The following is a 49,089-nucleotide window of genomic DNA, read 5'->3' as shown; positions in this document are numbered from 1 at the left end:
CGCGACCAGTTCCCCGCCGCCCGGCTTGGGGGCCGTACGGGGGGCCGCCTTCTCGGCGGGGGCGCTCCCCTCGCCCTGGGCGGCGGGGAACTGGTCGCGCAGGCGGCGCGCGACGGGGGCCTCGATGGTCGAGGATGCGGAACGGACGAATTCGCCCATGTCCTGCAGCTTCTGCAGGACGACCTTGCTCGGCTGTCCGAGCTCCTTGGCGAGCTCGTGTACGCGGACCTTAGCCACATTTCTCCTGTCTCGGTCCGGCCGATGACAGGGCGCGGACCATCAGATCTGGTGGGTGCTCATGTGCGAGTACTCATCGGATGTCCATTGGTTCTTCTACCCGCTTCTGTGTGGTCGATTCGGATGCCTCGAGGCGCCGGCGGAGCTCGTCGAGCCCGCCCGCGTCGACCGGCCCGCGAAAGGACCGGGCCAGTCCGCCCCGCGTGACCGCGAGGTCGAGGCAGCGTGCGTCGGGGTGGACCCAGGCGCCGCGTCCCGGGGCGGTCGATCGCTCGTCGACCCGGATGCGCGGCACGCCGTCCTCCGGGGATCCCACCCGGACCAGGCGCACGAGCTGATCGCGCGCGGCCTTCTCACGGCAGCCGACGCACGTCCGCTCGGGACGGAGGGTCTCGGTGCGCGGATCCACACCGTCACCTCCTTCGCGAGCGCTCCATGCCTCGTCCGGGCCTCGACACCGGCACCCGTGCTGACCGCAGAGCCGTCGCACGAGGCGTCGGAGGGGCGGTCTCCAGGGCGCGGATCAGGGCGCCGCACGGCGCATGAACAGCCTCTTCAGTGTAGCGGACCCCGATCGCCGGCGACGCGGCGAGGGGTCGCGGGACCCGGTGGGATCCGTCACGACGACGCGGCCCTGCGGCGGACGGGGCACCAGCTCGGGGCATCCGATCGCCCGCGTCCGATCGCCCGCGTCCGATCGCCGGGGTCCGGTCGTCGGCCTCGCGCGCCGTCGGCGTCACTGCTGCGCGGCGCCCTCGGGACGGATGTCGATCTTCCAGCCGGTCAGCTTCGCGGCCAGGCGGGCGTTCTGCCCCTCCTTGCCGATCGCGAGGGAGAACTGTCCCTCGGGCACGACGGCGCGGGCCGCGCGGGCGACCTCGTCGAGCACGACCACGCTCGTCACGCGCGATGGCGACAGGGCGCTCGCGATGAAGCGCGCCGGGTCCTCGTCGAAGTCGACGATGTCGATCTTCTCCCCGCCCAGCTCGCTCATGACCGCGCGCACGCGCGCGCCCATCGGGCCGATGCACGCGCCCTTGGCGTTGACGCCGGGGACGGTCGAGCGGACGGCGACCTTGGTGCGGTGGCCGGCCTCGCGGGCGATCGCGGCGATCTCGACGGTGCCGTCGGCGACCTCCGGGACCTCGAGCGCGAACAGGCGGCGCACGAGGTTCGGGTGAGAGCGCGACAGCGTGATCTGCGGCCCCTTGGGGCCGCGGCGCGTCTCGACGACGTAGGCGCGGATGCGGCGGCCGTGCGAGTAGTCCTCGCCGGGGACGCGCTCATGGGGCGGCAGCACGCCCTCGACGCTGCCGAGATCCACCTGGACCATGCGCGGGTCGCGGCCCTGCTGGATGATGCCCGAGACGATGTCGTCGCTGCGCGCGGCGAACTCGCCCATCACGGCCTCGTCCTCGAGCTCGCGCAGGCGCTGGAAGATCACCTGGCGGGCCGTCGAGGCGGCGACGCGGCCGAAGCCGGCCGGGGTGTCGTCCCATTCGCGGATGACCGCACCGGTCTCGTCGGTCTCCTGGGCGTAGACGGCCACGCGGCCGCTGCGCTCGTCGATGTCGACGCGCGCGGAGCGGGCGTGGTCCTCCGTGTGCTGGTAGGCCATGAGGAGGGCCTGGCGGATGGCGTCCAGGAGGACGGGCAGCGAGATGTCCCGCTCCCGCTCGAGCGCGCGCAGCGCTCCCATATCGATGTCCATGATCAGCCTTCCTCGGTGGGGTCGTCGTGGGTGGCGTCGCCGTCGACGTCCGGAAGCTCGGCAGGGGCGGTGAACTCGATGAGGACCTTCGCGGAGGCGACCTCGGCGGTCGGCAGCTCCCGCGGCGCGGCCGGGCCGCCGCGGCGGGCGCGGGGCTTCGAGCCCGGGGCGTCCTCGGGGCGCAGCGTCAGCACGTCGTCGTCGGAGACCGCGAGCACGCGCGCCACGAGGTCCTCGCCCGCAGCGGTGCGGATCCGCGCGAGGCGTCCGCGGGCGCGTCGGAAGTGGCGGGGCTCGGTGAGCGTGCGCTCGGCGCCGGGCGTGGTCACCTCGAGCTCGTAGGCGGCGCCGTCGAGGAAGGACTCATCGGCGTCGAGGCGATCGGAGATCAGGCGGGAGGCCTCGGCGACGGTGTCCAGGTCCGCGCTGCCGGTGCGGTCCTCCGGGAGGTCGACGACGACGGTCACGACGGTGCGGCCGCCCGCGGAGCGGACGGTCACGTCCTCGCACATCAGGTCGACGCTCGCGACGAGCGGGGCGAGCGCGGAGCGGAGGTTCTCGACGGTCTCGGGGGCGACGGTCACGCACGCACCTCTCCATGATCGGCGGCCGCAGGGGCCGGCCTCGGTTGTCAGCGGGCGCGCGGGCAGCGCGCCGGGGTCGGATCGCTCCGACGGTGCGCCTATTCTACGGCTCCTCCCCCGCCCGCCGCCGGGCCCGCCCGGGCCGGATGCGAGAATCGGCACGTGCCCGATCCCGCCGCCTCCATCGCCCCCTCCCGCCGCACCGCCGCCCCCACGCGCCGCACCGTGCTCCTGCTCGGGGCGAGCGCGGCCGTCGGCGGGGTCCTGAGCGGCTGCGGTCCGGTCCGCCTCGGCCAGCCGGCCCCCTACACCCCGCCCCCGGAGGGCATCGACGACCTGTACCGGGCCGACCTGCTGGCGGCCCTGGCGGACATCGAGACGGCCACGGGCACGATCCGGGCGCCGCACCCCGAGGCCGCCATGCTGCTCGGCGAGCTGGCGATCGCCGTGGTCGAGCAGCGCGCTGCCCTGCTGACCGGAGCCGAGACCGAGGCGTCGGAGTCGGCGAGCGACGGCGGCGGCGCGACCGCCTCGTCGGGCACTGCGACCTCGAGCGGCGCCGCGAGTCCGACGGGCGACGCGGGCGCGACGGGCGCAGCCAGCGACGGCGGCGGCTCCCCGGCTGCGGCCCCGAGCGACGCTCCCGGTCTCCTGCAGGCCCTCGGCGACCTCGTCATCCTGTGCGCCGAGGCCTGCGTGCAGTGCTCGGGATCGTTCGCCCGCGTGGTCGCCGCGATCGGGGCGCACCTGACGTGGAGCGCCGCCCGGCTGGCACCGGTCCTCGCCGATCCCGCCGCGACGGCTCCGGCCCCGCCGGCCGAGGACGCCATCGCCCCCACTCGGAGGATCCCCGCCTCCGACCCGCCGTCGGTCGCCGCGAAGACCGACTACGAGGCGATGCTCCAGCAGGCCCAGGGCGATGAGTGGTACGCCGGGTACGTGCAGGAGGTGCGGGCGGCGCGCACCGTCGACGAGACGGCGCGCGCCGCGGCGCTGGACGCGGTGGCGACGCATCGCGACCGCGCCGAGCGCCTGAGGGACATCGCCGAGGCCGACGGCATCGCCCCCGTCGCCGAGGAGCCGGTGTACGCCCTGCCGGGCGGCGGCCTCGATCAGGCGGCGCTCGACGCGGAGCCGCTCGCGATCGCCCAGGGGCTCGCCGTCGACTGGGTCGCTCTGACGGGCGCCGTGCCCTTCGAGCGACGGGCGTTCGCCGTCGCGACCGCGCTGGCCGAGGCCCACGGCCTGGCGGTCCTCGGCGGCGTGCTGCCGGCGCTGCCCTCGCTCGACCCGCAGAGCGACTGAGCCCCGGGCCCGGGGCGCGGACCCGGGCGCGAGGCCGGGCCACGCCGGCAGGACACCGTCAGCCGGCGCGCACCTCGGCGAGCACGCGCTCCACGACGTCGGCGGGCGAGACCTCGGTGACCTCGCCGCTCGCGCGGTCGCGGATCTCGAGCACGCCCTCGGCCAGGCCGCGGCCGATCACCACGGTGGTCGGGATGCCCAGCAGCTCGGAGTCCTTGAACTTCACGCCCGGGGACACCTTGGGGCGGTCGTCGTAGAGCACGGTGAGACCCTGGGCCTCGAGCTCGCCGGCGATCCGCTCGGCCTCCTCGAAGACGGCCGCGTCCTTACCGGTGGCGAGCACGTGGATATCGGCGGGAGCCACCGAACGGGGCCACGCGAGCCCCTTATCGTCGCAGGTCAGCTCCGCGATCGCCGCGACCGCGCGGGTCACGCCGATGCCGTAGGAGCCCATCGTCACGACAGCCTGCTTGCCGTTCTCGTCGAGGACCTTGAGGTCGAGGGCCTCGGCGTACTTGCGGCCCAGCTGGAAGATGTGGCCCATCTCCATGCCACGGGTCAGGCGCAGCGGGCCCGAGCCGTCGGGGGCCGGGTCGCCGTCGCGCACCTCGGCCGCCTCGATGTAGCCGTCGGGGGTGAAGTCGCGGCCGGGGACCACGTCGATCGAGTGCGTGTCGACCTTGCGGGAGCCGACCACCCAGCGGGTGCCGTCGGCGGCGCGCGGGTCGATCAGCACCTTCACGCCCGAGTCCGTGTCCTCGCCCAGGCCCACGGGGCCGGTGAAGCCCTTGACCAGGGCGGGGTGCTTCTCGAAGTCCTCCTCGGCGAAGGGCACGGCGATCGAGGGGGCGAGCGCGACCTCGAGGCGCTTCTCGTCGGCCTGGCGGTCGCCCGGGATCATCACCAGCAGCGGCTGGGTGGAGCCGTCGGGGTGATGGAGCATGTAGATGAGGGCCTTGAGGGTGTCGGCCGCGGTCCACTCCCGGCCGTCCTCGCGCACCTCGTGCGCGTTGAGGTGGTCGACGAGCTGGGCGATCGTGCCGGTCCCGGGGGTCGTGACCTCGCGCGCAGGTGGCAGTGCGGCCATCGCGTCGGCATCCAGCGGCTCGGGGGCCACGGTGGTGACGGCCTCGACGTTGGCGGCGTAGCCGCCGTCGGAGACCACGAAGGTGTCCTCGCCGATCGGCGTGGGGTGCAGGAACTCCTCGGAGCGGGAGCCGCCCATCGCACCCGCGTCGGCCTTGCAGATGACCGTGGGCAGGCCCAGGCGTTCGAAGGTGCGCTGGTAGGCGGCGCGCTGCAGCTCGTAGGAGCGGTCGAGGCCCTCGTCGCTCACGTCGAAGGAGTAGGCGTCCTTCATGACGAACTCGCGCACGCGCAGCAGGCCGCCGCGGGGACGGGCCTCGTCGCGATACTTGGTCTGGATCTGGTAGAGCATCGCCGGGAGGTCCTTGTACGAGGAGTACAGGTCCTTGACCGCGAGGGTGAACATCTCCTCGTGGGTGGGCGCGAGGAGGTAGTCGTCGTGACGGCGGTCCTGCAGGCGGAACAGGTTGGCGCCGTACTCCTCCCAGCGGCCGGTGGCCTCGTAGGGGGCGCGCGGCTGCAGCGCCGAGAACAGCACCTCCTGCCCGCCGATCCGATCCTGCTCCTCGCGGACGATCTGCTCGACCTTCCGCAGCACCTTCAGGCCCAGCGGCAGCCACGTGTAGACGCCCGCGGCGCTGCGCCGGATGTAGCCGGCGCGCACGAGGAGCTTGTGGCTGGCGACCTCGGCATCCGCGGGGTCGTCGCGCAGGGTGCGGATGAACGACGAGGACATGCGGATCATGGGAGGCCTTTCGGTGGGGCGGGCGGGGGCCGCGACAGGCGCTCGCACGCGGCGCGGCCGGGTCCATCGTAGTGCGCGCGACGTCAGCCCCCGGCGCACGCAGGAGGTCAGCTCTCCCGGTAGGCGTGGCCGAAGATCCGGGGCAGACGATCCCGCAGGACCTCCATCTCCTGCTCCCCCTCGTGCAGCCTGACGACCAGCTCCCTCAGCCCGGACGCGGCGATGCTCTGCTCGGCCGGGGTGGCGGCCCCGGCCGACAGCCTCTCCTGGTACTCCTCGAAGCGGTCGCGCATACGCACAGGCTGCGGGCGCATCGCTCGGGGCCGGTCCCCTGACTCCGTACCGCCCGAGACCCTGCAGACGGTGCTCCCGACTCTCCTCGGCGAGATCTTGGCGGGCACCGAGAGCTGATCCCGACCCTCCGCAGCGGAGAGCGGCACCGTCCGCAACCGATTGACTTTCGATAGATTTCCATCGACCATCGATGCATGACTCGATTCGTCACGCCGCTGCTGCGCGGCATCATCGTCATCCTCGGCCTCGCGGCCCTCGCGCTCGGCGCCGGGCTCCCCCTGGTCGCCCGAGACATCGCGGAGGCAGCTCCCGAGTTCGAGACCATCCGCCTGCCCTACGTGGCGGCGGCCGAGGCAGCGCTCGCCTGCGTATTGATCGCCCTGCTCGCGCTATGGATCCTGCTGGGGCGGGTCCGCCGTGACCGCATTTTCTCCCCCGCTTCCCTGCGCTGGGTCGACGCGATCATCTCCGCGGCCACCGCGGCCACCGCCATGACCGGCCTCGTCTTCGCCCATCAGATGCTCGCCCCGGTCCCCGGCATCGGCCCGGCCGCCTGGCCGCTCCTCCTCCTCGTGCTCGCAGGCATCGGCTTCGTGCTCACAATGCTCGTCATGCGCCGTCTGCTGGTGACGGCCGTGGGCCTGCGCACCGACCTCGACGGGGTGATCTGATGGCCATCGTCGTGGACATCGACGTGATGCTGGCCCGGCGCGGCATGAGCGTCGGCGAGTTCGCCGCGGCCGTCGGCATCACGCCCGCGAACGTGGCCGTGCTGAAGAACGGGCGCGCGAAGGCGGTGCGCTTCACCACCCTCGACGCGATCTGCCGCGTCCTCGGGTGCGAGGTCGGGGACGTGCTGCGGCACGTCCCCGACGACACCGCCGCGAGCTGACGGCGATCGGGCTCAGGCGTGCGCGAGCTCGAGCCGCCTGGCGCCGGATGCGTCGCCCTCGCGTCCGACGATCCGGCCGTCCACGAGCGTGACGAGCGCGTCGAGGGCCTCGCGATGCACCAGGTCGTGCGTCACGAGCAGCGTCGACGTGCCGCGCTCATGGGTCAGGCGGGCGATGAGATCCATGATCTCCCCGCCGCGCTCCTGGTCCAGCGCGCTCGTGGGCTCATCGACCAGCAGCGCCTCGGGCTCATGGACGAGGGCGCGCGCGATCGCGACCCGCTGGCGCTGCCCGCCGGACAGCTGCGCGGGCCGCTTGCCCGCGTGCTCGGCGAGCCCGACGGCCTCGAGCAGCTCGTCGACGCGCCCACGGATCTCCCGGCGCCGGGCGCGGGATCCGCCGAGCTCGCCCATCGCCTGCAGCTGCTCGCGGGCGGTGAGGGAGGCCAGGAGGTTGGACTGCTGGAAGACGATGCCGATGCGCTCGCGGCGCAGCGCCGTGGCCTCGGCACGGGACAGGCGCGTCGTCTCGACGTCACCGATGCGGATCATGCCGGAGTCGGGATGGGTGAGCGTGGCCGCGAGCGCCAACAGGCTCGACTTTCCCGAGCCCGAGGGGCCGGTCAGGCCGGTGACGACGCCGGGGCGGGCGACGAGGTCGACGTGGTCGACGGCGGTCATGCGGCGCTCGCCGTCCGGGTAGGTGAGGGTGACGTTCTCCAGGGTGATCAACGGTTGCTCCCGAGGGCGGTGAGGGGGTCGGCGGAGGTGACGGCGCGCAGGGCGACGGCGGCGCCCGCGAGGCCGAGCGCGGCCATGGCGACGGCCGGGACGAGGGTGGTCAGGGGGCTGAGGAGGAACGGCAGGGCCGAGCCGGCGAGCGCGCCGAGCCCGAGCGTGGCCGCGAGCCCCAGGGCGATCCCGATCGCGAGGACCACGAGCGCCTGTCCGAGGGCGTCGCGCACGAGCGAGCGGTTCGAGGCGCCGAGGGCCTTCAGGACGGCGACGTCGGCAGTGCGCTGGAGCGTCCAGACCGTGAAGAAGGCACCGATGACCAGTGCGGAAACCGCGAACAGCATCGCGATCATGAGCCCGAGCGACCCGATCTCGGACGTGAAGGTCTCGAGCGCCCGCAGGCTCATGAGGGGCGTCTGCGCGCTCGTGGACGTGTCGGCGGCGATCGTGTCCCACGCCGGGTCGCCCGTGACGGCGAGGAGGGTCGGCTCCCCCGTGCCGCCGAGGCGCACATCGGCCTGCGCCCACGCGTCGGGGGTCAGCGCGATCACGGGCGTGTGGCTGTACCAGGCGTCGTCCCCGATCGAGGCGACGGTCAGGTCCAGGCCGGCGACGGTGATCGTGTCGCCCACGCGGGCGCCGAGGTCCTCCGCCGCTCCGGCGGACAGGCCCGCCTGATCGTCGGCGCCGGGGGCGAGGGCCGCGACGGCGCCGTCCCCGGCGTCGCGCGGCATGCCGATGAGCGCGACGCCGCTCGCGTCCTCGGATCCGGACACGGCGGCCCGGCCCTGGACGATGCCGACGGGGACGGCGGCGTCGACGCCGTCGGCGCCGCGCCACGCCGCGACCGTCTCCGGGGCCAGCGCCGACTCGGCGACATCGGGGGCCTCGCCGTCGGGCGCGGCGAGGACGAGGCGGTCGCCCGGCAGGGAGAGGATCGCCGAGACGTTCTGCTGCGCGAGACCGCCGGTGAGGCCGGCGAGGAAGCCGACGAGCAGCATGATGAGCGCGACGACGGAGGCGATGAGGGCGAAGCGGCCGCGGGCCGCGCGCAGGTCGCGCCAGGCGACGAACATGAGGGACTCCTTCCGGCGCCGGGACGCTCCGCAGCACCTGCTCCAGGCTCCCGCCCGGAGCGGGGGCGCGGCATCGGGCGCCCGATGGCTCCTCGGGTCGAACTTTCGATGGATCCGCGGGCGCGGCGGCGCGGATACGCTGGGCCGACCATGGCCCATTCGTCCCTGACCCCGGTCTTCGTCGGCCTGCGCGCCGGGCTGCACTGCCTGACGGGCGGGCTGGCCGTCCTCGTCGCGCTGCGCACCCTCGTCGAGGGCGGGCCGATGCTGGGGCCGGCCCTCGCGCTCCTGGCGCTCTTCGTCGCGGTGTACGCCGTCGGATCGTTCGTCGCGGCCGCTCCCGCCGGCCGGCGCGGCCGGTGGACGGCCGTGTGGATCGTGGCCCTGTGCGCCGTCTGGGCGTGCCTCGTCGCCGTCGCCTCCGTGGCCGCCTACCTCGTCTTCCCCCTCTTCTTCCTCTTCCTGCACGTCCTCGGGCCGCGCACCGGGCCCCTCGCGGTGATCTGCGCGACCGGGATCGCGATCCTCGTCCTCGCGGCGCACGACGACCTCACCCTCGGCGGCGTCGTCGGACCGCTCGTCGGCGCCGGCGTGGCGCTCCTCATCGGGCTCGGCTACCGGGCCCTCGCGCAGGAGGCCCGCGAGCGCGAGGCGCTGCTCTCCGAGCTCCTGGCCACGCGGGACCTCCTGGCCGCGACGGAGCGGCAGCAGGGCGTTCTGGCCGAGCGGTCGCGGCTGGCCCGGGAGATCCACGACACCGTGGCCCAGGACCTCTCGAGCATCCAGATGCTCCTGCACGCCGCTGAGGCCTCCGACGGCGAGCGCCCCGGGATCGAGCATGTGCGCCTGGCCCGCGAGACCGCGGCGAGCGGCCTGGCCGATGCCCGGCGCTTCATCCGCGAGCTCGCGCCGCCGGATCTCGAGCGCGGCCTCGCACCCGCGCTCGAGCGCCTCGCGCGCACGACGGCGCAGCGCACGGGTATCGACGTGGAGGTCGACGCCGACGCCTCGCTCGAGGTGCCCGTCGCCGTGCAGGTGGCGCTCCTGCGCATCGGCCAGGGGGCGCTCGCCAATGTCGTCCAGCACGCCGAGGCTGGCCGTGCCGCGATCACGCTGGGCCGCGAGGCCGGCGGGACGCGGCTCGAGATCGCCGATGACGGCCGCGGGTTCTCGCCGCAGATGCTCGAGGTGGCCTCGACCGCGGGCGGCGACTCCTTCGGACTGCGCGCCATGGCCGAGCGGGCCGCGGAGATCGGGGGCGCGCTCGAGGTCGACGCCGAGCCGGGACGCGGGACACGCATCCGTGTGCGGGTGCCCGATGCGGTCGGGCCCACCGCGCCCTCCCCCACGTCTGCGGTGGAGGCCGCATGATCCGCCTGGTCCTGGCCGACGACCATCCTGTCGTGCGCGCCGGCCTGCGCGCCCTGCTGGGCGCGGCCGAGGGCGTGGAGGTGCTCGCAGAAGCCGCGACGCCCGCCGAGGCCGTCGACGCCGCCCGCGAGCATTCCCCCGACCTCGTGCTCATGGACCTGCAGTTCGCGGGGCAGGCGGAGACCGGAGCCGATGCCACACGGCGCATCCGCGCGCTCTCTCCCGCGCCCCAGCTGCTCGTGCTCACCAACTACGACACCGAGGGCGACATCCTCGGGGCGATCGAGGCGGGCGCGAGCGGCTACCTGCTCAAGGATGCCCCACCGGAGGAGCTGATCCGCGCGATCCGGGAGGCCGCCGCGGGCCGCAGCGCCTTGGCGCCCGCGATCGCCGGCCGCCTCATGCGGCGCATGCGCTCGGGGCCCGTGAACCTGTCGGCTCGGGAGATCGGGGTGCTGCGCCGGGTCGCGGATGGCGACTCGAACGGGGCGATCGCCGCCGCGCTGCACATCAGCGAGGCCACCGTGAAGTCGCACCTCGTGCACGTGTTCACCAAGCTCGACGTGTCCTCGCGCACAGCCGCGGTCTCGGCAGCGCGGGAGCTGGGCATCCTGCGCTGACAGCCGCCATGGGGCAGTCGGCGAGAGCTGCGATGGGGACGCGATCACCCATGAGGACGCCACGCAGGGTGCGCTCCGCGGCGCCTGGGGAAGCTCGGCGGCCGCCGCTGCCATGATCACCGGCCTCACCGGGGATGCGCGCCGCAGCCGCGGAATTCCATGGTCGGATCCGTCATGCACCGCTAGCGTCGGGCCCATGGACCGCCACACCGCGCACTTCGCCGACAACCGCGCCAACTGGGACGACCGCGCCGCGCTCCACGAGGCCTCCGGCTACGGGATCGAGGAGCTCGTGGCCGATCCCGAGCACATCACCCCGGAGGTCGCCCAGGACGTCGAGCGCCTGGGCGACCTCGCCGGGTGCGACGTGATCCACCTGCAGTGCCACCTCGGCACGGACACGGTGAGCCTGAAGCGGCTCGGCGCCGCGCGCGTCGTAGGAGTCGATCTGTCCCCGGCGTCGCTGCGCCGCGCCCGCGACCTCGCCGAGCGCGCCGGTGCCGACATCGATTTCGTCGAGGCCAACGTGTACGACGCTCGCGCGGCCGTGACCGGTGACTTCGACCTCGTGTACACGAGCATCGGCGTGCTGTGCTGGCTGCCGGACATCCGCGCCTGGGCCCGCACCGTCGCCTCGCTGCTGCGACCGGGCGGGCGCTTCCTCATCCGCGACGACCACCCGTTCTTCATGACCATCGGCGAGGACATCACCGCCGGTCTGCGCGTCGAGCAGCCGTACTTCGAGCGCGAGGCACCGATGACCTGGGACGACGCCGGCTCCTACGTCGAGGCGCCCGACGGCGCGGAGGCGATCACGCACGGCGTGAACCACCAGTGGAACCACGCGCTGAGCGAGATCATCACAGCGCTGCTCGAGGCCGGGCTCGTGCTCGACTCGTTCGAGGAGACCGCGGCCTCGGCCTGGTGCCCGTGGCCCGAGCTCATGGTCTGCGACGGCGATACGTGGCGCCTGCGCGAGGAACCGGACCGTCTGCCGCTGCAGTTCGTCATCACGGCGCACCGGCCAGCCTGAGCGGAGAACAAGCCGGAGCCCGCCGTGCTCAGAACAGGAGGGTCGTGAGCTCCCCCGCCTGGCGGAACCCCGCCGCGGCGTAGGCCCGGCGCGCGGGCTCGTTGAAGTCGTTGACGTAGAGCGACACCCGACCGGCGTGATCACGGCGCACCTGCTCGACGACCGCCGCCATGGCCCGGCGCGCGAGACCGCGTCCGCGCTGATCCGGCCGCACCCACACGCCGTGCAGCTGGGCGACGTCACCGAGCCCGGCCCCGACGTCCGCCTTGAACAGCACCTCCCCGGCCTCGTCGGTGACGACGTAGGTGCGGCCCTCGCGGATGAGCGCGGCCACACGCCGGTGGTAGCCGGCGCCGCCGTCGTAGGCTGTGGGGTCGCTGCCGACCTCCTCGCGGAACATCGCGACGGCGGCGGGGAACACGGCGTCCTCCTCCCCCGGCCGCGCCGGCCGCAGGGTCGGCTCCGGCACCACCGCTGGAGCGACGACGGCCTCGAGCAGCGGCTGCGACCAGCGCTCCTCGCGCGCCCGCCCCCAGGCCAGGGCGATCACCGGCCACATCCGCTCGATCGCCGCGCGCGGGCCCACCAGCGAGCTCGAGGTGCGGCGGCGGGAGGCGAGGCTCCGGGCGAGGACGTCCAAGTCCTCGCCCGCCCCGCCGACCGGTCCGGCGTTGGCGCCGCCCCACAGGACGGCCTGGGGCGCGGCGTCGCCGCCCAGCACCGAGAACTCGCGCGCGAGCATCCCGGGGTTCACGCGCAGCTCCGCCAGGCGCGAGCCCGGGAGGGTGGTCGTCAGCGGGTCGGCGAGCGCCAGGCGCAGGGCGCCGTCGAGCGCGGCGGGCCGCAGGGGCCGCACGGTCGGACCCCGGCGGAGCACGGGAGGGTCAGCTCACCGAGACAGACGGCGCGCCGGCGGCCTCGGCACCCTCGCCCATCTCCGCGGCGATGCGCTCGGCCTCGGCCAGGAGCACCTCGACGATCTCCTCCTCGGGCACGACCTTGATGACCTCGCCCTTGACGAAGATCTGGCCCTTGCCGTTGCCGGAGGCGACGCCGAGATCGGCCTCGCGGGCCTCGCCGGGACCGTTGACGACGCAGCCCATGACGGCCACGCGCAGCGGGACCTCGAGGTGCTTGAGGCCCTCGGTGACCTTGTCGGCGAGCGTGTAGACGTCCACCTGGGCGCGGCCGCACGAGGGGCAGGAGACGATGTCGAGCTTGCGGGGCTTGAGGTTCAGCGACTGCAGGATCTGGTTGCCGACCTTGACCTCCTCGACGGGCGGGGCCGACAGGGACACGCGGATGGTGTCGCCGATGCCCTCGCCCAGCAGGATCCCGAAGGCCACGGAGGACTTGATGGTGCCCTGGAAGGCGGGGCCCGCCTCGGTGACGCCGAGGTGCAGCGGCCAGTCGCCGCGCTCGGCCAGCTGCCGGTAGGCCTCGACCATGATCACGGGGTCGTTGTGCTTGACGGAGATCCCGAAGTCGTGGAAGTCGTGCTCCTCGAACAGGGAGGCCTCCCAGACGGCGGACTCGACGAGCGCCTCCGGGGTCACACGGTCGATGCCCTTCATCATCCGCTGGTCGATCGAGCCGGCGTTGACGCCGATGCGCAGGGCCGTGCCGTGGTCCTTCGCCGCCTGGGCGATGTCCTTGACCTGGTCGTCGAAGCGGCGGATGTTGCCCGGATTCACGCGGACGCCGGCGCAGCCGGCCTCGATCGCGGCGAACACGTACTTGGGCTGGAAGTGGATGTCGGCGATCACGGGGATCGGGGACTTCGCGGCGATCGCCGGGAGCGCGTCGGCGTCCTCGCTGCGCGGGCACGCGACGCGCACGATGTCGCAGCCGGCCGCGGTCAGCTCCGCGATCTGCTGGAGGGTGGCGTTGATGTCGTGCGTCGGCGTGGTGGTCATCGACTGCACGGTGATGGGGGCGTCGCCGCCGACGGCGATGTCGCCGAGCTTCACCTTCCGGCTGACGCGGCGCGGGCGCAGGACGCGCGGCGCCTCCTTGACGGTGGGGATCCCGAGGCTCACAGAAGTCACGCGCACATCATCCCATCCGCGCCCGGGAGTCGTCAGCGTGTGCGCCGTCGCGCCGGTCACCTGCACGGATCCTGCACAGGCGCGGCGTCTCAGGATCCGAACAGGGTGATGGGCCGCACGATATCCGCGTACACGAGCAGCACGGTCATCACGAGGAACGCCAGCGCGACCACATTAGTGACGGGCAGCATCCGCGACATGTCGATCGGCCCCGGGTCGGGGCGGCCCCGCAGCCGAGCGATCATGCGCCGCGCCCCCTCGAGGAGCGCGCCGAGCACGTGCCCGCCGTCCAGCGGCAGCAGCGGGACCAGGTTGAACACGAACAGGGCCATGTTCAGCGAGGCCAGCATCGAGACCAGCGTGAACGCCTTCATCCGCAGATCGAAGCCGGGCTGCTCGGTCGAGACCACCTCCCCCGCCAGACGGGAGACGCCGACGACGCCGACGGGCCCGTTCGGGTCCCGCTCCTCGGTCCCGAAAGCCGCCTGGGCGACGTCGACGAGCCGCGCGGGCAGGCCCAGCACCAGCTTCCCGGTCGCGGCGAAGGAGTCCCAGACGGCACCGGGCACCTCGGTGACCGGACGGCGCACCAGGTCGCGCGTGCCCGAGACCCCGAGGAATCCGGCCTGCACGGTGCGCAGGGAGCCGTCGGCCTCGCGGACGACCTCGCCGTCCGCACCGATCACGGGACGGGCGTCGACGATGGGAGTGGCCTCGAGCGTCAGGCGCTGGCCGTCGCGCTCGACGACGACGGGGACGGTGCGCCCGCCGGCGCCGCGGACCACCTCGACCACGTCCTCGAAGGTCGGCGTCTCGCGCCCGTCGACGGAGAGGATCACGTCGTCGGGCCGGATGCCCGCGGCGGCCGCGGGCGCGACGGGCTGCCCCTCGCAGGAGGTGCCCTCGGGGGCGTCGGCGGGCAGCACGCACTGCGAGACGCTCGAGACCTGGTTCGTGACGGCGGGAAGGCCGAAGCCGCTCATCAGCACGCCCAGGAGGACGGCGGAGATGAGGAGGTTCATCGTCGGCCCGCCGAGCATCACCACCAGCTTCTTCGGGACCGACAGCGCGACGAACGTGCGGTGCTGCTCGGAGGGGTCGTACTGGGCGGCCTCCCACTCCTTGGCCTCGGCGGACATCGTCTGCACGAAGCCGGTGGAGTCCTCGCGGATGGTGCCGGGCGCGTCCCCCTTATGCGGCGGGTACATGCCGATCATCCGGATGTACCCGCCCAGCGGGATCGCCTTGATGCCGTACTCGGTCTCGCCGCGGCGCCGGGAGAAGACCGTGGGGCCGAAGCCGATCATGTACTGGGTGACGCGCACGCCGAAGGCCTTGGCGGGCACGAGATGCCCCAGCTCGTGCAGGGCGATGGAGACGCCGATGCCGAGGGCCACCAGGAGGATGCCCAGGACGTACAGCGCGACGCTCACGCGCCCCGCCCCGCGCTCTGACCCGCGCTCGACGCGGTGGCAGAGGCCGTGGCCGCGCGGGCGGCGATGCGCTCGCCCGCGATGGCCCGGGCGGCGCGCTCGACGGCCAGGACGCCGTCGACGCCGTCGGCGGGGGCGACCGTCGGCAGTCCCGGGTCCGCGAGGACCTCGCCGATCACGTCGACGATCCCGAGGAACGGCAGGCGCCCGGCGAAGAACGCGTCGACGGCCTCCTCGTTGGCGGCGTTGTAGGCGGCCATCGCGCCGTGCCCGCGGCGGTGGGCCGCGCGGGCCAGCGCGATCGCGCCGAAGGTCTCCTCGTCGACCGGTTCGAACGTCCAGGACTGGGCGCGCGTGAAGTCGAGGGGCCGGGCGAGGCCGGGGATCTTCTCGGGGTGGGCGATGGCCCAGCCGATCGCGTGGCGCATGTCCGGCGGGCTCGCCTGGGCGATCGTGGAGCCGTCGATGAGGGTGGCCATCGAGTGGACGATCGACTGCGGGTGCACGACCACGTCGACGCGGTCCTCGGGCATGTCGAACAGCCAGCAGGCCTCGATGACCTCGAGCGCCTTGTTCACCAGCGTCGCGGAGTTGGTGGTGATGACCCTGCCCATCTGCCAGGTGGGGTGGGCCAGCGCCTGCTCGGGCGTGACCTCCCCCAGCTCGGCGCGGCTGCGGCCGCGGAAGGGTCCTCCGGAGGCGGTCACGACGAGACGGTCGACGTGTTCCGGCCGCACGCCGGCGAGGGCCTGGGCGATCGCGGTGTGCTCGGAGTCGACCGGGAGGATCTGCCCCTCGGCGGCCGCGCCCGTGACGAGCTCGCCGCCGGCGATGAGGGACTCCTTGTTCGCGAGCGCGAGGCGCGCCCCGGAGGCGAGCGCCGCGAGGGTGGGGCGCAGGCCGACCGAGCCGGTCACGGCGTTGACGACCACATCTCCCGCGCCGAGCGCACCGGCGAGATCGACGACCGCGTCCTCGCCGACGTCGAGGCGCGGCATATCGCGGGCCTCCGGCGCGAGGGCGGCGCGGATCGCCGCGGCGACCTGATCGGCGGCGTCCTCGTCGGCGATCGCGACGCGCGCGGGCGCATGGGCGAGCACCTGCTGCGCGGCGGTCTCGGGGCGCGAGCCGGAGACGGCGAGGCCGTGGAGCCGGACGGCATCCGTGCAGCGGGCCAGGACCTCGAGGGTCTGGGTGCCGATCGAGCCGGTGGAGCCCAGCACGACGGCTCGGCGGGGGGCCGGGGAGGGAGCCGATGAGGTCACGGCACGGAGGCCATGACGTCCGCGACGTGGTCGAGGTAGACGTCGACGACGGCCTCGGAGTACCCCGCGGGGCCCTTGCGGCGGCGGAAGGCGGCGCGGCGCACATCGTCCACGCTCATCGGGTGGCCCTGCGTGAAGTAGGCGACGAGCTCGTCGCACAGGACGTCGACGTCGTCGCGGTCGTAGGAGACCTCGCCCTCGCGGCCGGGGGCGAAGCGTTCCCCGGCGGGGCGCTCGAGGCGCTCCTTGAGGGTCTCGGCGCGCTCGGTCAGGTCACGCACCCAGGCCTCCTCGCCGCGCTCGGCGATCGCCGCGTCGCGCTCGCGCAGGGCGAAGGCGTCGGACAGGCGGTCGAGGGCCTCGTCGACGACGCGCATCGAGTAGCCGCCGCGCTCCGAGGAGAAGCTCGCGGACGTCACCTCCGACGGGGAGAAGCTCTCGTCCCGTCCCTCGTAGGCAGCGCGGGCGCGCGCGAGGAAGTCGTCGACCTCCCGGACGTCGTATCCGGTGGACAGGCGCGAGACGCGCTCGAACGAAGTGCTCACGGGGACCTTCCTGGTGCTCGGGCTCATCGGGCGCCGCGGGTCGCGCGGGCGCCCGCAGGCTCCCTCACTGTATCCGCCCGCACGGGCGCGGCCGCGCAGGCGCCGCCCGTGCGGCCGCGGTCGCGATGCGGGAGGGCTCAGTCGTCCGCGGACGCGCCGTCCGTCGCGGTATCCGCGGCGGTGACTCCAGCGCCGTCCCGCGGGGCGACCGACCCAGCGCCATCCCGCGAGGCGACCGGCCCAGCGCTGTCCCGCGAGGCGACCGGCCCAGCGCTGTCCCGCGAGGCGACCGCCTCGACGCGAGCCACGCGAGCCTCGCGGTCCTCGCGGTGGGAGTCGGACTCGATGATCGTCGCGGCGAGCTGGCCGCAGGCGCCGTCGATGTCGGAGCCGCGGGTGTCGCGGATGGTCGTCGAGATCCCGTAGGAGCGCAGCGTCTCGACGAACTCGCGCTCGACCCGCGGATCGGACGCGGTCCACTTCGAGCCCTTGACCGGGTTCAGCGGGATCGGGTTCACGTGCACCCAGTGCGGGCCGCCCTTGTCGACGAGCTTGCGGGCCAGCAGGTCCGCGCGGTGCGCCTGGTCGTTGATGTCGCGGATCAGCGCGTACTCGATGCTCACGCGGCGGCCCGTGGCCTCGAAGTACTCGTGCGCCGCCGAGAGGATGTCCTCGACGTCGTAGCGGGTGTTGATCGGCACCAGCTCGTCGCGCAGCTCGTCGTCCGGGGCGTGCAGGGACACGGCCAGCGTCACCGGGATGCGCTCGGCGATGAGCTTGCGGACCGCGGGCGCGAGCCCGACCGTCGAGACGGTGATGCTGCGCGCCGACATGCCGAAGCCCTCCGGCGACGGCGCGTTCAGGCGCTTGCAGACGGTCGCGACGGCCCGGTAGTTCGCCAGCGGCTCGCCCATGCCCATGAACACGATGTTGGTGACGCGCTCGGGATCGCCCTCGCGGGCGCCTGGGAGCTCCCCGCTGCGCAGCATCGCATTGGCGATGCGCACCTGCTCGAGGATCTCGGCGGCGGAGAGGTTGCGGGTCAGGCCCATCTGGCCCGTCGCGCAGAACGGGCAGTTCATGCCGCAGCCGGCCTCCGAGGAGATGCACAGCGTGATGCGCCCCGGGTACCGCATGAGCACCGACTCCACGAGGGAGCCGTCGAACAGGCGCCACAGAAGCTTCTGGGTGGCGCCGTGATCGGCGCTCTGGCGGGACACGAGGGTGAGCAGCTGCGGGAAGAAGCGCTCGGCGAGCTCGGCGCGGCGGTCCTGGGGCAGGTCCGTCATCGCCGCAGGGTCCGTGGTCGCGTGCTCGAAGTAGTGGACGGACAGCTGCTTGGCGCGGAACGCGGGCAGCCCCAGCTCCGCGACGGCCTCGGCGCGCTCGGCGAGAGTGAGGTCCGCGAGATGGGCGGGTGCCTTGCCGCGGCGGGCCGGGCGCAGCTGCAGCTGGCCCGGCGCCAGGGCGACGGGCTGGCTCGGGTCGACCTCGCGCGAGAGGTCCAGGCCGCTGCGACGGGAGGGCGGGGCCAGGGGTGCAGGAGCCGCGGAGCCGCGGGTGGTTCCGTCGGACGCGGTGTCGTCGGGCGCAGTGTCGTCGGGCGCGTCGCCGCCGTAGGCGCTCGCGTCGGTCGCGATGGCGTCGCGAGCGGTGTCGTCGTTGGTCATGGCAGCAGCAGCTCCAGCAGGATGTAGGTGACGGGGGCCGAGAGCAGCATCGAGTCGACGCGGTCGAGGACGCCGCCGTGGCCGGGCAGCAGCGTCCCCATGTCCTTGATGCCCAGGTCCCTCTTGAGGAGGGACTCGCTGAGGTCGCCCCCCGTGGAGACGATCACCAGGACGGGCCCGATGATCATCCCGGCCCACCAGGGCGCGCCCAGGCCGAGGACGAGGGTGGCGACGGCCACGGCGGTGCCGGCGACGAGGGAGCCGGCGAAGCCCTCCCAGCTCTTCTTGGGACTGATGCCGGGGGCCATCGGGTGCGAGCCGAACAGCACCCCGGCGATGTACCCGCCGGTGTCATTGGCGATGGGCACCAGGAGCGCGAGCAGCACGAGGATCGCCCCGTGCTCCCGGGCGTGCAGCAGCAGGATGAAGCAGCCCAGGAACGGCACCCAGGCGAGCGCGAAGACGCCCGCGGCCACGTCGCGCAGGGTCAGCAGTCCCCCCGCCTCGACCGCGCGCCACACCAGGACGACGCAGACGGCGACCGCGAGCGCGATCACCAGACCGTCGGCGCCGTAGACGGCCGTGGACACCACCATGCCGAGCGCGCCGACGAGGACCGGGGACTGCGGCACGCGCAGGCCGCCGGTCCCGAGCGCCCGCACCGCCTCGTAGGAGCCGAGGGCGAGCGTCAGCCCGGCGAACAGCACGAACGTCGAGGGCAGGACGAACAGGCTGACCAGCAGCGCCCCGACGAGCAGCACGCCGACGGCGATGGCCGCCGGCAGGTTGCGTCCCGGGCCGCGGCGCTTGGCCGTCCCCTCGCGGGGTGCCACGGCAGAGCCGACCGCGCGCGGTGGCGCTCCGACGGGTCGCTCGCGCACCGCCTCGAGCGTGCTCGGGGCGGTGCGCTGGGCGGCAGGGAGCTCCCCCGCGGGCGATTCCATGGACGAGGACCGGTGATCGGGGACGATCAGACGGTCGCGAGCTCCGTCTCCTTGGCGGCCAGGGCGGCGTCGACGCCGTCGATCGCCTTCTTGGTGAGGACCTCGAGCTCCTTCTCAGCGCGCACGCCCTCGTCCTCGCCGATCAGCTTGTCCTTGACCAGCTTCTCGATGGCCTTCTTCGCGTTGGCGCGCGAGGAGCGGACGGCCACGCGGCCCTCCTCGGCCTTGTGCTTGGCCAGCTTGATGTACTCCTTGCGGCGCTCCTCGGTCAGAGCGGGCAGCACCAGGCGCAGGTTGTCGCCGTTGTTGGTGGGGTTCACGCCCAGGTCGGACTCGCGCAGCGCGGTCTCGATCGCCGCGGTCGCGCCCTTGTCGTACGGCGTGACGATGATCGTGCGGGCCTCGGGGAACTGCAGGGAGGCGAGCTGGTTGAGCGGCGTCGGGGTGCCGTAGTAGTCGGCGGTGATGCCCTGGAACATCGCCGCGTTGGCGCGCCCGGTGCGGATCGCGGAGAACTCCTCCTTGGTGACCTCGATCGTCTTGGTCATCTTGGCCTCGGCCTCGTTCAGGATGCCGGCGATGTCGTCGCTCACGATGTGCTCCTCGATTTCGTGTCGGTGGTGGTCCGTTCCATTGTCCCGCACGGCGCGCGGAACGGTCGCGGACGCACCTGTGCGCCGCGACCAGGGGGTCAGTCGCCCGTGACGGTGGTGCCGATGCGATCCCCGCGCATGGCGCGCGTGATCGATCCGGCCTCGTCGAGACCGAACACCATCATCGGCTGGGCGTTGTCCATGCAGAGGCTGAAGGCGGTCGCGTCGACCACCTTGAGGCCCTGCACGAGAGCCTCGTTGTAGGTGACGTGCTCGAGCTTGGTGGCGTCGGGATCCTTGCGGGGGTCGGCCGAGTAGACGCCGTCGACGCCGTTCTTGGCCATGAGGACCTCGTGGCAGCCGATCTCCAGCGCCCGCTGGACGGCGACCGTGTCGGTCGAGAAGTAGGGCATGCCGGCGCCCGCGCCGAAGATCACGGCGCGGCCCTTCTCGAGGTGGCGCACGGCGCGCAGCGGCAGGTACGGCTCGGCGACCTGCCCCATGGAGATGGCGGTCTGCACGCGCGTGGAGACGCCCTTCTGCTCGAGGAAGTCCTGGAGGGCCAGGCAGTTCATGACGGTGCCGAGCATGCCCATGTAGTCGGCGCGGCGGCGGTCCATGCCGCGCTGGGACAGCTCGGCGCCGCGGAAGAAGTTGCCTCCGCCCACGACGATCGCGCACTCGACGCCGGAGGCGACGCCCTCCGCGATCTCGCCGGCGATACGGGAGACGACGTCGGGGTCGACGCCGACGCGGCCGCCTCCGAACGCCTCGCCGGATAGCTTGAGGAGGACCCGGCGCCCCTCCTCCTTCTTCGGGAGGACGGGGATCTGGGAGGTGATGGTCGCCTGGGTCATGGGGGTCCTTCCGGTGGGACGTGTTCGCCGCGATGATACCGGGGCGCCCCTGCACCCGAGCGGTACGGGGCCGCCGTGGGGACATGGCGCACACCGCGGCCGCGCCTGCGGGTCGTGCGCGCCAGCGCGCGCACAGCAGGACCGGGCCCCTTCCCTGCAGGAAGAGGCCCGGTCCGGATGCGGGTGGGACCCGCGTTCAGCGGTCGGTGATCAGTTGCCGACGCGGAAGCGCACGAAGCCGGTGATGGTGCCGCCGGCCTGCTCCACGACCTTGCCGACCGTGGTCTTGGGGTCCTTGGCGTAGGCCTGGTCCAGCAGCACGTTCTCCTTGAAGAACCCGTTGAGGCGACCCTCGACGATCTTCGGGAGAGCCTGCTCGGGCTTGCCCTCGTTCTTCGCGGTCTCCTCGGCGATGCGACGCTCGTCGGCGACGACCTCCGCGGGGACCTCGTCGCGCGAGAGGTACTTGGGCGAGTACGCGGCGATGTGCATCGCGATGTCGCGCGCGACCTCGGCGCCGGCGGCGTCGGTGGCCACGAGCACGCCGACCTGCGGGGGCAGGTCCTTGTTCGTGCGGTGCATGTACTGCGCGACCTTCTCGCCCTCGACGCGGCCGATGCGACGCACGACGATCTTCTCGCCCATGGTCGCGCCGGCGGTGGTCAGCGCCTCGCCGAACGGGGTGCCGGCGAGCTGCTCGGGATCGGTGGCGCCGGACTCGACGGCGGCCGCGACGGCCTCGTCGCCCAGGGCGACGAACTTGTCGTTCTTGGCCACGAAGTCGGTCTCGGAGTTGAGCTCCACGAGGGTGCCCACCTGCTTGCCGTCGACGTCGCGGACGTCGACCGCGATGAGGCCCTCGGAGGCCGAACGGCCCTCGCGCTTGGCGATGCCCTTGAGGCCCTTGACGCGGATCAGCTCGACGGCCTTGGCCTTGTCGCCGTTCGCCTCGTCGAGAGCCTTCTTGACGTCGAGCATGCCGGCGCCGGTGGACTCGCGGATCTCCTTGATGTCAGCAGCCGTGTAGTTGGCCATGTGGTCCTTCTTCCTGATGGGAGAGGTGATGCGGAGAATCGATGGGTGCCGTCCCGGAGGACGGGATCAGGCCTGGGCCTCGTCGGACGCGGTCGCCTCGGCGGCGGGCGCCTCGGTCTCCTCGACGGCCGGGGCCTCAGCAGCGGTCTCCTCGGCGGCGGGGGCCTCGGTCGTCTCGGCGGCGGGGGCCTCGGTCGTCTCGGCGGCGGCCTGCTCCTGCTGGACCTCGGACTGCTTGAGCAGCTCCTGCTCCCACTCGGCGAGCGGCTCGGCGTCGACGGCCGAGACGTTCTTCTCGGCGCCGGCGGAGCGCTCGTGACGGGCCTGCAGGCCCGCGGCCACGGCGTCGGCGACGACGCGGGTCAGCAGGGCGACGGAGCGGATCGCGTCATCGTTGCCCGGGATCGGGTAGTTGACCTCGTCGGGGTCGCAGTTGGTGTCGAGGATCGCGACGACGGGGATGTTGAGCTTGTGCGCCTCGTCGACGGCCAGGTGCTCCTTGTTGGTGTCCACGATCCACACGGCCGAGGGGGTCTTGGCCATGTCGCGGATGCCGCCGAGGGTGCGCTCGAGCTTGTCCTTCTCGCGGCGCATGATGAGCAGCTCCTTCTTGGTGTAGCCGGAGCCGGCCACATCCTCGAAGTCGAGCTGCTCGAGCTCCTTGAGGCGGTTCACGCGCGAGGAGACGGTCTGGAGGTTGGTGAGCATGCCGCCGAGCCAGCGCTGGTTCACGTAGGGCATGCCGACGCGGGTGGCCTGCTCGCGGATGGACTCCTGGGCCTGCTTCTTGGTGCCGACGAACAGGATCGTGCCGCCGTGGGCCACGGTCTGCTTGACGAACTCGTAGGCCGAGTCGATGTAGGTGAGCGTCTGCATCAGGTCGACGATGTAGATGCCGTTGCGCTCGGTGAAGATGTAGCGCTTCATCTTCGGGTTCCAGCGACGGGTCTGGTGACCGAAGTGCACGCCGCTGTCGAGCAGCTGGCGCATGGTGACGACTGCCATGAGTGTCCTCTTCCTTCGGGCCCTGGGCTCGCCCGTCAGCCTCCTCGGCCTTCGGGGTCCCGGCGCAGGGCCGTGCTTCTCGGTTCTCCCCCGAGCGCCGGTCGGCGACGGGGCCTGGTGCCCCGGTCCCGACCGCCCGCGCGCATCGCAGGAGCTGATCCGGGAGCTCGACGCATTCGCCGACCTCTCCGATCGCCTGCGGTCCGCGAGGACCGATGGCCGGGTGCCGTGATGGGCACGCGAAGTCATCCGGACGCACCGGATGCTGGCGGCAGTCTATCGGAGGCAGGAGCATCGGACAGCCGCGCGGGGTGTGACGTGCACGTGAACAGACGGTGGCCGCCGACAGCGCCTCCTCCACGGGCTCGGCTCTCCTCGACAGGCTCGGGACTCCTCCACAGCTCGGAGTCGTCCACACCGGGATCACCCCGGGGTGCTCCGTCGAAGGAGCAGAGCGATGCTCGTCGCATGGATGCGCACATGACGAGAGGCCGCCAGCCGGGAGCCGCCACCGTGCGGGCGTCGACGGCCCGCGCGGTGCTCGCGCTGCTCCTGGTGCTCGCACTGATCCTCCTGCTCCCCCCGCCCGCCGGCGCGGAGGAGCAGTCGCGCTGGTCGTGGCCCATCGCCCCTCCTCACACCGTGCAGGCGCCGTTCGACGAGCCCGCCGGGCCCTACGGGCCGGGGCATCGGGGGATCGACATCCTCGCCGAGACGCCGACCGTCACCGCGGTCGAGGCGGGGACCGTGCACTTCGCCGGCATGGTCGCGGGACGCCCGGTCGTCTCGGTGCGGCACGCCGACGGGCTGCTCTCGACGTACGAGCCCGTCGTCGCGTCCGTCGCCGTGGGCACCGCCGTGGAGGCCGGGACGCCGATCGGCGAGGTGGCCCCCGGAGCGGCCTCGCACTGCGCACCGGCGCTGTGCCTGCACCTGGGCGCCCGACGCGACCGCAGCTATCTGGATCCGTTGCTCCTGCTCGGCGCCCGCGGGCCCAGCGTGCTGCTGCCGCTGTCCGGGAGCGGTGCGGCACGACCCGGCGGTGATGCTGGCACCGGTGACAGGGCGGGAACCGGCGGCGGTGCAGGGGCCGGCGACAGCGCGGGAACCGGCGGCGGAGCAGGGACCGGCGGCGGTGTACGGACCGGCGGCGGTGCCGCGGGCGACGTCTTCGGAGCTTCCGTGGGATCGGGGGCTGGGGCCTTCGCCCGCGCCGCCACGGGCTCTGGTGCACGGTCCGCGCCGTAGCTTTCACGGCACCGTGGCCGTCCCGACAAGACGCGCGGCCGTGGGGGCTCGGTCGGCTCAGGCCCGGGGGTGCGCCTGGTCGATCGTCGCCCGGAGCCGCTGCGCGGAGACGTGGGTGTAGATCTGCGTCGTCGCGAGCGAGGAGTGTCCCAGGTAGTCCTGGACGCTGCGCAGATCCGCCCCGCCCTCCACCAGGTGGGTGGCCGCGCTGTGGCGCAGGGTGTGGGGCGTGACGTGGGCGCTGACGCCGGCGCGTGCGCTCGCGGCGCTGACGACGTCGCGGACGGCGCGGACGCCGAGGCGGCCCCCGCGGACGCCGAGGAACAGGGCTCGCCCGGCGCTGTCTGCCGATGGCGTCCGACGGGTGCGCGGCGCACCGCTGCGGTCCCGGCCTGCCTCAGCGGTGCCGCGGGCCAGCTCGGGGCGCCCGTGCCCGACCCAGGCCGCGACCGCATCGAGGGCGGGGACGCCGACGGGCACGATCCGCTCCTTGGACCCCTTGCCGAGGACGCGCACGGTGCGGCCGGCGGCGTCGACGTCCCCGAGGTCCAGGGAGACGAGCTCGGAGACGCGCAGTCCGCTCGAGTAGAGCAGTTCGAGCAGCGCGGCGTCGCGCAGGGCGATCGCTCGGGCACGGCGCTGCTCGGCACCGGTGGCCCCGGAACGGGTGCCATCGACGCCCGTCCCCTCGCCTCCCGTCCCCTCGCCTCCCTGCCCGCCGTCGGCCTCGCTCGCCCGGTCGCCAGCGGCGGGCGGGATCGCGGCCGGGTCCGCGCCCCCTGCGCGTCCGTCGCCGTCGGCGGCGGGCCCGTGCAGGGGCGCCTCGACCATGGCCGCGGCCTGTTCGGCCGACAGGACGGCCGGGAGATGGCGGCCGCGCCGCGGGGGGCGCAGCCGGGCCCCCGGGTCGTGAACCAGCACGCCGGTGCTCGTGAGCCAGGCGGTGAAGGTGCGCGCGGCAGCGGCCGATCGCGCGAGGGTCGCCGTGGATGCTCCGGTCGCGGCACGCTCGGCGAGCCAGGCGCGCAGTGCGGCGAGGTCCGTCTCGGCGGGCTCGATGCGCTCGCGCTCACGCAGGTGCGTCAGCAGCGTCGCGGCCTCCCGTAAGTAGGCGCGGACGGTATGGGGAGAGCGGTCGCGCTCGAGCGCGAGGTGGCGCTCGTAGCGCGCGAGCAGGGCGGCGTCATCGGGATGCAGCTCCTGCTGCTCCCGTGCCGTCCGACGGTTCGCGCTCATGGCTCCAGTCTCCCAGAGCCCCGGAACACGCCGTCCCCTCACCGCGCCCGGGCGATCCGCTCCCCCGCATGACGCGCCAGACCGAGCAGCTCGAGACGGGCGACGGCCGCCTCGACCGCTCCCCCAGGCAGGGCGCACAGGCGCTCGAGGTCCGCCAGGGTGATCGCCGAGCGCGGCGGCAGCGCATCGAGCACGCGCCGGTCGACGGGATCCAGCAGGTCCAGCTCGTCCTGCACGGCGAAGACGGAGCCGTCCGCGGCCTCCTGCCCCCGCACCAGCTCGAGGATCTCGGCGGCATCGGTCACGAGCACGGCCCCGCGCTCGCGGATCAGACGGTGGCATCCAGCGGACGCCGCGGACGTGACCGGGCCGGGCACCGCTGCGACGGGGCGCGAGAGGTCGTCGGCATGGCGCGCCGTCGACAGCGCCCCGGACCGCCAGGCCGCCTCCACCACCACGGTCGCCGATCCCAGCGCCGCGATCAGCCTGTTGCGGGCCAGGAAGCGCCAGCGCGTGGGGGCGGTGGCGGGCGGTGCCTCGGAGATCAGCGCGTGACGGGAGCGGATCGCCTCGAGCAGGCGGGAGTTGCCGCGCGGGTACAGGGCATCCAGCCCGCCCGCGAGCACCGCGAGCGTGGCCCCCTCGCCCGAGGCGAGAGCCCCGCGGTGGGCGGCCGCGTCGATCCCGTAGGCACCGCCCGAGACGATCGTGGCGCCGCGCACGGCGAGCGCCGCCGCGAGCGATGCCGCCGTGTCCTCGCCATAGGGGGTCGAAGCCCGGGATCCGACCATCGCGATCGTCGGCACGGCGTCGACCAGGGCGGCGGGCGAGCCCGCACCCGACACCCACAGGCAGTGCGGGGCGGTATCGGCGAGATCATCGAGCACACTCGGCCAGTCCGCATCGCCGGGGACGACGGCCCGGATGCCCCGGGCCTGCGCGGCATCGAGGACACGATCGACGTCCAGACCGTCGAGACGGGCGCGCCATCTGCCCAGGGCCGCGCTCGCCCGCGCGGCCCCCGACCCTCGCCCCGGGCCGTTCCCCACGGGGCCCGTCGGTCCTCGTCCAGACGTCTCGGGCCCGCCTTGTCCCGACCCGAGTCCGCCTCGCGCTGCCAGACGTTCGGCTCCGGCCGGCCCGAGTCCCTCTCTCGCTGCGCCACGAGCGTCACCCGGCGCGGACGGTCGACGGACGGCGTCGGCGAGGTCCGCCGGCAGGTCTCCGCCGAGGGCGTGCAGCATCTCGGGCACCGTCGCCTCGCGCACCAGCTCGAGCGCACCGGCGTGGCCGAGGAGGCGGCAGGCGTAGTGCGCGACGGCGTCGGTCGGCTCGGCCAGGTGCGACCAGGCGACGCGCGCGCAGAGGTCCGCGCCCGCTGCGCCCGGCGCTGCGCGCGACGTCTCCGGGCCAGGCCGCGACAACGCGGTCGGCAGAGACGCGGAGGGACCGCGGTGATCAGGACGGGAACCGGCGACGGGGCTCATCGGACCTCCCCTCCCCGCAGTGCGAGCGCGAGCCCGATCTGCTCGGAGCCCGGACGCTCGCGCCCCTCGAGGTCCGCGAGGGTCCAGGCCACACGGAGCACGCGGTCGTGACCGCGCAGCGTGAGACGGCCGGACTCGACGGCGCGCTCGAGGAGCCGCCGATCGGCCCGGTCGGGTGCGAGCTCCCGGCGCAGGAGCGGTCCGGGGATCTGGGAGTTCAGCATCCACGGGCGATCGGCGAAGCGCCCAGCCTGGCGCTCGCGCGCCCGGCGGACCCGCTCGGCGATCACGGCGCTCGACTCCGGTGCCACTCCGGTCTCCTCCCGCTGCAGGTCGACGGGGCCGACGGCTATGCGCATGTCGACGCGGTCGAGGATCGGCCCGGACAGCCGCGCGAGGTAGCGGCGCCGCGCCATCGGCGTGCAGGAGCAGTCCTCCCCCTTGCCCCAGCCGCGTCCGCACGGGCATGGGTTCGCGGCGAGCACGAGCTGGAACCGCGCCGGATAGCGGGTCACGCCGCGAGCGCGGTGGAGGGTGATGTCCCCCGTCTCGAGCGGTTCGCGCAGGGCCTCGAGCACGCGGGCGGGGAACTCGGGGGCCTCATCCAGGAACAGCACCCCGGCATGCGCACGGGAGATCGCCCCGGGCAGGGCCACCCCGGCCCCTCCTCCGACCACCGCGGCGGGCGTGGACGTGTGATGCGGGTCCACGAACGGCGGGCGGCGCAGCAGCCCGCGCCGCGCGTCGAAGCGCCCCGCGATCGAGTGCACGGCGCTCACATCGAGGGCGTCGGCGTCCGTGAGGTCGGGCAGGATCGACGGGATGCGGGCCGCGATCATCGTCTTGCCGGCCCCCGGCGGCCCCGACATCAGCAGATGGTGCCCTCCGGCCGCGGCGACCTCGGCCGCCCGCCGCGCCTGGGCCTGACCGATCACGTCCGCGAAATCGAGCGGGACGGTCGGCACGAGGTCGTCGGGCTCCTCGGACGCCAGGACCGGAGCGAGCGGCCCCCGTCGCAGGCGTGCGCTCCCGCCGTGGTGGCGGACCACCTCGGCCAGGTCCTCGAGCGCCACGATCTCCAGGCCGTCGACGAGGCGGGCCTCCTCGGCGTTGCCCGCCGGGACCACCACCTGTGCGACCCCCTCGCGGCGCGCCGCCAGCAGCGAGGGCAGGATGCCGGGCACCGGACGCAGCCGGCCGTCGAGGCCCAGCTCGCCGAGGTGGACGACCCCGGCGGCACGGCTCGCGTCGAGCTCCTCCTGGGCGGCGAGGACGGCCACGGCGATCGCCAGATCGAAGCCCGATCCGGACTTCGGCATCCACGCCGGGCACAGGTTCACCGTGAGCCGACGCGCGGCGAGCGGGATCCCGATCCGCCCCGTCGCCCCGCGCACCCGGTCACGGGCCTGGAGCATCGAGGAATCGGGCAGGCCCACGACGGAGAACGCCGGCAGCCCGGCGCTCACATCGGCCTCGACCTCCACGACGGTGCCCTCGAGGCCGGTCAGCGCGACCGCGAGGGTCCGTCCCAGGCTCATGCCCCCACCGCCCGCAGCAGTTCGAGGCGCGCCGTCCCGTCGTCCGCGAACAGGACGGCCGCCACGTCGATCCGCACATCGCGGTGGGGCGGGGCGTTGTCGAGCAGGTAGTAGCCGACCAGGTGGCGCAGGCGGCGGACCTTGCGCGGGTCCACGGCCGCCTGCGGGAGCCCCGTCAGCAGGGTGCGCCGCGCCTTGACCTCGACGAACACGAGGGTCTCGCCGTCCAAGGCGATGATGTCGATCTCCCCGCGGGCGATCCGGTGATTGCGCTCGAGGAGCGTCCAGCCCAGCGCATCGAGATGCGCGGCGGCGAGGTCCTCCCCGTGGCGGCCCAGCTCGATGCGGGTCATGACGCGGACGTCGACGTCGGCGGACGGGATGAGGACGGGGGCGGTGACGATGGAGGTGCTCATGGCCCCAGCGTCCCGGGGCGGCGGCCCGCGGCCAAGGGGACGGGGCCCCGCTGTGGATGCCCCGGTCATGTGGAGGAACGGCGGCGCCCGCAGCGGGCATCGGCGTGATCCGGGCGCGTCCGGACCAGCGCCCGTCGCCGATCAGGGCGGGCCGATCAGGGCCAGCGCGTCAGGGCAGGGCGATGTCCGGCTTCGCGAGCTCCTCGACGTTGACGTCCTTGAACGTCACCACGCGCACCGAGCGCACGAAGCGGCTCGAGCGGTAGACGTCCCACACCCAGGCATCGGCGAGGGTCAGCTCGTAGAACACCTCGCCGCCGGCGCTGCGCACCTGCAGATCGACCTGGTTGCACAGGTAGAAGCGGCGCTCGGTCTCGACCACGTAGGTGAACAGCCCCACCACATCGCGGTATTCGCGGTAGAGCTGCAGCTCCATGTCGGACTCGTAGTTCTCGAGGTCCTGCGTGCTCACCGTGTCGCCTCCTGCGGGTCGGGCCGGGCGCCGGGCGCCCGCTGCGCGCCGGCGACGTCCGCGCTCCACAGTACGTCAGCGCGCAGGGCGGTCCGCACACCCAGGTTCCAGGAGCGACGGTGCTCCTCATGGACGCCGCAGCGCTCGATCGCCTCGCGGTGGGCGGCGGCGCCGTAGCCCTTGTTCGCGTCCCAGCGGTAGTCCGGGGCCGAGCGCGAGAGCTCGACCATGCGGGCGTCGCGGGCGACCTTGGCGAGCACGCTGGCCGCGGCCACGCTCGCGCAGTCGCGATCGGCCCCCACCCGCAGCGTCACGCGCGGGACGACCGCACCGGGCGCCGCGGCGGCCAAACGCCCGCTGAGGACATCCGCGCTGCCGTCGAGCACGATCGCATCGACCGGGCAGCCCAGGGCGTCGAGCGCGCGCAGCGCGGCCAGCGCGAGGGCCTCCATGATCCCGTGCTCGTCGATCTCGGCGGCGGAGGCCCAGCCGAGGCCGTGGGCGTGCGCGGCCTCCCCGATGGGCGCGACCAGGGCTTCGCGGCGCCGCGCGGTGAGCGCCTTGGAATCGCGGACGCCGACCGGCAGCGCCGCGACGGGCTCGCCGCCCGCGAAGCGCACGGCGCAGGCGCCGACGACGACGGGACCCGCGAGGGCCCCGCGCCCGACCTCGTCGAGGCCGACGACGACGCCGCTGCCACCGAGCTCGTCGATCAGGCCCCGCTCGACCTCGAGGGTCGGGTCGACGGCGGGGCGGCGTGCACGGGCCGCGGCCACGTCAGGCGGGGTCCGGGACGTCGGCGAAGGTGTCCTCGCCGCCGCCGAGACCGGTCCAGCGGGTCGCGGGCCACATGATCACGACGGCCTTGCCGGTGATGTCGGACTCGGGCACGAAGGCTGCCGAGGGGTCCTGGCCTGCGGCCATGAGCTCATGATCGTGGTATGCGGAGTCCGCCGAATTGAAGCGGTTGTCCCCCATCACCCAGACCTTGCCGTCGGGCACGGTCACGTCGAAGGCGTACTGGCACGCGCCGTTGTCCGGATTGATGTACGGCTCGTCGAGCGTCACGCCGTTGACCTGCAACGGTCCGCCCTCCTCGGCGCACACGACGTGATCGCCGGGCATGCCGATCAGGCGCTTGACCAGGTGGTCCTCCCCCGGGTCCGGGGCCAGGCCCACGTAGCTGAGCACCTTGGAGACCTTGTAGCGGGCGGTGTCGGCCCGGCCGGGATCATCGGCGATCCAGCCGAGCGAGTCCTCGAACACGACCACGTCGCCGCGCTCGAGGTCGAACACCCCGGGCGTCAGCTTGGAGACGAGGATCTTGTCGTCCGTCTCGAGGGTGGGGACCATCGAGGTGGACGGGATGAAGAACGGTTGGATCAGGAAGGTCTTGACCAGCACGGCGATCACGAGCGCGACCACGAGGGTCACGATGTAGTCGAGCCAGGAGCTGCGGCGGCGGGCGCGGCGACGGCCGTGCGAGCTCGCCGAGCGCGCGCTCGAGCGCGATCCGGCGGTGTCCGGGGAGTCGCTCGACTCCGACGCGGAGCCGTCCGTCGCGACGCCCTCCGCCGCGGAGCCCTCCGTGTCGAGGCTGCGCGGGTCGGTGCCGACCGAGTCGGTGTCGTCCGAGTCGGGCGCGGTGCTGGTCTCGTTCATCCTGGCGATCCTATCGACGGCACCTGCCCGGAGCGCGCGAGCGGCCAGACGATGCGAGTGACCTCACCGACGACGCGCTCGCGCGGCACCATCCCGCCGCCCGGCGAGCCGAGGTGATCGCGCGAGTCCGCGGAGTCGGCGCGGGCATCCCCCAGCAGAAACATCGCGCCGTCGGGAACCTCGACGTCGAAGGGCACATCGCTCGGGGCCTTGCCCGGGGCGAGGTAGAGCTCGTCCAGCACGGCGCCGTTGACCGTGATGCGCCCGGCATCGTCGCAGCAGCGCACCCGGTCCCCGCCCACGCCGATCACGCGCTTGACCCAGTAGCGGCGGCCGTCCTCCCCGGGCCCGAAGTAGCCGGTGCCGTCGAAGACCACGACCTCGCCCCGGCGGGCGGTGCCCCGCTGGGTCCGGTCCACGAGCAGGACGTCCCCCTCCTCGAGCGTCGGGGCCATCGAGGAGCTGGGCACCCAGAACGTCTGCACGACGAAGTGCCGGACGCCGAGCACGCCCAGCAGCACGGCGATGACGACGACGGCGGCGACCCTGAGGGGCCGCCGCCGTCGCGGGGCGTGCTCGTCCTCGCCGCGGAGGGCGGGTGCGGTCACGCGCTGTTCTCGTCGCTCGAGACGATCCGGGGGATGCCGCGGATCAGGAGTGCGAGCGCTTCTCCTTGATGCGGGCCTTCTTGCCGGTGAGGCCGCGCAGGTAGTACAGCTTGGCGCGGCGGACGTCGCCGCGGGTCATGACCTCGATCTTGTCGATCGTGGGGGCGTGCACCGGGAAGACGCGCTCGACGCCCACGCCGAAGGACACCTTGCGGACGCGGAAGGTCTCGCGGATGCCGTCGCCCTGGCGGGCGATGACGTAGCCCTGGAAGACCTGGATGCGGGAGCGGTTGCCCTCGACGACCTTCACGTGGACCTTGACGTTGTCGCCCGGACGGAAGTCGGGGACGTCGTCGCGCATCTGCGCCTTGTCGAGCTCATCGAGCTTCTGCATGTTCTCTCTCCAGCCTCCGCCTCAGGTCGGACGCGTGCTCAGATGGTCGGTCGGCGATCGCCGACCGTCCGCTGCGGACCATCGTTCGGGTCGCGCCCTGCGCTCGCGCGCGTCAGGCACTGCCGGTGTGCTGGGCCTCTGGCCGCGACTCCCATCGCGACGGACCTGCCCGGCCGCTTCGTGCGCATCTCCCCTGAGGCAGGGATGCGCGCGGCATGCACGAGGGTTCATTGTGCCAGCGCCGCGCGGGCCCGGCAAGACGCGACGGCAGTGGAAGCGCTGGTCAGGCGCTCACGGCCGTGTCGGGTGCGTCACCCGCCCCGTGCTGCTGCGCTCCCTCGCGACAGGAGATGAGGTCGGGCCGGCGCTCGGCCGTGCGGGCGAGCGACTGCTCGGCGCGCCAGGCGGCGATGCGCGCGTGATTGCCGGACAGCAGCACCTCGGGCACCTCGCGGACGGTCCCGTCGGGCCCCGTCCAGGCCGCGGGCCGCGTGTACAGCGGGTACTCGAGGAGGCCGTCGGAGTGGGACTCCTCGACCAGGGAGGCGGCGTTGCCGACGACCCCGGGGACCAGGCGCACCACGGCCTCGGTGATCGCGAGGACCGCAACCTCCCCGCCGTTGAGCACGTAGTCGCCCAGGCTCGCGAGGGCGACCTCGATGCCGGCATCGGCCAGGTGCTCGTAGACCCGCTCGTCGATGCCCTCATACCGCCCGCAGGCGAAGACGAGCCACGGGCGCGTCGACCAGTCCTGCGCGGTGGCCTGCGCGAACGGCTCCCCGGCCGGGTTCGGGAAGATGACGAGCGGGCTCGCGTCCTCGCCGAGCGCAGCGCGGCCGTCGGCGAGGACGGCCGCGAAGGCCTCCGCCCACGGCTCGGGCTTCATGACCATTCCGGCGCCGCCGCCCAGCGGGGTGTCGTCGACGGTCCGGTGGCGATCGTGGGTGAAGTCGCGCAGCTGGTGGATGCGCAGGTCGACGAGCCCGTCGCGCCGGGCCTTGCCGATGAGGGAGAGCTCGAGCGGCGCGAGGTACTCGGGGAAGATCGTGATGACGTCGATGCGCACGGCTCAGACCCCGGTGCTCTCGGGCGACTCCGTGCTCTCGGGGCACTGCGTGTCCTCAGGGGACTGCGTGTCCTCGGAGGGCCCCGCGCCCTCGGAGGTCTCGTCGTCGTCCTCGGGCAGGTCCTCGAAGAGGCCCCCGGGAGGATCGGCGAGCACGATGCCGGCCTCGACGTCGACCTCGGGCACGAGCTCGGCGACGAAGGGCAGCATGACGCGGCCGCGGCCGGGTGCGCGGACGATGAGCATGTCCTGGGCCGGGTAGTGCTCGAGGTCGACGACGACCCCGAGGTCGCGGCCATCGACGTGGCGGACGGTCAGGCCTGTGAGCTCGGAGGGGTACCAGGCGTCGGGGTCCTCCTGGGCCTCCTCCTCGCGGTCGAGCTCGAGCTCGAGGTCGACGCCGCGCAGGGCCTCCGCCTCGGTCCGGCCGGTCACCTCGGCGAAGCGGGCGTACCAGCGGCCCTGCTGGGTGCGGGTCGAGGCGACGGTGAGGGTGTCCGGAGCGCCGTCGGCGTCGACGGAGAACGCCGTGCCGGCTGCCAGGCGCTCGGCGGGCTGGTCGGTGCGGAGGATGAGCGCGACCTCGCCGCGCAGGCCGTGGGCCTTGCCGACGGTCGCCACGACCACGTGCACAGAGGTCATCGGGAATCTCCTGGGGTGTGTCGGTGGAGCGATCACGGGGCGGGGATGCGCGAAGGGCGGCACCGGTGGTCGGTGCCGCCCTTCGCGATCATGCTCGGGTGCGTGGCCTCAGCGCCGGTCGACGTCGACGATGTCGACGCGGATCGGCTCATCGGACAGGGCGCTGGTCACGGTGCGCAGGGCGCGGGCCGTGCGGCCGCTGCGGCCGATGACGCGGCCGAGGTCCTCGGGGCTGACCCGGACCTCGAGCAGAGGGCCGCGCCGCGTGGACTTCTCGGCGACGCGGACGTCGTCCGGGTTGTCCACGATGCCGCGGACCAGGTGGTCGAGGGCTTCGGCGCGAGCGCTCATGTCAGGCCTCGTCGGAGGTCGCCTCGGCGGCCTCCTCGGTGCTCTCGGCGGCGGGGGCCTCATCGGCGGACTCGGCGGCCTCGTCCTCGGCGGGCTTCTCGGCCTCGGCCTTGGCCTTGGCGGCCTCCTCGCGCTTGGCGGCGGCGGCCTTGTCGGCCTCGGCGATCGCATCCTCGGCGGAGGTCTTGGCCTCGGCGGTCTTCAGGGTGCCGGCGGTGTCGCCCTCGCCCGTGAACTTGGCCCAGTCACCGGTGACCTTGAGGATCGCGGCGACCTGCTCGGTCGGCTGCGCGCCGACGCCGAGCCAGTACTGCGCGCGCTCGGAGTCGACCTCCATGACCGAGGGGTTCTCGGTGGGGTGGTACTTGCCGATCTCCTCGATCACGGCGCCGTCGCGCTTCTTGCGCGAGTCGGCCACGACGATGCGGTAGTACGGTGCACGGATCTTGCCCATGCGCTTCAGACGGATCTTGACGGCCACGTGTGGCGCTCCTTCGGAGATGTTCGGGTGAGCCTCGACGCTGCCTGTGGGGTCATGCGGGCGCTGTCGATGCTCGGGGTGCCGCGTCCCGGCGGGTAGAGGGCCGGCCAGGACGCATACAGCCGACCAGTATGCCAGGGCCGCGGCGGGGGTGCCAGACGCTCGCCCCGGGCTCACTGCGTGATGTGCCCCGCTCCACACCGCCCGGGCCGCGGTGGCACGGAGCGATGGACGGCGCGACGGGGCGACGGGGCGACGGGGCGACGGGGCGACGGGGCGCTGCCGACGGATGGAGTGTCTCAGCCCGCTCGCTCGGCGCCGCTGCGGAGCTGCTCGGCGACGGCGATGAGCGCCGCGTCGACCCGCTCGCGGTCCCAGCCGCCGATGCCGGGGGCGGCCTGTCGGGGTCGTGCCGCGGTCAGGGCGGCGAGGGCGGCGACGCAGCGATCGGCCTCCTCCCTTCCCCCGGCGAGCGCCGTGCGGACCTCGGCCACGACGGCCTCGATGTCCGCGACCTCGTAGTCGTCCTCGCCGATCGGAGCGGGGAACGCCTCGTCCAGGATCGCCGCCACCCGCGAGGTCGGTGTCTCGTCCACGACGGGCGGCCCCGCGGCGTCTACCTCCGGGAACGACTCGGCGAACGCTGCCGGCTCGGCCGCAGACCCCACCCCGGCCCCAGCCTCGGCCGCCGGCGACACGGCCTCGGCGATGCCGACGACGACACCGTTCAGGAACAGGTCGACGTCCTCGCATGCGTAGCCGCGCCCGAAGCCCATGGTCGCGAAGCGCGCGTCGCGGGCATGAGCGGAGAGCTCCTCGCGGTCCGCGGGGCCGGCACTGCGCAGACGATCGGCCATGGCATCGCACCAGGCGTCGACATCAGCCGGACGGTACGGTTCGCATCGCGGGCCGTCGGGAAGCGCGTCCCCTCGATCTGCTCAGCGATCCGCGCCAGTGCCTCGTGCATCGTCCCCTCCTCGGTCATCGTCCCGTCCGCAGCCCTGCCATCGCCCCGGCTTCGACGGCGATCCGTCCTGCGACCATCACGATCCCCGGTTCCCGCAGCGCCCGGTGGTCGGTCCGCGGGTCCTGCTCGACCACCACGAGGTCCGCCGGGGAGCCGTCCTCGAGGCCGGGCGCGCTGAGGAGCTCCCGGGGCCCCCAGATCGCGGCATCGAGGACTCCGAGCGGATCGATGCCGCAGGCGGCGATCTCGTCGAGCTCGTCGTGGACGATCCCGTGGCCGAGCACTCCCCCGGCGTCGGTGCCGACCAGGAGGCGGATCCCGGCGTCGTGGGCGTCCCGGGTCCGCTCGTACCGCCGCTCCCGCAGGCGTCGCATGTGCGCCGCGTAGTCGGGGAACTTGGCCTCGCCCTGGACGGCGTAGTCCTCGAAATGCCCGACGTTCACGAGGGTCGTGACGACGGGGACACCGGCGGCGGCCGCTCGCGCGATCGTCTCGTCGGTCAGGCCCGTCGCGTGCTCGAGGCAGTCGAAGCCGGCGTCGAGCAGCAGCGGCAGCGTGTCCTCGGCGAAGGTGTGCGCCGTGATCCGGGCGCCGTGCTCGTGGGCTGCCGACGCGGCGCGGGCGAAGGCGGGGCCGTCGAAGGTCGGCGTGAGGTCGCCGGCGCCGCGGTCGATCCAGTCGGCCACGAGCTTGACCCAGCCGTCCGAGGCGTCGGCCTGGGCGGCGACGGCGTCGGCCAGCTCCTCGGGCTCGACCTCGTGGGCATAGCCGATGAGGTAGCGCCGGGTGCGGGCGACATGGCGGCCGTGGCGGATGATCCGCGGCAGGCCCGGCTCGGCCTGGAGCGGGCTCGTGTCGATGATCGAGCCGGCATCGCGGATGAGGGTCACGCCCGTGGCCAGGTCGGTGCGCGCCTGGGCGCGGGCCTCGGCGAGGCTCGTGCCGCGCCCGTCGTCGCCGATGCCGATGTGGCAGTGGAGGTCCGCGAGACCGGGGACGACGAAACCGTCGATGCGGCGCACCTCGGCGCCCGCGGGCAGGTCGGGGCGCTCATGGCGGATCCGCCCGTCGACCACCCAGGCCTCGGGCAGCTCCGCATCGGGGCCGATGATGATCGGCCCGGTCAGGTGGACGACGGGCCCGCCTGTCGGATCCGGCGCGGAGTATGGGGCCTCGGTCGCGCGGCGGCGGGAGGCGGCGACATGGGCGGACAGGTCCTCGGGACCGTATGCGGTTGCGGGCAGGTCCTCGGGACCAGGGGCGGCGGGCGTGGTCGCCGTCGACGTGTCGTCCATCGGGCCAGTCTCCCATCGTGCCCCGCTCGCGACCAGGGCATGCGCCGCCCCAGGCGGGCGCCCCCACCTCGATCGAGACCGCAGGGCGCCGCCATACCGCAGAGGAGGAAGCACCAGCACCAGCGTCCCCCTCTCGCGACGGCTGACGACTCGCCACGCCGCACCCCCCGTCTGCCCCGACGACGAGATCGACGAAACGAGCCGAACAGCGCCTCGAGACACAGGAAACGAGCCGCAGAAGTGGCACATTTCGACGATCTCGGCGAGGGACCGAGCGAACGCCGGTTCCTCCACCCCTCCGGTCACCGCTCGAGCGCCGCGGACAGGCGCAGGAAGAACGCATCCGGGACCCGTAGATCATCGGCGGTGATCCGCAGGATGACCCAGCCGAGCCGGTGCAGCATCTCGTCCTTGTGCCTGTCGCGCCGCCACTGCGCACGGTCGACACGATGCTGATCGCCGTCGTACTCGATGGCGACCCGGAGGACAGGGAAGGCGAGATCCAGGATCACGAGCGATCCCGTGAGCGGATCGCGCACCTCGAGGTTCGGCGTCGGCTCCGGGTACCCGGCCCGGACGAGGAGCAGCCGCGTGCGGGTCTCCATCGGTGACCACACGCGCTCGCGGGCATCGCCGGCCGCATCGCGGACGCGCTGCGCTCCACGGCCCTGCAGGTCGGCGGCCACCTCCCGGATCCGAGCGAGCGGCATCTGCGGGATCGCGGTCCCCCGACCCGCAAGGGCATCGAGGGCGATGACCCTCTCGTTGTGCGTCATCCGCGCCGTGAGCTCCTGGAGGACGACCACCGGATGCGAGACGAGGAGACCGCGGACGCGATAGCGCAGCGGCGGGTCCGACGGGTGGGCATGCACGAGGCGGCCGCGCCTCACCCGCCCGCCGGCACCGCTTCGGCAGTGGATCAGCGCGCCGCCTGCACGGGTGAGATGCATCGGCAGCGGGAGCCCCAGCAGCTCGGCCGCGCTCTCGTGGCTGATCGTCGCACCGGGCATCCGGCGCACCTGGAGGACGCGGGCGATCTCGTGCAGCGATGCCGGGGCGTCGGCGCGGGTGTAGCAGCCGGGGAGCACCCGGAGGAGGGTGCCCGAGGTGAACAGACGCGAGTGCGCGCCGCGCTCGAGGAGGTCCGCACGGGTGTACACGCGCCCGGGTTCCAGATCGTCAGCGTGCAAGGCCATGCCCGGACGCTAGGCGGTGCAGACCCGGAGCCGCGCTCGATCGGGAGGCCCGGTGGAGAAGTCGGCGTGGGGAGGAAGCGTTGGCGGCCTGGTCGGATCTGACCAGAACGCGGAAATGAGCCATTTCGGGCCGCGAGACACACGAAGTGAGCCGTCTGAACGGCTCATTTCGAGGTTCTCATCCCACGCGGCACCGCGAGGGGCATCATCCCGGAACCGGCACCGCCCCCACGGGAGCACACCGCCGACCCACCCGCGCCGCTGCCCACCGCGGGGCACGCCGCCGACGCAGGAGGGCTAGCGCCCAATGAAGCGGGACGGTCAGCGTCCACCGACGCGGAAGGGGCAACGCCCGCTGGCGCAGAGGGGCAACGCCCGCCGGCGCAGGAGGGGCAACGCCCGCCGGCGCAGGAGGGCCAGCGCCCGCGGGCGGCAGACCGCCGGGTCAGCGCCCGCCGGCGCAGGAAAGTCAGCGCCCGCCGAACATCCCCCGCAGCTCCTTGGGCAGCTGGTTCGGGTCGATGTCGGAGAGGTCGGGCATCTGGCCGCCGCCGAAGTGGCCGCCCTGCGGGACCTGGCCGCCGCCGAACGCGGAGCCCTTGGACTCCTGCGCCTTCTTCTCCGCCTCGGCGAGCTCGCGCGCGGCCTTGGCGGGGTTCTTCGACTTGGCCTTCTTCTTGGGGCCCTGCGGCGCCTGGCGCCCGCGGCTCTTCTTGCCGAAACCGGCGCCCGGCATGCCCGGCATCCCCGGCATGCCGCCGCCCATGGAGCGCATCATCTGCTGGGCCTGCTTGAAGCGCTCGAGCAGCTGGTTGATCTCGCCGACGCTCGTGCCGGAGCCCTTGGCAATGCGGGCGCGGCGCGAGCCGTTGATGAGCTTGGGGTCGCGGCGCTCGGCGGGCGTCATCGACTGGATCATCGCCTCGATGCGGCCGATCGAGGATTCGTCGAAGCTCTCGAGCTGCTCGCGGTACTGCCCCATGTTCGGGAGCATCCCGAGCATCTTCTTGAGGCTGCCCATGTTCTTGAGCTGCTGCATCTGCGTCAGGAAGTCGTCGAGCGTGAAGTCCTCTCCGCTCGCGAGCTTCCCCGCCATCTTCTCGGCCTGGGCCTGGTCGAACGTCCGCTCGGCCTGCTCGATGAGCGACATGACGTCGCCCATGTCGAGGATGCGCCCGGCCATGCGGTCCGGGTGGAAGCGCTCGAAGTCGCCCAGCTGCTCGCCGGTCGAGGCGAACAGGATGGGGCGCTCGGTCACGCCCGTGATCGACAGGGCGGCGCCGCCGCGGGCGTCGCCGTCGAGCTTGGACAGCACCACGCCGGTGAAGCCGACGCCGTCGCGGAAGGCCTCGGCCACGCGCGCGGCGTCCTGGCCGATCATCGCGTCGACGACGAACAGGGTGTCGTGGGGATGGATCGCGTCGCGGATGTCCCGCGCCTGCTGCATCATCTCCTCGTCGACGCCGAGGCGGCCGGCGGTATCGACGATCACCACGTCGTGCTGCTGGAACTGGGCGTTCGAGACGCCGTTCATCGCCACCAGCACCGGGTTGCCGACGCCGTTTCCGGGCTCGGGCGCGAAGACGGGCACGCCCGCGCGCTCGCCGACGATCTGCAGCTGGGTGACGGCGTTGGGGCGCTGGAGGTCCGCCGCGACCAGCATCGGCGTGTGGCCCTGGTCCTTCATCCACTTCGCGAGCTTGCCCGCGAGCGTGGTCTTGCCGGCGCCCTGGAGGCCCGCGAGCATGATCACGGTGGGCGGGTTCTTGGACCAGTGCAGCTCGCCGGTCGCGCCGCCGAGCACCTGGATCAGCTCGTCGTGGACGATCTTGACGACCTGCTGGGCCGGGTTCAGGGCCTTGGAGACCTCCTCGCCCAGGGCGCGCTCGCGCACCTTCCCCGTGAACTCGCGGACGACCGGAACCGCGACGTCGGCGTCGAGCAGGGCGCGCCGGATCTCGCGGATGGTCTTGTCGACGTCGGCCTCGGACAGGCGGCCGTGGCCGCGCAGCCCCTTGAGGGACGCGGTGATGCGATCGGAGAGGTTGTTGAACACGTCTGCGCTTCCCCTTGGTGTCGGAACCGCACCAGTCTAGCCAGCGCCGCGCGCCCTCCCCCGGCCCACCGCTGCGCCGTGTGGGCGAGGCCTCGCCGCGCTGTGCGGCGTTCGACGGAGGGGGCAGGCGGAGAGGCCAGCCAGGAGGAAGGCGGAATGGTCAGGCGGAGGGGCCAAGCAGGAGGCAGTCGGAAGGGTCGGGCGGAGGGGTCAGGCGGAGGCGGCGTCCATGAGCGCAGAGATGAGACGTCCGACGACGGGGGCCTCGAGCTCGCGGCCTTTCGCGTCGGTCACGTAGAGCACGTCGACGGCGCGGCGTCCGAGGGTGACGACGTGCGCGCTGCGGACGTTCAGGCGGTGGGCCGTGATCATCTCGGCGACGTCCGCCAGCAGGCTCGGCCGGTTGGCGGCGTTGACCTGGATGACGGTGGCCCCGTCGGAGGCCCCCGGCAGGAGGGTGACCACGGGGATCTCCTCGCTGGTGCGGGCCGGGGCGCCGGGCGGGACGTCGAGGACGCGCGCGGCCGGGTCGGTGCGCCGCGCGATCTCCCGGGCCAGGGCGGAGCGCAGCGCCGTGGGATGGGGCAGGTCCGCGGGGCGCCCGTTGACCCACCAGGTGTCCACGGCCACGCCGTCGATCGTGGAGACGACGGCGGAGCGCACGTCGATGCGGTGACGCGCGAGCACGCGGGCCATCGCGGCGAACACGCCCGGGGCGTCGGGGGCGCCGAGGCAGATCTGCGAGACGTGGCCCTCCCCCGTCGGCGCCGGGTAGAGCACCTGGGCGGCGCCGGTGCGCCGCACGGCCTCCAGCACTGCGCGCTCGACGGCCGGCTGGGGGGCGAGGAACTCCTGGGGGCCGCCCAGGGAGCCCGCCAGCGAGGCCCGGGCCCGGTCCGTCAGGTGGTCGACGAGCGAGGCGCGCCAGGTGGACCAGGCGGCGGGCCCGGCGGCGCGGGCATCGGCCTCGGTGAGCGCGCGCAGCAGCTCGAGTCGACGCGCGTCGCCGCCGATGGCCTCGAGCAGGGCCGCGAGCGTCGCCGGATCCGAGGGGTCCCGCCCCGTGGCGGTCTCCACCAGCGTGAGGTGCTCGCGCACGAGATCGGCGACGATGGCGGCATCCGCGTCGGAGAAGCCGAGCCCGAGGGCCGCCTCGCGGGCGAGCGGCGCCCCCTCGCGGGCATGGTCGCGGGCTCCGGCGCGCTTGCCGAGGTCGTGCAGCAGGGCGGCGACGAGCAGCAGGTCGGGCCGGTCGACGCGGGGCAGCAGCGCCTGCGCCTCGAGCACGGTCTCGATCTGGTGGCGGTCGACGGTGAAGCGGTGCACGGGCGAGCGCTGCGGGCGGTTGCGCACCCCCTCCCACGCGGGGATCCACGCCGTGACGATGCCGTGGACGTCGAGGGCCTCGTAGACGTCGGCCAGGTGCTGGCCCGCGAGGGCGTCGACGAGGACGTCGCGCTGGGCGACGGTCAGCGGCAGGGCGGGCGGGTCCGCGGCGAGGCGGGCGAGCGTCGCGTCCGTGAGCGGCAGACCGGTGACCGCCGCGTGCCGGACCGCCGCCAGCTCCCGCACCGGGTCCTCGACCCGCGGATCCACGGAGATCTCCCCGGCCTGGACGACGACGCCGTGCTCGAGCCGGGTCAGCTGGGGACGGCGCTCGGCCCCGGTGCCGATGGTGGCGCGGCCGCCCGGGGCCGCGGCCGCCTGGGCGGCCCGCACCCCGCGATGCAGCTCCCAGGAGATCGTCCGCGACGCCTCCGCGAGGTGGGCGAGGTGGTCGTCGGCATCGTCGACGCTGCACAGCGCGGCGACCGCGTCCTGGTCCGGGCGCCCCAGGCGCGTGCCGGAGCGCCCGGTCACGGCCTGCAGCGCGTCGCGGGCGTCCAGCAGGACCTCGGCGGCGCGGTCGACCGCGACGTGGTCGTGGTCGGCGAGCCAGCTTCCCGCGAGCGCGCGGATCATCGTCACGTCCCGCAGCCCGCCGCGGTCGGACTTCAGGTTCGGCTCCGAGGAGTGGGCGAGGGCGGCGTAGCGGGAGGCGCGGTCCTCGGCGAGGTCGATCAGCTCGGTGCGGCGCCGCCTCGCCTGGGTGCGCCAGACGCGCCGCACCCGGGCTTGGGAGTCCTCGACCAGCGCCCCGTCGCCGGCGAGCAGGCGCAGGTCGAGCAGGGCGATGGCCGCCCGGAGGTCGTCGTGGGCGACCTCCTCGTTCTGCGCGGGGCTGCGCACCGCGTGGTCGAGCGACGTTCCGGAGTCCCAGATCGGGTACCACAGGGCCCCGGCGAGCGCGGCGGCCTCCCGCTCCCCCACGCGCTCGGGATCGACGAGCAGCACGAGATCGAGGTCGCTCGCGGGCCCCAGGTCGCGGCGGCCGAGGGAGCCGATCGCGGCGAGCGCCGCTCCCTGCGCGGGCGCTCCGGCCTCGACCCAGCGCTCGACCAGCCAGGCATCGACGAGGTCGGCGTGCTCGGCGCGCCGGAGGGGGCCGGTGCGGTCGCCGCCGAAGCCCGTGTGGAGGACATGGTCCAGCCGCAGCGCGGGCAACGCCCGATGGCCCCGGGCCGCTTCAGCCGACGGTGCGCTCGGCGCGGTCGGGTCAGAGCGCACCGGGGCCTTCCTCGCCGGTGCGGACCCGCACGACGCGGCCGACGTCCGTCGACCAGACCTTGCCGTCGCCGATGCGCCCGCTGCGGGCGCTCGCGACGATCACCTCGACGAGACCGGGCTCGTCGGCGTCGTCGGCGAGGATCTCCAGCTTGATCTTGGGGATCGTGTCGATGCGGTACTCGGCACCTCGGTAGACCTCGGTATGGCCGCCCTGGCGCCCGTAGCCGGCGACCTCGCTGATGGTGAGGCCGGCGACGCCCGCCTCGCGCAGCGCGTCGGTGACGGCCTCGAGGGCGTGGGGCTGGATGACTGCGGTGATGAGCTTCATCGGACGTCTCCTCCGGTCGGGGCAGGGGTGCGGTCGGCGGCGGTCGGCGCGGGAGCCGGGGCCGGCTCGATGCGCACGGGGCGACGGTCCCGCCGCGAGGCGAGGGAGCCGACGAGATCGTATCCGGCCTCGGCGTGACGGCTGATGTCGATCCCGGCGCGCTCCTCGGCGGGCGTGATCCTCCAGCCGACGGTGGCGCGCAGCACGAGGGCGATGGCGAGCGTCACGACGCCCGAGACGATGATCGCGGCGATCGCGACGACGGTCTGCACGACGAGCTGGGCCGCGCCGTGCCCGTACAGCAGGCCGGTGTCCACCGAGAGCAGGCCCACCAGCACGGTGCCGACGATCCCGCCGGTGAGGTGCACGCCGACGACGTCGAGGGAGTCGTCGATGCCGACACGGTGCTTGAGCGGGACCACGAGGGCGCAGACGGCGCCGGCGACGGCCCCCAGCGCGATCGCGCCGAGCGGGCTGACGGCCGCGGCGGCGGGCGTGATCGCGACGAGGCCCGCGACGATGCCGGAGGCGACGCCGAGCGAGGTGACGTGGCGGTCCCGGATCCGCTCGACGAGCGCCCAGCCGAGGGCGGCCGCGGCGGTTGCGACGGTGGTGGTGACCCAGGCGAGCCCGGCGGTCGCGTCGGCGGTCCCGGCGCTGCCCGCGTTGAAGCCGAACCAGCCGAACCACAGCAGCGCGGCGCCGAGCATCACGAGGGGCAGGTTGTGGGGCTTCATCGCATCGGTCCCGAAGCCGAGGCGGGGGCCGACGACGAGCGCGAGGACCAGCCCGGCCATGCCGGCGTTGATGTGGACGACGGTGCCTCCGGCGAAGTCGATGGGCGCGACGGCCGCGACGGCGTCGGCGCCGCTGCCGGTGGTCCCGAACATCCAGGCGGCGAGGGAGTCCGCGGATCCCGACAGGATCCCCCCGCCCCAGACCATGTGCGCGAGCGGGGCGTAGCACAGCGGGATCCAGGCGGCGACGAACAGCACCCAGGTGCGCAGGCGGACCCGGTCGGCGATCGCACCGGAGATGAGGGCGGCGCCGATGATCGCGAAGGTCATCTGGAAGCCGGCGGCGACGAGGAAGGGGACGCCGGAGCCCGCGAGCAGGGATTCGGCGTCCTCCCCGTGCAGCCCGAGGTGACTCAGCGGGTCGCCGATGATCCCGCCGATGTCGCTGCCGAAGGCGATCGAGTAGCCGCACACGGTCCAGACGATCGCTCCGACCGCGATGGCGGTGAACGACATGAGCATCATGTTGAGCACGGTGCGGGCGCGCACCATGCCGCCGTAGAAGAGGGCGAGCGCGGGTGTCATGAGCAGGACCAGCGAGGCGCTCATGAGCAGCCAGGCGGTGGCCCCCGTGTCTAGGGTGAAGGGATCCATGCGGGCTCCTGGGTCCTCGTGCGGAGCCGGACGCGTCCGGCGCGGCCCGCCAGCCGAGCCGTGCCCCGAGCATGCGAGCATCCACGGCGCCGCCGCTCGCCAGGGATGCCCCGTGACCTTTCCGTGACCTTCCGTCTCAGAGGGCGGACCGCATCGGGCACGGGATCGGCCCGGTCGCGCCGAGGAGGCGGGGCCGGGCCGATCGCTGCGGGATGCCGCGCGGATGCGGCACCGCATCCGGACGGGCTCGCGGCGCGCGAGGAGCGGTTGGGCTCGCGGCGCGGAGAACGGGCCGACCGAGGTGCCGACGCGGCCGGGGGCCGCCGAGGGGACTGCGGCTCAGTCGCCGAGGAGCGCGTCCACGAAGCCGTGGGCGTCGAAGGGGGCGAGGTCGTCCATGCCCTCGCCCAGCCCCACCATCTTCACGGGGACGCCGAGCTCGCGCTGGACGTTGACGACGATGCCGCCCTTGGCGGTGCCGTCGAGCTTGGTGAGCACCAGGCCGGTGACGTTGACGGCCTCGGAGAAGACCCGTGCCTGCTGCATGCCGTTCTGGCCGGTGGTGGCGTCGAGGACGAGGAGCACCTCGTGCACCCCCACCCCGTGGAGGGCCTTCTCGGTGACTCGGCGCACCTTGCCGAGCTCGTCCATGAGGCCCTTCTTGTTCTGCAGGCGCCCGGCCGTGTCGATGATGACCACGTCGACGCCCTCGGCGATGCCCTCCTTGACGGCGTCGAAGGCGACCGCGGCCGGGTCGGCGCCGTCCTTGTCGGAGCGGACGGTGCGCACGCCCACGCGGGAGCCCCAGGTCGCGAGCTGGTCCGCGGCGGCGGCGCGGAAGGTGTCCGCGGCGCCGAGGACGACGGTGCGGCCCTCGGCCACGAGCACGCGCGCGAGCTTGCCGACGGTCGTGGTCTTGCCGGTGCCGTTGACGCCGACCATGAGGATCGCCGACGGGACGACGGTGCCGTCCTCCGCAATCTGCGAGGTCGCGGCGAGGCGGCGGTCCATGGCGGGGTCGACGAGGGCCACGAGCTCCTCGCGCAGGACCTCGCGGACGGCGCTGGGATCGGAGCCGCCGAGGACCTGCATGCGGCGGCGCAGGTTCTCCATCAGCTCGTCGGTGGGGCCGGGGCCGAGGTCCGCGAGCAGCAGCGTCTCCTCGATCTCGTCCCAGGTGTCCTCGTCGACCACGTCGCGGGACAGCAGACCCAGGACGCCGCGGCCGATGCTGCCCGAGCGCGAGAGGCGGTCCCGCAGGCGCACCATGCGGTCGGCGGCGGGCTCGGGCTCCTCGAGGGGCGGGGTCTGGGAGGCCTGCTCGGGCGCGGGGACCTCGACGCCCTCGGGGGCCTCGGGCAGCGCGGGCGCGTTGGGGCGGACGGCAGCGCCGGTGGGCTCTGCCGCATCCGGGAGGGTCGGCGTCTCGGCGTCGGCCGCGGCGTCGGGGCGATCCTCGACGGCGGTCGAGCCGCTGGCCGCGGAGGCGGAGGACGACGGCTCGAGGGTGTCCGACCAGGTGGGGGCGGCGGGGCGCTCCCGGGTGGCGGTCGCGGTGCCGCCGCGGCTCTCGGCGCCGTCGTCGGACGGCTTCTTCCCGCGGCCCCGGAGGATCGCCCAGGTGCCGCCTCCCAGGACGGCGACGCCGCCGATCGCGGCTCCGACGATCTCGACGAGGGTTACGGGATCCACAGCCACCTCCGTGCTCGGGCGCCGCCGGGCGCGGCGCGGCCACGGACGAGTCTAGGGGGTGCGGTCTGCGATCACGCGACCCGCCCGGTCAGGGGCGCTCAGGCGTCAAGAGCATGCGGGCGTCAGGAGCGCTCGCGCCTCGGGGATGCTCCGGCGACCGCCGCGACGGAATCACGCCGAGACGGGCTCAGGGCCGCGACGGGCTCAGGGCCGCGACGGGCTCAGGAGCGTGCGCCTTGGCTGCGCGAGGTGTGGCGATCGAGCGCGGACGTCTCGCGGTGGCGCTCCCAGTGGGGCTTGGCGACCACGGCGAGGAGACCGCAGGCGATCGCGAGGGCTGCGAGGAAGAAGGCGATGACGGGTCCCATGGCCTTATCATCGCCGATCGGATCCGTGCAGTCACGCCGCCGCGCGGCGCGTCGCCGTGTTCATCGCGCCACATGGGCGTGCGCGCCGACGAAGGCTCGACGCGAGCACCGGACGCGGACGAGCCGAGGCATCGAGCGCGGTCAGCCCAGCTCGGGGAACCAGATCGCGATCTCGCGGGCGGCGGACTCGGGCGAGTCGGAGCCGTGCACCAGGTTCTGCAACACCGGGGCGTCCCACTGGCGGCCGAGGTCGCCGCGGATCGTGCCGGGGGCGGCGGTGGTCGGATCCGTGGTGCCGGCGAGCGAGCGGAAGCCCTCGATGACGCGCTCGCCCTCGGCGACGACGGCCACGAGCGGGGACGCGGCCATGTACTCCACGAGCGGGGCGTAGAACGGCTTGCCCTCGTGCTCGGCGTAGTGGGCGGCGAGCTCCTCGGCGGTCGCGGTCCGCTGGGCCAGGGCCACGATCGTGTACCCCTTGGCCTCGATGCGGCGAAGGATCTCCCCGCGCAGGGCGCGCTCGACGGCGTCGGGCTTGAGCAGGATCAGGGTGCGCTCGGTCGTCATGGGCGCCACCCTACCGGGACGGCGCCGGGCGTCGCGCCGGTGCCGCTCAGCTCGCGCGGTCCGCCCCGCCGCCCGCAGCGGAGTCCTCGGCGGCGCGCTCTGCGAGCACGCGGGCGTCGACGGCGTCCTTCTCCGCGTCCCAGCGATGCCCGCGGATCACCCCGTAGACGTACAGCAGCGCGAAGGCGGGCCCCAGCACCCACATCGCGGGGATCACCGCGCCCATGGCGATCATCGGGATCTGCAGCAGAGCCCCGAGGACGTAGGGCCAGGCGCCGCGGCGCAGCAGCCCGGCGGTCGCCAGCAGCGCGAGCCCGGTGGAGCCGGCGAGCGCCCACGTCACGCCGCGGTGCTCGGGCACGAGCTGGTGGGCGGCGAGCGCGGCGAACAGGACCACGAGCGCCTCGATCGTGAGCGTGGTCGCCGAGAGCATCCGCTGGGCGCCGTGGGGCCGGGCGGACGGGGTGAGGTCGAGCGGCATCGGGGTCCCTCTCACGCCTCGTCGTCGCCGAGGCCCAGGAGCTCGCGGACCTCCGCGGCCAGGGTGACGGAGCCGGCCACGACCACGCCTCCGAACTCGCCGCCGCGCTGCTCGGCGAGGTCCACGGCGGCCTGGATGGCGTCGGGCAGGCTCGCGGCCTCGGTGACGCGGTCGGGGTCGTCGAAGATGTCGCGGGCGATGTCGGCCAGGCGATCGGCGGGGATCGCGCGGGGCGAGGAGGACTGCGTGACGACGATGTCGTCGCAGAGCGGCTCGAGGATCTCGAGGATCCGGTCGGCCTCCTTCTCCTGCAGGATCCCGACCACGCCGACGGTGCGCGTGAAGCGGAAGTTCTCGCGGACGGTCTCGACCAGGACGGCGGCCCCGTCGGGGTTGTGCGCGGCGTCCAGCAGGACGGTCGGCGCCTGGCGGGCGACCTCGGCGCGTCCGGGGCTCGTGACCTCGGCGAGCGCGGTCACGAGGACGTCGGAGGACAGCGGGGTCTCGCCGTCGCCCAGCAGCGCCTCGCACGCGGCGACGGCCAGGAGCGCGTTGTGCGCCTGATGCTCGCCGAGCAGGCCGAGGAACACCTCGTCGTAGCGCGCCGCGATGCCCTGGAGTGTCAGCAGCTGGCCGCCGACGCCGGGGGTGCGCTCGAGGACCGCGATCTGCTCCTCCTCGAAGGCGGCCTGCGCGCCGAGCTCGATCACGCGCTCGCGCAGGACGTCGGCCGCCTCGGCGTAGCGCTGGGAGCCGATGACCGCGAAGGCGTCGGCCGTGAGGATCCCGGCCTTCTCCCCCGCGATGTCGGCGATGTCGTCGCCCAGATACTCCTGGTGGTCGTAGGAGATCGCGGTGATCACGCAGACGTCGGGGTCGACGGCGCCGGTCGCGTCCCAGGTGCCGCCCATGCCGGTCTCGACGACGGCGACGTCGACGGGGGCGCTCGCGAAGGCCTGGTAGGTCATGGCGATGACGACCTCGAAGAAGGTCATGCGCGGGCCGCCGGCGGCGAGGGACTCGGCGTCGACCATCTCGATGAATGGCTCGACGTCGCGGTAGGCCTGGACGAAGCCCTCCTCGGAGATCGAGGCGCCGTCGATGGCGATGCGCTCGACGGGCGAGCGCAGATGGGGGCTCGTCGCGCGCCCCGTCCGCAGGCCCGCCTCCCGCAGGATCCGCTCGATGATGCGGGCGGTGGTCGTCTTGCCGTTGGTGCCGGCGATGCGGATGGTCCGGTACCCGTTCTGCGGGTCGCCCATGAGCTCCATGGCGCGGCGGATGCGGCTGAGGTCCGGCTCGATGCGGTTCTCGGGCGCGCGCTCGAGCAGCGCCGCGTAGACCTCGCGGAGCTCTTCGGACATGACCGGCGGGGCGGGACGACGGGGCACGGGGCCTCCTGGATCACGCGCTGCGACGTGGAGCCCAGCAGGATCTTCCCGATGGGCGTGCGCTT

At 73.8% G+C, this 49,089-nt stretch carries 51 protein-coding genes; 7 read left to right on the top strand and 44 right to left on the bottom strand.

Annotated features, from left to right (window positions below; genetic code table 11):
- The 4 genes from FM110_RS14235 to FM110_RS03145 all read right to left on the bottom strand — a co-directional run.
- On the bottom strand, positions 1-237 hold a 237-nt coding region (locus FM110_RS14235; protein ID WP_143276228.1), incomplete at its 3' end, for a translation initiation factor IF-2 N-terminal domain-containing protein.
- 73 nt (positions 238-310) lie between these two features.
- Positions 311-646, bottom strand: a complete 336-nt coding sequence (locus tag FM110_RS03155; protein ID WP_087102591.1) for a YlxR family protein — start codon at positions 644-646, stop codon at positions 311-313.
- Positions 647-973: 327 nt separating this feature from the next.
- Positions 974-1,948, bottom strand: coding sequence for a transcription termination factor NusA (gene nusA, locus FM110_RS03150; protein WP_087102588.1), 975 nt, complete (start codon positions 1,946-1,948; stop codon positions 974-976).
- A 2-nt stretch (positions 1,949-1,950) separates the two neighbouring features.
- Positions 1,951-2,532 carry a ribosome maturation factor RimP gene (locus FM110_RS03145; protein ID WP_087102587.1) on the bottom strand — a complete coding sequence of 194 codons (582 nt, stop codon included), beginning with the start codon at positions 2,530-2,532 and terminating at the stop codon, positions 1,951-1,953.
- Positions 2,533-2,694: 162 nt separating this feature from the next.
- Between FM110_RS03145 and FM110_RS03140 the strand changes: the two genes are divergently transcribed.
- Positions 2,695-3,837, top strand: a complete 1,143-nt coding sequence (locus FM110_RS03140; RefSeq protein WP_087102585.1) for a DUF4439 domain-containing protein — start codon at positions 2,695-2,697, stop codon at positions 3,835-3,837.
- A 58-nt stretch (positions 3,838-3,895) separates the two neighbouring features.
- Here the strand turns inward: FM110_RS03140 and FM110_RS03135 are convergent, their stop codons facing one another.
- Together FM110_RS03135 and FM110_RS03130 are read right to left on the bottom strand one after the other, a co-directional pair.
- On the bottom strand, positions 3,896-5,668 hold the full coding sequence (locus FM110_RS03135) for a proline--tRNA ligase (protein WP_087102583.1): 1,773 nt from the start codon (positions 5,666-5,668) through the stop codon (positions 3,896-3,898).
- A 107-nt stretch (positions 5,669-5,775) separates the two neighbouring features.
- The gene (locus tag FM110_RS03130; protein WP_087102581.1) at positions 5,776-5,961 is read right to left on the bottom strand and encodes a hypothetical protein; all 186 of its coding nucleotides are present in this window, start codon (positions 5,959-5,961) and stop codon (positions 5,776-5,778) included.
- 195 nt (positions 5,962-6,156) lie between these two features.
- Between FM110_RS03130 and FM110_RS03125 the strand changes: the two genes are divergently transcribed.
- On the top strand, positions 6,157-6,633 hold the full coding sequence (locus tag FM110_RS03125) for a DUF2975 domain-containing protein (protein WP_087102579.1): 477 nt from the start codon (positions 6,157-6,159) through the stop codon (positions 6,631-6,633).
- Positions 6,633-6,854 carry a helix-turn-helix domain-containing protein gene (locus tag FM110_RS03120; RefSeq protein WP_087102578.1) on the top strand — a complete coding sequence of 74 codons (222 nt, stop codon included), beginning with the start codon at positions 6,633-6,635 and terminating at the stop codon, positions 6,852-6,854. Before FM110_RS03125 ends, FM110_RS03120 begins: the two co-directional genes overlap by 1 nt.
- 12 nt (positions 6,855-6,866) lie before the next feature.
- Here the strand turns inward: FM110_RS03120 and FM110_RS03115 are convergent, their stop codons facing one another.
- Together FM110_RS03115 and FM110_RS03110 are read right to left on the bottom strand one after the other, a co-directional pair.
- Complete coding sequence (locus FM110_RS03115) at positions 6,867-7,586, bottom strand: ABC transporter ATP-binding protein (RefSeq protein ID WP_087102576.1); 720 nt, start codon at positions 7,584-7,586, stop codon at positions 6,867-6,869.
- Complete coding sequence (locus FM110_RS03110) at positions 7,583-8,665, bottom strand: ABC transporter permease (protein WP_087102574.1); 1,083 nt, start codon at positions 8,663-8,665, stop codon at positions 7,583-7,585. The genes FM110_RS03115 and FM110_RS03110 overlap by 4 nt, the downstream gene beginning before the upstream one ends.
- 150 nt (positions 8,666-8,815) lie before the next feature.
- Between FM110_RS03110 and FM110_RS03105 the strand changes: the two genes are divergently transcribed.
- The 3 genes from FM110_RS03105 (at position 8,816) to FM110_RS03095 (ending at position 11,689) form a co-directional block, all read left to right on the top strand.
- Positions 8,816-10,036: a sensor histidine kinase gene (locus FM110_RS03105; RefSeq protein ID WP_087102572.1), complete on the top strand. Its 1,221-nt coding sequence runs from the start codon at positions 8,816-8,818 to the stop codon at positions 10,034-10,036.
- Complete coding sequence (locus tag FM110_RS03100) at positions 10,033-10,656, top strand: response regulator (protein ID WP_087102570.1); 624 nt, start codon at positions 10,033-10,035, stop codon at positions 10,654-10,656. The genes FM110_RS03105 and FM110_RS03100 overlap by 4 nt, the downstream gene beginning before the upstream one ends.
- 196 nt (positions 10,657-10,852) lie before the next feature.
- Complete coding sequence (locus FM110_RS03095; RefSeq protein WP_087102568.1) at positions 10,853-11,689, top strand: class I SAM-dependent methyltransferase; 837 nt, start codon at positions 10,853-10,855, stop codon at positions 11,687-11,689.
- A gap of 28 nt (positions 11,690-11,717) precedes the next feature.
- Here the strand turns inward: FM110_RS03095 and FM110_RS03090 are convergent, their stop codons facing one another.
- The 11 genes from FM110_RS03090 to rpsB form a co-directional block, all read right to left on the bottom strand.
- Complete coding sequence (locus FM110_RS03090) at positions 11,718-12,566, bottom strand: GNAT family N-acetyltransferase (protein ID WP_087102566.1); 849 nt, start codon at positions 12,564-12,566, stop codon at positions 11,718-11,720.
- Between the two features lie 7 nt (positions 12,567-12,573).
- Positions 12,574-13,737: a flavodoxin-dependent (E)-4-hydroxy-3-methylbut-2-enyl-diphosphate synthase gene (ispG, locus tag FM110_RS03085; RefSeq protein ID WP_087102598.1), complete on the bottom strand. Its 1,164-nt coding sequence runs from the start codon at positions 13,735-13,737 to the stop codon at positions 12,574-12,576.
- An 89-nt stretch (positions 13,738-13,826) separates the two neighbouring features.
- A complete protein-coding gene (locus FM110_RS03080; protein WP_087102564.1) occupies positions 13,827-15,170 on the bottom strand; it encodes a M50 family metallopeptidase in 1,344 nt (447 codons plus the stop codon).
- Positions 15,167-16,435 carry a 1-deoxy-D-xylulose-5-phosphate reductoisomerase gene (dxr, locus tag FM110_RS03075; RefSeq protein ID WP_087102562.1) on the bottom strand — a complete coding sequence of 423 codons (1,269 nt, stop codon included), beginning with the start codon at positions 16,433-16,435 and terminating at the stop codon, positions 15,167-15,169. The genes FM110_RS03080 and dxr overlap by 4 nt, the downstream gene beginning before the upstream one ends.
- Complete coding sequence (locus FM110_RS03070; RefSeq protein WP_087102560.1) at positions 16,432-16,980, bottom strand: DivIVA domain-containing protein; 549 nt, start codon at positions 16,978-16,980, stop codon at positions 16,432-16,434. Before FM110_RS03070 ends, dxr begins: the two co-directional genes overlap by 4 nt.
- A 137-nt stretch (positions 16,981-17,117) precedes the next feature.
- Complete coding sequence (gene rlmN / locus FM110_RS03065) at positions 17,118-18,650, bottom strand: 23S rRNA (adenine(2503)-C(2))-methyltransferase RlmN (RefSeq protein ID WP_087102558.1); 1,533 nt, start codon at positions 18,648-18,650, stop codon at positions 17,118-17,120.
- On the bottom strand, positions 18,647-19,594 hold the full coding sequence (locus FM110_RS03060; protein ID WP_087102557.1) for a phosphatidate cytidylyltransferase: 948 nt from the start codon (positions 19,592-19,594) through the stop codon (positions 18,647-18,649). Before FM110_RS03060 ends, rlmN begins: the two co-directional genes overlap by 4 nt.
- Before the next feature lie 26 nt (positions 19,595-19,620).
- A complete protein-coding gene (gene frr, locus FM110_RS03055) occupies positions 19,621-20,187 on the bottom strand; it encodes a ribosome recycling factor (RefSeq protein ID WP_087102555.1) in 567 nt (188 codons plus the stop codon).
- Positions 20,188-20,285: 98 nt separating this feature from the next.
- Entirely contained in the window at positions 20,286-21,044 is a 759-nt protein-coding gene (pyrH, locus tag FM110_RS03050) for a UMP kinase (RefSeq protein ID WP_087102554.1), read from the bottom strand.
- 210 nt (positions 21,045-21,254) lie between these two features.
- Positions 21,255-22,079 (bottom strand): translation elongation factor Ts, encoded by an 825-nt coding sequence (gene tsf, locus FM110_RS03045; RefSeq protein WP_087102552.1) that lies wholly within the window; start codon positions 22,077-22,079, stop codon positions 21,255-21,257.
- 66 nt (positions 22,080-22,145) lie between these two features.
- A complete protein-coding gene (gene rpsB / locus FM110_RS03040; RefSeq protein WP_087102550.1) occupies positions 22,146-23,084 on the bottom strand; it encodes a 30S ribosomal protein S2 in 939 nt (312 codons plus the stop codon).
- A 480-nt stretch (positions 23,085-23,564) separates the two neighbouring features.
- Here rpsB and FM110_RS03030 point away from each other — a divergent pair, with 480 nt between their 5' ends.
- Positions 23,565-24,332, top strand: coding sequence for a M23 family metallopeptidase (locus FM110_RS03030; RefSeq protein ID WP_234991871.1), 768 nt, complete (start codon positions 23,565-23,567; stop codon positions 24,330-24,332).
- A 57-nt stretch (positions 24,333-24,389) separates the two neighbouring features.
- Here FM110_RS03030 and FM110_RS03025 read toward each other — a convergent pair whose 3' ends face one another.
- The 25 genes from FM110_RS03025 to FM110_RS02910 form a co-directional block, all read right to left on the bottom strand.
- Positions 24,390-25,568: a tyrosine recombinase XerC gene (locus FM110_RS03025; protein ID WP_087102544.1), complete on the bottom strand. Its 1,179-nt coding sequence runs from the start codon at positions 25,566-25,568 to the stop codon at positions 24,390-24,392.
- A 38-nt stretch (positions 25,569-25,606) separates the two neighbouring features.
- Positions 25,607-26,617, bottom strand: a complete 1,011-nt coding sequence (gene dprA, locus FM110_RS03020) for a DNA-processing protein DprA (protein ID WP_234991870.1) — start codon at positions 26,615-26,617, stop codon at positions 25,607-25,609.
- Between the two features lie 434 nt (positions 26,618-27,051).
- Positions 27,052-28,593, bottom strand: coding sequence for a YifB family Mg chelatase-like AAA ATPase (locus FM110_RS03015; RefSeq protein WP_087102543.1), 1,542 nt, complete (start codon positions 28,591-28,593; stop codon positions 27,052-27,054).
- Positions 28,590-29,009, bottom strand: coding sequence for a YraN family protein (locus FM110_RS03010; protein ID WP_234991869.1), 420 nt, complete (start codon positions 29,007-29,009; stop codon positions 28,590-28,592). Before FM110_RS03010 ends, FM110_RS03015 begins: the two co-directional genes overlap by 4 nt.
- Positions 29,010-29,178: 169 nt before the next feature.
- A complete protein-coding gene (locus FM110_RS03005; RefSeq protein ID WP_087102541.1) occupies positions 29,179-29,481 on the bottom strand; it encodes a DUF2469 domain-containing protein in 303 nt (100 codons plus the stop codon).
- The gene (locus FM110_RS03000; protein WP_087102539.1) at positions 29,478-30,257 is read right to left on the bottom strand and encodes a ribonuclease HII; all 780 of its coding nucleotides are present in this window, start codon (positions 30,255-30,257) and stop codon (positions 29,478-29,480) included. The genes FM110_RS03005 and FM110_RS03000 overlap by 4 nt, the downstream gene beginning before the upstream one ends.
- Before the next feature lies 1 nt (position 30,258).
- On the bottom strand, positions 30,259-31,143 hold the full coding sequence (gene lepB, locus FM110_RS02995; RefSeq protein ID WP_087102537.1) for a signal peptidase I: 885 nt from the start codon (positions 31,141-31,143) through the stop codon (positions 30,259-30,261).
- A complete protein-coding gene (lepB, locus tag FM110_RS02990; RefSeq protein ID WP_087102535.1) occupies positions 31,140-31,751 on the bottom strand; it encodes a signal peptidase I in 612 nt (203 codons plus the stop codon). Before lepB (FM110_RS02990) ends, lepB (FM110_RS02995) begins: the two co-directional genes overlap by 4 nt.
- Positions 31,752-31,794: 43 nt before the next feature.
- A complete protein-coding gene (gene rplS, locus FM110_RS02985) occupies positions 31,795-32,145 on the bottom strand; it encodes a 50S ribosomal protein L19 (protein WP_087102533.1) in 351 nt (116 codons plus the stop codon).
- A gap of 283 nt (positions 32,146-32,428) precedes the next feature.
- On the bottom strand, positions 32,429-33,211 hold the full coding sequence (gene trmD / locus FM110_RS02980; RefSeq protein WP_087102531.1) for a tRNA (guanosine(37)-N1)-methyltransferase TrmD: 783 nt from the start codon (positions 33,209-33,211) through the stop codon (positions 32,429-32,431).
- Between the two features lie 3 nt (positions 33,212-33,214).
- Positions 33,215-33,853, bottom strand: a complete 639-nt coding sequence (rimM, locus tag FM110_RS02975; RefSeq protein WP_087102529.1) for a ribosome maturation factor RimM — start codon at positions 33,851-33,853, stop codon at positions 33,215-33,217.
- 108 nt (positions 33,854-33,961) lie between these two features.
- On the bottom strand, positions 33,962-34,204 hold the full coding sequence (locus FM110_RS02970; protein WP_087102527.1) for an RNA-binding protein: 243 nt from the start codon (positions 34,202-34,204) through the stop codon (positions 33,962-33,964).
- A gap of 1 nt (position 34,205) precedes the next feature.
- Positions 34,206-34,685: a 30S ribosomal protein S16 gene (rpsP, locus tag FM110_RS02965; protein ID WP_087102526.1), complete on the bottom strand. Its 480-nt coding sequence runs from the start codon at positions 34,683-34,685 to the stop codon at positions 34,206-34,208.
- 299 nt (positions 34,686-34,984) lie between these two features.
- The gene (locus FM110_RS02960) at positions 34,985-35,542 is read right to left on the bottom strand and encodes a hypothetical protein (RefSeq protein ID WP_087102525.1); all 558 of its coding nucleotides are present in this window, start codon (positions 35,540-35,542) and stop codon (positions 34,985-34,987) included.
- A 124-nt stretch (positions 35,543-35,666) separates the two neighbouring features.
- The gene (locus FM110_RS02955; protein ID WP_143276227.1) at positions 35,667-36,947 is read right to left on the bottom strand and encodes an amidohydrolase family protein; all 1,281 of its coding nucleotides are present in this window, start codon (positions 36,945-36,947) and stop codon (positions 35,667-35,669) included.
- A 302-nt stretch (positions 36,948-37,249) separates the two neighbouring features.
- Positions 37,250-38,143: a DUF559 domain-containing protein gene (locus FM110_RS02950; RefSeq protein ID WP_143276226.1), complete on the bottom strand. Its 894-nt coding sequence runs from the start codon at positions 38,141-38,143 to the stop codon at positions 37,250-37,252.
- 469 nt (positions 38,144-38,612) lie between these two features.
- Entirely contained in the window at positions 38,613-40,199 is a 1,587-nt protein-coding gene (gene ffh / locus FM110_RS02945) for a signal recognition particle protein (protein WP_087102521.1), read from the bottom strand.
- Between the two features lie 210 nt (positions 40,200-40,409).
- A complete protein-coding gene (locus tag FM110_RS02940; RefSeq protein ID WP_087102519.1) occupies positions 40,410-42,743 on the bottom strand; it encodes a [protein-PII] uridylyltransferase in 2,334 nt (777 codons plus the stop codon).
- A 52-nt stretch (positions 42,744-42,795) separates the two neighbouring features.
- A complete protein-coding gene (locus FM110_RS02935) occupies positions 42,796-43,134 on the bottom strand; it encodes a P-II family nitrogen regulator (protein ID WP_087102517.1) in 339 nt (112 codons plus the stop codon).
- Positions 43,131-44,525 (bottom strand): ammonium transporter, encoded by a 1,395-nt coding sequence (locus FM110_RS02930; protein ID WP_087102515.1) that lies wholly within the window; start codon positions 44,523-44,525, stop codon positions 43,131-43,133. The genes FM110_RS02935 and FM110_RS02930 overlap by 4 nt, the downstream gene beginning before the upstream one ends.
- 339 nt (positions 44,526-44,864) lie before the next feature.
- Positions 44,865-46,217, bottom strand: a complete 1,353-nt coding sequence (gene ftsY, locus FM110_RS02925; protein ID WP_087102513.1) for a signal recognition particle-docking protein FtsY — start codon at positions 46,215-46,217, stop codon at positions 44,865-44,867.
- Between the two features lie 221 nt (positions 46,218-46,438).
- Positions 46,439-46,585: a hypothetical protein gene (locus FM110_RS14055; protein ID WP_159457960.1), complete on the bottom strand. Its 147-nt coding sequence runs from the start codon at positions 46,583-46,585 to the stop codon at positions 46,439-46,441.
- A gap of 141 nt (positions 46,586-46,726) precedes the next feature.
- Positions 46,727-47,152, bottom strand: coding sequence for a nucleoside-diphosphate kinase (gene ndk, locus FM110_RS02920; RefSeq protein ID WP_087102511.1), 426 nt, complete (start codon positions 47,150-47,152; stop codon positions 46,727-46,729).
- Positions 47,153-47,198: 46 nt separating this feature from the next.
- Positions 47,199-47,648 (bottom strand): DUF4233 domain-containing protein, encoded by a 450-nt coding sequence (locus tag FM110_RS02915; protein WP_234991868.1) that lies wholly within the window; start codon positions 47,646-47,648, stop codon positions 47,199-47,201.
- Positions 47,645-48,997, bottom strand: coding sequence for a bifunctional folylpolyglutamate synthase/dihydrofolate synthase (locus FM110_RS02910; RefSeq protein WP_087102507.1), 1,353 nt, complete (start codon positions 48,995-48,997; stop codon positions 47,645-47,647). The genes FM110_RS02915 and FM110_RS02910 overlap by 4 nt, the downstream gene beginning before the upstream one ends.
- Positions 48,998-49,089 lie beyond the last annotated feature (92 nt).

The organism is Brachybacterium nesterenkovii (assembly GCF_900163655.1).
Classification (GTDB): domain Bacteria; phylum Actinomycetota; class Actinomycetes; order Actinomycetales; family Dermabacteraceae; genus Brachybacterium; species Brachybacterium nesterenkovii.
This window is presented reverse-complemented; position numbering and strand designations above follow the sequence as displayed.

Excerpts from the sequence above, each read along its gene's own strand:
- nusA (WP_087102588.1), bottom strand. The coding sequence starts at position 1,948 with ATGGACATCGATATGGGAGCGCTGCGCGCGCTCGAGCGGGAGCGGGAC.
- FM110_RS03135 (WP_087102583.1), bottom strand. The coding sequence starts at position 5,668 with ATGATCCGCATGTCCTCGTCGTTCATCCGCACCCTGCGCGACGACCCC.
- FM110_RS03130 (WP_087102581.1), bottom strand. The coding sequence starts at position 5,961 with ATGCGCGACCGCTTCGAGGAGTACCAGGAGAGGCTGTCGGCCGGGGCC.
- FM110_RS03125 (WP_087102579.1), top strand. The coding sequence starts at position 6,157 with ATGACTCGATTCGTCACGCCGCTGCTGCGCGGCATCATCGTCATCCTC.
- FM110_RS03120 (WP_087102578.1), top strand. The coding sequence starts at position 6,633 with ATGGCCATCGTCGTGGACATCGACGTGATGCTGGCCCGGCGCGGCATG.
- FM110_RS03110 (WP_087102574.1), bottom strand. The coding sequence starts at position 8,665 with ATGTTCGTCGCCTGGCGCGACCTGCGCGCGGCCCGCGGCCGCTTCGCC.
- FM110_RS03105 (WP_087102572.1), top strand. The coding sequence starts at position 8,816 with ATGGCCCATTCGTCCCTGACCCCGGTCTTCGTCGGCCTGCGCGCCGGG.
- FM110_RS03100 (WP_087102570.1), top strand. The coding sequence starts at position 10,033 with ATGATCCGCCTGGTCCTGGCCGACGACCATCCTGTCGTGCGCGCCGGC.
- FM110_RS03095 (WP_087102568.1), top strand. The coding sequence starts at position 10,853 with ATGGACCGCCACACCGCGCACTTCGCCGACAACCGCGCCAACTGGGAC.
- rlmN (WP_087102558.1), bottom strand. The coding sequence starts at position 18,650 with ATGACCAACGACGACACCGCTCGCGACGCCATCGCGACCGACGCGAGC.
- FM110_RS03060 (WP_087102557.1), bottom strand. The coding sequence starts at position 19,594 with ATGGAATCGCCCGCGGGGGAGCTCCCTGCCGCCCAGCGCACCGCCCCG.
- pyrH (WP_087102554.1), bottom strand. The coding sequence starts at position 21,044 with ATGACCCAGGCGACCATCACCTCCCAGATCCCCGTCCTCCCGAAGAAG.
- tsf (WP_087102552.1), bottom strand. The coding sequence starts at position 22,079 with ATGGCCAACTACACGGCTGCTGACATCAAGGAGATCCGCGAGTCCACC.
- rpsB (WP_087102550.1), bottom strand. The coding sequence starts at position 23,084 with ATGGCAGTCGTCACCATGCGCCAGCTGCTCGACAGCGGCGTGCACTTC.
- FM110_RS03030 (WP_234991871.1), top strand. The coding sequence starts at position 23,565 with ATGACGAGAGGCCGCCAGCCGGGAGCCGCCACCGTGCGGGCGTCGACG.
- FM110_RS03025 (WP_087102544.1), bottom strand. The coding sequence starts at position 25,568 with ATGAGCGCGAACCGTCGGACGGCACGGGAGCAGCAGGAGCTGCATCCC.
- FM110_RS03015 (WP_087102543.1), bottom strand. The coding sequence starts at position 28,593 with ATGAGCCTGGGACGGACCCTCGCGGTCGCGCTGACCGGCCTCGAGGGC.
- FM110_RS03010 (WP_234991869.1), bottom strand. The coding sequence starts at position 29,009 with ATGAGCACCTCCATCGTCACCGCCCCCGTCCTCATCCCGTCCGCCGAC.
- lepB (WP_087102537.1), bottom strand. The coding sequence starts at position 31,143 with ATGAACGAGACCAGCACCGCGCCCGACTCGGACGACACCGACTCGGTC.
- rplS (WP_087102533.1), bottom strand. The coding sequence starts at position 32,145 with ATGCAGAAGCTCGATGAGCTCGACAAGGCGCAGATGCGCGACGACGTC.
- rimM (WP_087102529.1), bottom strand. The coding sequence starts at position 33,853 with ATGACCTCTGTGCACGTGGTCGTGGCGACCGTCGGCAAGGCCCACGGC.
- FM110_RS02970 (WP_087102527.1), bottom strand. The coding sequence starts at position 34,204 with ATGAGCGCTCGCGCCGAAGCCCTCGACCACCTGGTCCGCGGCATCGTG.
- FM110_RS02960 (WP_087102525.1), bottom strand. The coding sequence starts at position 35,542 with ATGGCCGATCGTCTGCGCAGTGCCGGCCCCGCGGACCGCGAGGAGCTC.
- FM110_RS02955 (WP_143276227.1), bottom strand. The coding sequence starts at position 36,947 with ATGGACGACACGTCGACGGCGACCACGCCCGCCGCCCCTGGTCCCGAG.
- FM110_RS02950 (WP_143276226.1), bottom strand. The coding sequence starts at position 38,143 with ATGGCCTTGCACGCTGACGATCTGGAACCCGGGCGCGTGTACACCCGT.
- FM110_RS02935 (WP_087102517.1), bottom strand. The coding sequence starts at position 43,134 with ATGAAGCTCATCACCGCAGTCATCCAGCCCCACGCCCTCGAGGCCGTC.
- FM110_RS02930 (WP_087102515.1), bottom strand. The coding sequence starts at position 44,525 with ATGGATCCCTTCACCCTAGACACGGGGGCCACCGCCTGGCTGCTCATG.
- FM110_RS14055 (WP_159457960.1), bottom strand. The coding sequence starts at position 46,585 with ATGGGACCCGTCATCGCCTTCTTCCTCGCAGCCCTCGCGATCGCCTGC.
- ndk (WP_087102511.1), bottom strand. The coding sequence starts at position 47,152 with ATGACGACCGAGCGCACCCTGATCCTGCTCAAGCCCGACGCCGTCGAG.
- FM110_RS02910 (WP_087102507.1), bottom strand. The coding sequence starts at position 48,997 with ATGTCCGAAGAGCTCCGCGAGGTCTACGCGGCGCTGCTCGAGCGCGCG.